Annotated in this window: 53 protein-coding genes (2 of these 53 cut by a window edge); 32 read left to right on the top strand and 21 right to left on the bottom strand. The window is 69.7% G+C overall.

Features of this window, described 5'->3' with window-relative positions:
- The 3 genes from ABJF88_06495 to ABJF88_06485 all read right to left on the bottom strand — a co-directional run.
- Positions 1–994, bottom strand: partial view of a serine/threonine-protein kinase gene (locus ABJF88_06495; protein MEP0546562.1) — the 5' end (the start) only. The gene continues 1631 nt to the left of window position 1, outside the view; the window shows 994 of its 2625 coding nt (coding positions 1–994); it begins with the start codon at positions 992–994; its stop codon lies off the left edge, out of view.
- An 8-nt stretch (positions 995–1002) separates the two neighbouring features.
- A complete protein-coding gene (locus tag ABJF88_06490) occupies positions 1003–1578 on the bottom strand; it encodes an ECF-type sigma factor (GenBank protein ID MEP0546561.1) in 576 nt (191 codons plus the stop codon).
- Between the two features lie 94 nt (positions 1579–1672).
- Positions 1673–2890: a M20 family metallopeptidase gene (locus tag ABJF88_06485; protein MEP0546560.1), complete on the bottom strand. Its 1218-nt coding sequence runs from the start codon at positions 2888–2890 to the stop codon at positions 1673–1675.
- A 133-nt stretch (positions 2891–3023) separates the two neighbouring features.
- On the opposite strand from ABJF88_06485, the gene ABJF88_06480 reads away from it, so the two are divergent.
- The 8 genes from ABJF88_06480 to ABJF88_06445 all read left to right on the top strand — a co-directional run bounded on the left by ABJF88_06480 (position 3024) and on the right by ABJF88_06445 (position 15496).
- A complete protein-coding gene (locus ABJF88_06480) occupies positions 3024–5237 on the top strand; it encodes a penicillin acylase family protein (protein MEP0546559.1) in 2214 nt (737 codons plus the stop codon).
- 246 nt (positions 5238–5483) lie between these two features.
- Positions 5484–7400, top strand: coding sequence for a cation:proton antiporter (locus ABJF88_06475; GenBank protein ID MEP0546558.1), 1917 nt, complete (start codon positions 5484–5486; stop codon positions 7398–7400).
- A gap of 387 nt (positions 7401–7787) precedes the next feature.
- Complete coding sequence (locus tag ABJF88_06470) at positions 7788–10067, top strand: cation:proton antiporter (protein MEP0546557.1); 2280 nt, start codon at positions 7788–7790, stop codon at positions 10065–10067.
- Positions 10068–10100: 33 nt separating this feature from the next.
- Positions 10101–11474 (top strand): Na+/H+ antiporter NhaA, encoded by a 1374-nt coding sequence (nhaA, locus tag ABJF88_06465; protein MEP0546556.1) that lies wholly within the window; start codon positions 10101–10103, stop codon positions 11472–11474.
- Positions 11475–11559: 85 nt separating this feature from the next.
- On the top strand, positions 11560–12306 hold the full coding sequence (locus ABJF88_06460; GenBank protein ID MEP0546555.1) for a carbonic anhydrase family protein: 747 nt from the start codon (positions 11560–11562) through the stop codon (positions 12304–12306).
- A gap of 8 nt (positions 12307–12314) precedes the next feature.
- Positions 12315–12683: a DUF2294 domain-containing protein gene (locus tag ABJF88_06455; protein ID MEP0546554.1), complete on the top strand. Its 369-nt coding sequence runs from the start codon at positions 12315–12317 to the stop codon at positions 12681–12683.
- 181 nt (positions 12684–12864) lie between these two features.
- On the top strand, positions 12865–13917 hold the full coding sequence (locus ABJF88_06450) for a tellurite resistance TerB family protein (GenBank protein ID MEP0546553.1): 1053 nt from the start codon (positions 12865–12867) through the stop codon (positions 13915–13917).
- A gap of 61 nt (positions 13918–13978) precedes the next feature.
- Positions 13979–15496, top strand: a complete 1518-nt coding sequence (locus ABJF88_06445) for an NADP-dependent isocitrate dehydrogenase (protein ID MEP0546552.1) — start codon at positions 13979–13981, stop codon at positions 15494–15496.
- 106 nt (positions 15497–15602) lie between these two features.
- On the opposite strand, the gene ABJF88_06440 is transcribed toward ABJF88_06445, so the two are convergent.
- The gene (locus ABJF88_06440) at positions 15603–16148 is read right to left on the bottom strand and encodes a hypothetical protein (GenBank protein ID MEP0546551.1); all 546 of its coding nucleotides are present in this window, start codon (positions 16146–16148) and stop codon (positions 15603–15605) included.
- Between the two features lie 114 nt (positions 16149–16262).
- Here ABJF88_06440 and ispG point away from each other — a divergent pair, with 114 nt between their 5' ends.
- Positions 16263–17369, top strand: coding sequence for a flavodoxin-dependent (E)-4-hydroxy-3-methylbut-2-enyl-diphosphate synthase (ispG, locus tag ABJF88_06435; GenBank protein MEP0546550.1), 1107 nt, complete (start codon positions 16263–16265; stop codon positions 17367–17369).
- 233 nt (positions 17370–17602) lie between these two features.
- Complete coding sequence (locus ABJF88_06430) at positions 17603–20746, top strand: amylo-alpha-1,6-glucosidase (GenBank protein ID MEP0546549.1); 3144 nt, start codon at positions 17603–17605, stop codon at positions 20744–20746.
- 42 nt (positions 20747–20788) lie between these two features.
- Here the strand turns inward: ABJF88_06430 and ABJF88_06425 are convergent, their stop codons facing one another.
- Positions 20789–21232 carry a CBS domain-containing protein gene (locus ABJF88_06425; GenBank protein ID MEP0546548.1) on the bottom strand — a complete coding sequence of 148 codons (444 nt, stop codon included), beginning with the start codon at positions 21230–21232 and terminating at the stop codon, positions 20789–20791.
- 202 nt (positions 21233–21434) lie between these two features.
- Here ABJF88_06425 and ABJF88_06420 point away from each other — a divergent pair, with 202 nt between their 5' ends.
- Entirely contained in the window at positions 21435–23789 is a 2355-nt protein-coding gene (locus tag ABJF88_06420) for a UvrD-helicase domain-containing protein (protein MEP0546547.1), read from the top strand.
- 10 nt (positions 23790–23799) lie between these two features.
- Here ABJF88_06420 and moeB read toward each other — a convergent pair whose 3' ends face one another.
- Positions 23800–25029 (bottom strand): molybdopterin-synthase adenylyltransferase MoeB, encoded by a 1230-nt coding sequence (gene moeB, locus ABJF88_06415; GenBank protein MEP0546546.1) that lies wholly within the window; start codon positions 25027–25029, stop codon positions 23800–23802.
- A 260-nt stretch (positions 25030–25289) separates the two neighbouring features.
- On the opposite strand from moeB, the gene ABJF88_06410 reads away from it, so the two are divergent.
- On the top strand, positions 25290–25499 hold the full coding sequence (locus ABJF88_06410; GenBank protein ID MEP0546545.1) for a hypothetical protein: 210 nt from the start codon (positions 25290–25292) through the stop codon (positions 25497–25499).
- Between the two features lie 11 nt (positions 25500–25510).
- Here the strand turns inward: ABJF88_06410 and ABJF88_06405 are convergent, their stop codons facing one another.
- Positions 25511–27007: an SDR family oxidoreductase gene (locus ABJF88_06405; GenBank protein ID MEP0546544.1), complete on the bottom strand. Its 1497-nt coding sequence runs from the start codon at positions 27005–27007 to the stop codon at positions 25511–25513.
- A 165-nt stretch (positions 27008–27172) separates the two neighbouring features.
- Here ABJF88_06405 and ABJF88_06400 point away from each other — a divergent pair, with 165 nt between their 5' ends.
- The 3 genes from ABJF88_06400 (at position 27173) to ABJF88_06390 (ending at position 28966) form a co-directional block, all read left to right on the top strand.
- Complete coding sequence (locus ABJF88_06400; GenBank protein MEP0546543.1) at positions 27173–27388, top strand: hypothetical protein; 216 nt, start codon at positions 27173–27175, stop codon at positions 27386–27388.
- Entirely contained in the window at positions 27381–27740 is a 360-nt protein-coding gene (locus ABJF88_06395; protein ID MEP0546542.1) for a hypothetical protein, read from the top strand. The genes ABJF88_06400 and ABJF88_06395 overlap by 8 nt, the downstream gene beginning before the upstream one ends.
- Positions 27741–27913: 173 nt before the next feature.
- A complete protein-coding gene (locus ABJF88_06390; protein MEP0546541.1) occupies positions 27914–28966 on the top strand; it encodes an extracellular solute-binding protein in 1053 nt (350 codons plus the stop codon).
- Here the strand turns inward: ABJF88_06390 and ABJF88_06385 are convergent.
- Positions 28952–29680 (bottom strand): DUF1223 domain-containing protein, encoded by a 729-nt coding sequence (locus ABJF88_06385; protein MEP0546540.1) that lies wholly within the window; start codon positions 29678–29680, stop codon positions 28952–28954. The genes ABJF88_06390 and ABJF88_06385 overlap by 15 nt on opposite strands.
- On the opposite strand from ABJF88_06385, the gene crcB reads away from it, so the two are divergent.
- A complete protein-coding gene (gene crcB / locus ABJF88_06380) occupies positions 29625–30239 on the top strand; it encodes a fluoride efflux transporter CrcB (protein ID MEP0546539.1) in 615 nt (204 codons plus the stop codon). The two genes, ABJF88_06385 and crcB, sit on opposite strands and share 56 nt — an antisense overlap.
- Before the next feature lie 71 nt (positions 30240–30310).
- Here the strand turns inward: crcB and ABJF88_06375 are convergent, their stop codons facing one another.
- Positions 30311–30586 carry a PLD nuclease N-terminal domain-containing protein gene (locus ABJF88_06375; GenBank protein MEP0546538.1) on the bottom strand — a complete coding sequence of 92 codons (276 nt, stop codon included), beginning with the start codon at positions 30584–30586 and terminating at the stop codon, positions 30311–30313.
- A gap of 26 nt (positions 30587–30612) precedes the next feature.
- Positions 30613–30834, bottom strand: coding sequence for a hypothetical protein (locus ABJF88_06370; GenBank protein MEP0546537.1), 222 nt, complete (start codon positions 30832–30834; stop codon positions 30613–30615).
- Between the two features lie 134 nt (positions 30835–30968).
- Between ABJF88_06370 and dusB the strand changes: the two genes are divergently transcribed.
- The gene (gene dusB, locus ABJF88_06365; GenBank protein ID MEP0546536.1) at positions 30969–32042 is read left to right on the top strand and encodes a tRNA dihydrouridine synthase DusB; all 1074 of its coding nucleotides are present in this window, start codon (positions 30969–30971) and stop codon (positions 32040–32042) included.
- Positions 32043–32124: 82 nt separating this feature from the next.
- Positions 32125–32610: a DUF302 domain-containing protein gene (locus ABJF88_06360; protein MEP0546535.1), complete on the top strand. Its 486-nt coding sequence runs from the start codon at positions 32125–32127 to the stop codon at positions 32608–32610.
- A 3-nt stretch (positions 32611–32613) separates the two neighbouring features.
- On the opposite strand, the gene ABJF88_06355 is transcribed toward ABJF88_06360, so the two are convergent.
- From ABJF88_06355 to ABJF88_06330, 6 genes are all read right to left on the bottom strand, one after another.
- The gene (locus ABJF88_06355; GenBank protein MEP0546534.1) at positions 32614–34020 is read right to left on the bottom strand and encodes a DUF445 family protein; all 1407 of its coding nucleotides are present in this window, start codon (positions 34018–34020) and stop codon (positions 32614–32616) included.
- An 8-nt stretch (positions 34021–34028) separates the two neighbouring features.
- Positions 34029–34598, bottom strand: a complete 570-nt coding sequence (locus tag ABJF88_06350; GenBank protein MEP0546533.1) for an HD domain-containing protein — start codon at positions 34596–34598, stop codon at positions 34029–34031.
- A 64-nt stretch (positions 34599–34662) separates the two neighbouring features.
- Positions 34663–35544, bottom strand: a complete 882-nt coding sequence (locus tag ABJF88_06345) for a haloalkane dehalogenase (GenBank protein ID MEP0546532.1) — start codon at positions 35542–35544, stop codon at positions 34663–34665.
- A 154-nt stretch (positions 35545–35698) separates the two neighbouring features.
- Positions 35699–36652: an MlaD family protein gene (locus ABJF88_06340; protein ID MEP0546531.1), complete on the bottom strand. Its 954-nt coding sequence runs from the start codon at positions 36650–36652 to the stop codon at positions 35699–35701.
- Between the two features lie 96 nt (positions 36653–36748).
- Positions 36749–37486 carry an ABC transporter ATP-binding protein gene (locus ABJF88_06335; GenBank protein ID MEP0546530.1) on the bottom strand — a complete coding sequence of 246 codons (738 nt, stop codon included), beginning with the start codon at positions 37484–37486 and terminating at the stop codon, positions 36749–36751.
- Between the two features lie 71 nt (positions 37487–37557).
- On the bottom strand, positions 37558–38325 hold the full coding sequence (locus ABJF88_06330) for an ABC transporter permease (protein MEP0546529.1): 768 nt from the start codon (positions 38323–38325) through the stop codon (positions 37558–37560).
- 142 nt (positions 38326–38467) lie between these two features.
- Between ABJF88_06330 and radA the strand changes: the two genes are divergently transcribed.
- The 8 genes from radA to ABJF88_06290 all read left to right on the top strand — a co-directional run bounded on the left by radA (position 38468) and on the right by ABJF88_06290 (position 46608).
- Positions 38468–39844 carry a DNA repair protein RadA gene (gene radA, locus ABJF88_06325; GenBank protein ID MEP0546528.1) on the top strand — a complete coding sequence of 459 codons (1377 nt, stop codon included), beginning with the start codon at positions 38468–38470 and terminating at the stop codon, positions 39842–39844.
- 588 nt (positions 39845–40432) lie between these two features.
- Positions 40433–41017, top strand: a complete 585-nt coding sequence (locus tag ABJF88_06320) for a sigma-70 family RNA polymerase sigma factor (GenBank protein MEP0546527.1) — start codon at positions 40433–40435, stop codon at positions 41015–41017.
- Between the two features lie 60 nt (positions 41018–41077).
- On the top strand, positions 41078–42169 hold the full coding sequence (locus ABJF88_06315; GenBank protein ID MEP0546526.1) for a hypothetical protein: 1092 nt from the start codon (positions 41078–41080) through the stop codon (positions 42167–42169).
- 26 nt (positions 42170–42195) lie between these two features.
- The gene (locus ABJF88_06310) at positions 42196–42885 is read left to right on the top strand and encodes a hypothetical protein (GenBank protein ID MEP0546525.1); all 690 of its coding nucleotides are present in this window, start codon (positions 42196–42198) and stop codon (positions 42883–42885) included.
- A gap of 86 nt (positions 42886–42971) precedes the next feature.
- On the top strand, positions 42972–43760 hold the full coding sequence (locus ABJF88_06305) for a hypothetical protein (GenBank protein ID MEP0546524.1): 789 nt from the start codon (positions 42972–42974) through the stop codon (positions 43758–43760).
- A 403-nt stretch (positions 43761–44163) separates the two neighbouring features.
- Positions 44164–45336 (top strand): N-acetylmuramoyl-L-alanine amidase, encoded by a 1173-nt coding sequence (locus tag ABJF88_06300; protein ID MEP0546523.1) that lies wholly within the window; start codon positions 44164–44166, stop codon positions 45334–45336.
- Positions 45337–45405: 69 nt separating this feature from the next.
- Complete coding sequence (locus tag ABJF88_06295; protein MEP0546522.1) at positions 45406–45942, top strand: adenine phosphoribosyltransferase; 537 nt, start codon at positions 45406–45408, stop codon at positions 45940–45942.
- Between the two features lie 102 nt (positions 45943–46044).
- Positions 46045–46608, top strand: a complete 564-nt coding sequence (locus tag ABJF88_06290; GenBank protein ID MEP0546521.1) for a hypothetical protein — start codon at positions 46045–46047, stop codon at positions 46606–46608.
- A 16-nt stretch (positions 46609–46624) separates the two neighbouring features.
- Here the strand turns inward: ABJF88_06290 and ABJF88_06285 are convergent, their stop codons facing one another.
- Positions 46625–47020: a RidA family protein gene (locus ABJF88_06285; protein ID MEP0546520.1), complete on the bottom strand. Its 396-nt coding sequence runs from the start codon at positions 47018–47020 to the stop codon at positions 46625–46627.
- A 205-nt stretch (positions 47021–47225) separates the two neighbouring features.
- Between ABJF88_06285 and mnmA the strand changes: the two genes are divergently transcribed.
- The 6 genes from mnmA to ABJF88_06255 all read left to right on the top strand — a co-directional run bounded on the left by mnmA (position 47226) and on the right by ABJF88_06255 (position 51476).
- Complete coding sequence (gene mnmA, locus ABJF88_06280; GenBank protein MEP0546519.1) at positions 47226–48356, top strand: tRNA 2-thiouridine(34) synthase MnmA; 1131 nt, start codon at positions 47226–47228, stop codon at positions 48354–48356.
- A 40-nt stretch (positions 48357–48396) separates the two neighbouring features.
- The gene (locus tag ABJF88_06275; GenBank protein ID MEP0546518.1) at positions 48397–48699 is read left to right on the top strand and encodes a hypothetical protein; all 303 of its coding nucleotides are present in this window, start codon (positions 48397–48399) and stop codon (positions 48697–48699) included.
- Complete coding sequence (locus tag ABJF88_06270; GenBank protein MEP0546517.1) at positions 48699–48875, top strand: zinc ribbon domain-containing protein; 177 nt, start codon at positions 48699–48701, stop codon at positions 48873–48875. Before ABJF88_06275 ends, ABJF88_06270 begins: the two co-directional genes overlap by 1 nt.
- Before the next feature lie 64 nt (positions 48876–48939).
- A complete protein-coding gene (locus ABJF88_06265) occupies positions 48940–49605 on the top strand; it encodes a Clp protease N-terminal domain-containing protein (GenBank protein ID MEP0546516.1) in 666 nt (221 codons plus the stop codon).
- Positions 49599–50030 carry a hypothetical protein gene (locus tag ABJF88_06260; protein MEP0546515.1) on the top strand — a complete coding sequence of 144 codons (432 nt, stop codon included), beginning with the start codon at positions 49599–49601 and terminating at the stop codon, positions 50028–50030. Before ABJF88_06265 ends, ABJF88_06260 begins: the two co-directional genes overlap by 7 nt.
- A gap of 183 nt (positions 50031–50213) precedes the next feature.
- The gene (locus ABJF88_06255) at positions 50214–51476 is read left to right on the top strand and encodes a vanadium-dependent haloperoxidase (GenBank protein ID MEP0546514.1); all 1263 of its coding nucleotides are present in this window, start codon (positions 50214–50216) and stop codon (positions 51474–51476) included.
- Between the two features lie 79 nt (positions 51477–51555).
- On the opposite strand, the gene cls is transcribed toward ABJF88_06255, so the two are convergent.
- From cls to ABJF88_06235, 4 genes are all read right to left on the bottom strand, one after another.
- Positions 51556–53007 carry a cardiolipin synthase gene (gene cls / locus ABJF88_06250; GenBank protein ID MEP0546513.1) on the bottom strand — a complete coding sequence of 484 codons (1452 nt, stop codon included), beginning with the start codon at positions 53005–53007 and terminating at the stop codon, positions 51556–51558.
- 66 nt (positions 53008–53073) lie between these two features.
- Complete coding sequence (gene zapE / locus ABJF88_06245; protein ID MEP0546512.1) at positions 53074–54093, bottom strand: AFG1/ZapE family ATPase; 1020 nt, start codon at positions 54091–54093, stop codon at positions 53074–53076.
- Positions 54090–55103, bottom strand: a complete 1014-nt coding sequence (locus tag ABJF88_06240) for an EamA family transporter (GenBank protein ID MEP0546511.1) — start codon at positions 55101–55103, stop codon at positions 54090–54092. The genes zapE and ABJF88_06240 overlap by 4 nt, the downstream gene beginning before the upstream one ends.
- A 97-nt stretch (positions 55104–55200) precedes the next feature.
- A protein-coding gene (locus ABJF88_06235) for a PIG-L family deacetylase (protein MEP0546510.1) crosses the window boundary here: on the bottom strand, positions 55201–56809 show its 3' portion. 686 nt of this gene lie beyond the right edge of the window; 1609 of the gene's 2295 nt are visible here — the last part of the coding sequence; its start codon lies off the right edge, out of view; it ends in the stop codon at positions 55201–55203.

The raw sequence follows: 56809 nt of genomic DNA, 5'->3' as shown, positions 1-56809 counted from the left end.
CGCCCCGCAGGCGGGCGGCGGGCTCGGCGCGCCCGGCGTAGGCCGCGTCGCGGATCGTCGCCGAGGGCTTCGTCGGGAGCGTGAGGCAGACGGCCCGCTCGATCTCGCTCGCCGACCGCCCGGTGAGGTCGTAGGGGCGCTGGCCCGCGAGCAACTCGTAGAGGACGACGCCGAGCGCGTAGACGTCGGTCGCCGTGGTGACGGGCTCGCCGCGGACCTGCTCGGGCGCGGCGTAGGCCGGCGTCAGGAACGCACCGACCGTCCGGGTTCGCTCGTCCGCGTCGTCGGCCTCGACCAGCCGGGCGATGCCGAAGTCGAGCAGCTTCACCTCGCCGTCGGCCGTGACGAGGATGTTCGACGGCTTGAGGTCGCGGTGGACGACGAGGTTGCGGTGGGCGTAGGCCACGGCATCGCATACGTCGAGGAAGAGCGCGATCCGCTCGTCCACGCTCGGCTGCCGGCGCTCGACGTAGGCCGTGAGCTCCTCGCCGTCGACGAGTTCGAGCACGAGGAAGGGGAGGCCGTCGTCGGTCATGCCGCCGTCGTAGAGCCGGGCGATGTGCGGGTGCTCGAGCCGGGCGAGGATCTGGCGCTCGCCGCGGAGCCGTCGCCCGAGCGCCTGCGCGTCGGCCCCGGGCCGCAGCAGCTTCACGGCGACGGCGCGTTCGTAGAGCCCGTCGTCGCGGACGGCGCGGTAGACGGCGCCCATCCCGCCCACGCCGAGCCGCGCCTCCAGCCGCCACGGGCCGACGGTGCGGCCGAGCATCGGGTCCGGCCGCTCGCCATCGGGCAGGAGCCCGGCGTCGTGGAGGTCGTTGTCGAGGAGACCGGGCTCGGTGTGGGCGGCGAGGAGCGAGTCCACCTCGGCCCGGAGTTCGTCGCTGTCGCAGGCCTCGTCGAGCCAGGCGGCGCGCTCCGCAGGCGGGACGTCGAGCGCGTCGAGGAAGAGTTCCTGCGCGCGGCGGTAGCGGTCGATGTCGTCTTGCGTAGGCATAGGCTCCGTCAGCCGGCCGCGCCAATCTCGCGGTGGAGCCACGCCCGCGCCGCCGTCCACGCCCGCTTGACGGTGGCGGGTGAGACGTCGAGGACCTCGGCCGTCTCCGGCACCGTCAGCCCGGCGAAGTAGCGGAGCTCGACGACCTCGCCCTGCCGGGGGTCGAGCGCGGCGAGGCGGTCGAGCGCCATGTCGAGCGCGAGCACGTCGTCGGCGCGGGCGTCGATGGAGAGGCCGAGGGCGGGGACGTTCGTGAGCGAGCGGGCCGGGCCGCCGCCGCGTTTCTGGGCGTGCTGGGCGCGGGCGTAGTCCACGATCACCTGCCGCATGGCCTGCGCAGCGACGCGGAAGAAGTGGGCGCGGTCGTTCCAGCCGCCGTCGGCGCGGGCGAGCTTCTCGTAGGCCTCGTGGACGAGGGCCGTGGTGCTGAGCGTCTCGGCCGCGCCGCGCCGGCCGCGCTCGCGGTGGGCGAGGGCATGGAGCTCGTCGTAGAGGATCGGGAGGAGGCGGTCGAGCGCGGCGGGGTCGCCGGCGCGGGCCTCGGCGAGGATCCGGGTGACGTCGGGCCGGGAGGCGGAGGGCATAGCCACGGTGGGTCGGAGGAAGGAGACCCGATGATAGGGCGTATCCCTTGGCGGATCAACGCGGGAGCAGGCGCATTCGGCGTGGGTCTCTCGCTCAGTCGGTCGCTTCGGTGCCGCGCCGCCACGCGAGGTAGGCCATGAACCCCGGCCCGACGCGCAACGCCTCTTCGTCGATCGTGAAGCGCGGGGTGTGGAGCCCGTGCGTGATCCCCTCGGCCTCGTTCCCCACGCCGAGGACGTAGAACGCGCCCGGCATCCGCTGCGTGTAGAACGCGAAGTCCTCCGACGCGAACCACCGCGGGAGGTCGACCACACGCTCGGCGCCGACGTAGTCCACGGCCGCCGCACGCACGGCCGCCGCGAGGTCGGGGTCGTTCGTGAGCGCGGGGTAGCCGACGGCGATCTCGACCTCGCACGTCGCGCCGAACGCGGCGGCGGTCCCTTCGGCGACGCGGCGGATGAGGTCGTGCGCCTTCGAGCGCCAGCCCTCGTCCATCGCGCGGAACGTGCCCTCGATGCGGACGACTTCGGGGATCACGTTCGTCGCGCCGTCGGCCGTGATCTTGCCGAACGAGAGCACGCTCGGCACGTCGGGCGGGGAGTTGCGGCTGATGACGCTCTGGAGCGCGGTGAGGATGTGGGCCTGCACGAGCACGGCGTCGGCGCGGAGGGCGTGGGGCGCGGCGGCATGGCCGCCCTCGCCGCGAATCGTAAGGTAGACCTCGTCGGCGCTCGCCATGAAATCGCCGCTGCGGATGCCGATCGTGCCGGCGGGCAGGCTCGGGAAGACGTGCTGCCCGACGATCTCCGTCGGGGCCGGCGCTCCGGCTTCGGGCACGTCGGCGTCGAGCGCGCCGGCTTCGATCATTACGGACGCGCCGCCGGGGATTTTCTCCTCCGAAGGCTGAAAGAGGAGGCGGACGCTCCCGCTCAGCTCGTCGCGGATCGCGTGGAGGATCCGCGCCGTGCCGAGGAGCGAGGCCGTGTGCGCGTCGTGCCCACAGGCGTGCATTTTGCCGTCGTGCTCCGAGGCGAAGTCGAAGTCGTTTTGCTCCTGAATGGGGAGGGCGTCCATGTCCGCGCGAAGCGCGAGCGTGGGTCCGGGCTTCGCGCCGTGGATCGTCGCGACGACGCCGGTCTTCGCCACGCCCGTCTGCACGGCCACGCCGTCGAGCCCACCGAGCGTCTCGGCGACGAGCGCGGCGGTCTCGTGCTCTTCGAAGGCGAGTTCGGGACGGCGGTGGAGCGCCCGGCGCGTGGCGACGATGTCGTCGAAGAGGTCGGCGTTGAGGGAGCGGATGCGGTCTTTCATCGGCGCGGGCAGGGAAGGGCGGAGGCCGCAAGCTACACCGATCCGAGCGGCGGCGGGGGAGGACCTGGAACCGCTTTCGGCCATGTTAAGTTACGGTTAACGCCGTTCCTCCTCTTCCACTTTCCCCATCCCCATGCCCAACCGCTACGTCCGATTCCTCGCCGTCCTGCTGATAGGATGCGCCCCGCTCGTCACCGCGCAGGCCCAGGCCGCGCAGGACCTCACCCTCGAAGCCCCCGACGGCACGACGGTCACGATCGACCGTGACGACTTCGGCGTGCCGCACATCACCGCCGAGACCGAGGCCGCCGTGTTCTTCGGGCAGGGCTTCGCCGTAGCGCAGGACCGGCTTTTCCAGATGGAGACGTTCTGGCGCTCCTCGACGGGTCGGCTCTCCGAACTGATCGGCGCGGCGGGTGTCGGCGCGGACCAGCAGGCGCGGACACTGTTTTACACGCCTGCCGAGCGCCAGACGCAGTTCGAGGCGCTCCCCGACCGGATCCAGACGATGATGCTCGGTTTCCGCGACGGCGTCAACGCATACATCGACTCGACGGTCGCCAATCCGGACGTCTACCTGCCCGTCGAGTACACGCAGTTCCCGCTCTCGGCGCTCGGCGCTGAGCCGTGGGACACCGATAAGCTGGTGGCGGTGACGCAGTTCTTCATCCGTCGGTTCGGCGAAGCGGGCGGCGCAGAATTGGACCGCCTCGCCGAACTCGAAGCCAACGGCCAGGCGTGGTTCGATGAGAACCGCCCGATCAACGACCCGACGGCGCCTACGACGATCCCTGCTGGCACAGCGGCGCTGCCCGCCCCGGCGACGGTGACGTACCGCGGGCCGTCCGTCGACCCGGCGCTCCACGAGGCCGTCGCGGCGCGGCGCGAAGCGGTGGAGCGGCTCTACGATGAGATCGGCGTGCCGCGCAAGTTCGGGTCGTACGCGGCGCTCATCGGCGGGAGCCAGTCGGTGTCCGGCGACGTGATGCTGCTCGGGGCGCCGCAGATGGGTGTGCCGAGCGTGACGGGGCCGGGGGCGACGGGCCGGGCCGTGACGTGGGAGTCCGAACTCCTCGTCGGCTCGGTGGACGATCCCGAGTTGCACGTGGCGGGGATGACGGTGCCGGGTATTCCGGGCATCATCATCGGTCGCACCGCGGACCGTGCGTGGACCCTCACGAGCGGCGTATCGGACAACGTCGACACGTTCGTCGAGACGACCGAGGACAACACGCTCTCTCGCTATCTGTACGACGGATCGTTCGTGGACTACGACGTCATCACGGAGACGATCAACGTCCTCGGCGGTGCGCCGATCGAGTTCACGCACCACCGCTCCGTTCACGGGCCGGTCTACGCGACGGACCTCGACAACCAGCAGGCTTTCACGTGGCAGTACACGTTCTGGAGCCGTGAACTCGACATGGCGACGGCGTTCTACGACATCTGGAAAGCGGAGAGCGTGGGCGAGGCCGAGGCGGCACTCGAGATTGTCCCGGTCTCGTTCAATTTCTTCCATGCCGACAAGGACCAGAACATCAACTTCTGGCACGTCGGCCGCTATCCCGATCGTCCGGATGGGGCCGACCCGCGCCTCCCGCTCCTCGGCGACGGCTCGCAGGAGTGGGATGGGATCCTCGACTTCGGGAGCCTCCCGCAGGATGCCAACCCGGCGCAGGGCTACTACGTCAACTGGAATAACAAGCCCGCCGTCTGGTGGGATCACGGCGACATCATGCCGTGGGCGCCCGCCGGCGGCCGGAGCTACGACGGCGTGCTCGACATTGAGGAGTTTGTGACGCAGGAAGTGCCGCTCGCCTTCGATGAGATGAAGGGGATCCACGCGGTGATCGACGCGCGGGAGTACCCGGGCACGTACCAGCAGCTCCTGCAGTTCGCGGAGAATGGGAGCCGCGCGGAGAACATGGTCCCGCCCGGACAGAGCGCCTTCTTCAACTCGGTCGGCCAACCGAGCCCGCACATCGCCGACCAGTGGCCGCTCTACCAGACGTACGAGATGAAGCCCTTTCTCTTTCTCGGGGCAAACCCGGTGGCGAACGAGACGGGCGCCACACCGGGCGAGACGCCGTCGCTCGGCGTGCTCTACCCGAACCCGCTCACGGCCGACGGGCTCACCGTGCGCTTCGAGATGCCCGAGAGCGGCACCGCACGCATTGAGGTGATCGACGTGCTCGGGCGGACTGTGGCCGTGCTGGCGGACGGGCCGCAGGCGGCGGGCTCCCAGTCGGCGGCGTTCGATGCGTCGGGCCTCCCGAGCGGCGTCTACTTCGTCCGCCTCACCGCCGACGGCACGACGCAGGCGCGGAAGCTGACCGTCGTGCGCTGACCGAGAGCGCCCTGAAATGCACGACGCGCCCCCGGCTACTCCGTGAGCCGGGGGCGCGTCGCGTTGTGGGACCCCCCGCTCCGTGAAGCATGAGCGAGCTTGCGAGCGAATGCAAGCGTGGCGGCGGGGGCCGGCGTTTGAGAAATCCGCTTCATACGGCGCTGGAACGGGCGGCTAGGCACTCGCCGCTCGCGGTCCGGCGTCTATCTTTGGCCCCGCCCGTCCCCTCTCCCGATCCGGCACCGCATGCAGACGCTCGAATACACGATCGCCTTCGCGGTCATCTGCCTCGCCTCGGCCCTCATCGGGCAGGGGTTCAAGTGGCTGCGGCTCCCGACGATCACGGGCTACCTCTTCGCGGGCGCGCTCGTGGGGACGTTCGGGCTGGACTTCCTGCCGTCGAGCGCGGCGGAGTCGCTCCGATTCGTGGACGAGATCGCGCTCGCGGTCATCGCGTTCGTGGCGGGCAGCGAGCTCTACCTCAAAGAGCTGCGGCAGCGGCTCCGGCCCATCCTCTTCAGCGCGGGCGGCATCCTCGCGGTGACGTTCGTACTCGTCGCCGTCGCGGTCTACCTCCTCACGGCGCTGCTCCCGTTCACGGCCGACTGGGCGCCGGCGGCGCGGCTCGCCACGGCGCTCCTCGGCGCGGCCGTCCTCCTCGCCCTCTCGCCGCCCTCAACGATCGCCGTCATCAAGGAGGTCCGCGCGCGGGGGGCGTTCACGCGGACGGCCCTCGGCGTGACCGTGCTGATGGATGTGGTCATCATCGTGCTCTTCGCCGTGGCGACGTCGCTGGCGGGCGCGCTCCTCACGGGCGAGCCGCTCAGCCCGGCGTTCGCCGCGCTCCTCGTGCTGGATCTGGGGCTCGCGGTCGGGCTCGGCTGGGTCGTGGGGCAGCTCCTCAAGGCCGTGCTCGGGAAGCGGTGGCCGGCCCTCGTCAAGACGGCGCTCGTGCTCGGGATCGGGTACGGGATCTATGCGCTCGCGGGCTGGGTGAAGACGGAGAGCACGGCGCGGCTCGGGTTCGAGATCTACATCGAGCCGCTCCTCATCGCGATGATCGGCGGCTTCCTCGTCACCAACTTCTCGCGCTTCCGCGACGAGTTCGACCGGATCCTCCACGACGTCGGGCCGGTCGTCTACGTCGCGTTCTTCACGATTACCGGGCTCGCGCTCAAGCTCGACCTGCTGTGGGCGACGCTGCCGATCGCGGCCGTGCTCTTCGGCGTGCGGATGCTCGGGATCGGGGTCGGCGCGGCGGCGGGGGCGGCGCTCGCGGGCGAGCCCTCCGTCGTGCGGCGATTCGGGTGGATGGCGTACATCACGCAGGCGGGCATCGCGCTCGGGCTCGCGCGCGAGGTGGCCGTGCAGTTCCCCGAGCTCGGCAACGCCTTCGCCACGCTCATCATCTCCGTCGTCGTGCTCAACGAGGTGTTCGGGCCGATCTTCCTGAAGTCCGTGCTCAAGCGCGTCGGCGAGACGCACCTGCCCGGCGGCATGCCCGGCGACGAGGCGCGCGGCGTGCTCATCCTCGGCGTGGAGGGGCAGTCCGTCGCGCTCGCGCGCTCGCTCGGCCGGCAGGGCTGGAACGTGATCATGGCCGACCCCGACGCCGAGCACGTCCGGCGCCTCGCGGCCGAGGACGTCGACGAGCGCCACATCCCAGCCGTGGACGAGGCCGTGCTCGAAGACCTCATCACCGAGGAGACCGCCGCCGTCGTGACGCTGCTGCCGGACGACGGGGCGAACCTCCGCGCGCTCCGCTTCGCGTACGAGCGGCGCGGGATCGAGCGGCTGATCGTCCGCCCCGCCGGCCGCCGCCACGAGCGCGCCTTCGAGGAGCTCGGCGCCTTCGTCGTCGATCCGGCGTCGGCGATGGTGACGCTGCTGGAGCAGGCCGTCCGCGCGCCGCAGTCGGCCGCGCTCTTGCTGCGCCGCGCGCCGGGCCGCCTCGTCGTGCAGTTCCGCGTCTCGAACGCCGACCTCGACGGCGTGCCGCTGCGCGACCTCCGCCTCCCGCTCGACGTGCTGTTCCTCGAAGTCAGCCGGAACGGGAGCGCCGTCGTGCCGAGCGGGCACACCGTGCTCCACCTCGGCGACGAGGTCACGCTCGTCGCGACGCCGGACTCCCTCGGCGAAGTCCGGCTGCGGCTCGCGGGGTAAAGCCGGAGCGGCCCGGGTGGAGGCTGTGAAATCGGCTTCACATAACCTTCGCGCTGCAACCGGGCGCGGGCGGGGGGCGTGCACGAGCCATCACCCACCCCGCATCGGGGTTCTCCCTATGACCGTGCACTGCTACATCCCGCTCCCTCCGACGCTGCGCCCCGTGTGCGGGCGCATGGCGTGGCTCGCGATGCGTTGCACGCCGTTGGAACACGCTACGCTGTCTGCGTAGCCGCTAGCTTCCTAGCTCGGCCTCCTCGCCGTACATGGACGAGGACGCCCTCTCGCCGCTGAGGTGCGGCGAGGCTCCCTGCCCCGACGTTTGGGCGGGCTACGCGTCGGTCGGAGGTCCCCGGCCGGATTTACCCCTCCCACTCACCGCGTACCATGGAACTCAGCCTGCTGAACCTCCTCGCCGTCCTCGTCGTCGCCTGGCTCGCCGGCCTCATCGCCAGCCGGCTCGGCTACCCCGCCGTGCTCGGGGAGCTGCTCGCCGGTATCGCCCTCGGGCCGCCCCTCCTCGGGCTGCTGCAGGGGGGCGAGGCGCTCGCGGTGATCGCGGAGGTGGGCATCTTGCTGATGATGCTCTACATCGGGATGGAGATCGACCCGGGCGAGCTGGGACGGGCGTCGAAAGGGGGGATTCTGGCGGCGGTCGGCGGGTTCATCACGCCGTTCGTGCTGTGCTACCTCCTCGTCGTCGCCCTCGGCTTCCCACCGATCGCGGGCGTGTTCGTCGGGCTCGCGGCGGGCGTGACGAGCCTCGCCACGAAGTCGCGCATCCTCGTCGATTTGCACTTGCTCGACACGCGGATCGCACACGTGATGATGGCGGGCGCGCTCGTCGCCGACACCGTCTCGCTCGTGCTCTTCGCCGTCGTGCTCGGCGTGGCGGAGAGCGGGACGTTCGAGGTGGAGCGGCTGGCGACCGTGCTCGTCGGGGCCGTGGGCTACTTCGCGCTCGCCGTGCTCGTCGGGCTCAAAGTGCTGCCCACGCTCGGGCGCTGGCTGGAGCGCGTGCCGAGCCGGACGGCGAAGTTCACCGCCATCCTCCTCGTGATGCTGGCCTACGCCGAGGGCGCGCACCTCGCCGGGATGCACGGCATCCTCGGGGCGTTCCTCGCCGGGCTCTTCCTGCGAGAGAGCGTGCTCGGCCGCTCGCTATCCCAAGAGATCATGCACGTCGTCCGCGACGTGTCGATCGGCTTCCTCGCGCCCGTCTTTTTCGTGACGGCCGGGTTCGCCGTCTCGCTCGACATCTTCCGGACGGACCTCGTCCTCCTGCTCGGGCTTGTCGGGCTCGCGTCCGTTGGGAAAGTCGTCGGGACCGCGCTGTTTTATCTGCCGACGGGCCACGGCTGGCGTGAGGGGACGACGATCGGGCTCGGGATGAACGGGCGCGGCGCGGTCGAGATCATCGTCGCACAGATCGCGCTCTCGATGGGGCTCATCTCGCAGGACATCTTCTCCGTCCTCGTCTTCATGGCGATCGCGACGACGGCGCTCGTGCCCGTGACGCTGAAGTGGGGCGTGGCGTGGCTGCGCGGGCGCGGCGAGCTCGAGCGCTCGCGCGAGGAGCGGAGCGGGACCGTCATCGTCGGCGGCGGGCCGACGGCGCGGCTGCTGGCCCGCGTCCTCGGCGAGCACGGCGCCGACGTGCGGATCGTGGACAGCAGCGCGGCCCACGTCGCCGCCGCCGAGCGCGAGGGGCTCCGCGCGATCCGCGGCAGCGCCCTCGACGAGCGCGTGCTGAGCCAGGCCGAGGCCGCCCACGCCGGCGCCCTCGTCGCCCTCACGCGGAACCCCGAGGTCGACGTCCTCGCGGCCCGCCTCGCCCGCGAGACGTTCGCCGTGCCGGACATCTACGTCCTCGACCGGAACGAGGCGCGGACGCCGCACGACGAGCTCGCCGCCCACCTCGGCGCGCAGACCCTCTTCGGCGGGCCGACACGGATCGATGCGTGGGACCTCCGCATCGCCGGGGGCGAGACGGCCGTGGAGCCGCACGCCGTCGAAGAAGCGACGACGCTGGCCGCGCTCGCCACCGCACAGGGGAAAGACTGGCTCCCGCTCGTCGTTGTCCGCGGCGGCGTGGCCGCGCCCGCCCACAGCGGCGGCGCGCTCCGCCCCGGCGACGCCGTCTACGTCCTCCGCCACCACGCCGAGCCGCTCGACGATTTCCACCGTCTCATCGCCGAGGCGCCGGTGCTCGACCTCGACGGCCCGCTCTCGATCGCCGACTTCGCGAAGGTCGTGTCTGGCGAGCTAGCACCAGCCGTCGGGACCAAGCCGGAGCGGCTGATGGAGCGGCTCATCAGCCGGGAGACGACGAACAGCACGGTCATCCTGCCGGGCCTCGCGATCCCGCACGTCCGCATGAGCGGGCGCGGGACCTTCGTCCTCGCCGTCGTCCGCTGCCGCGAGGGCATCCTCTTCCCGAACCACGAGGAGCCGGTCCGTGCGGCGTTCGTGATCGTCGCCGCGCCGGACGCCCGCTCGCGCCACCTCCGCACGCTCTCGGCGATCGCCCAGGTCGTGCAGTCCGGCGACTTCGAGCGGCGCTGGCTCGCCGCCTCCGACGCGGCCGCGCTGCGCCGGCTCGTCCTCGACGCCCCACGCCGCCGCCTGCTCGACGCGCCGCCCGACCTCGCTCCGAGCCGCAACTAACGTCCCTTCCTCCCGACGCTCTCCTGTATCGATATGGCTACTCCATTGTCCCCTAAGTCCTCCCACCCGATCATCGGGCCGCTGCAGGCGTTCTTCCGCGCCGAGGCCGCCGGCGGCATCCTGCTGTTGGTCTGCGCCGTCGTCGCCTTCGCGTGGGCCAACAGCCCGTTCGCCGCGTCGTACTTCGACGTGTGGCAGACGACCGTGACGGTCGGCGCGGGCTCGTTCGTGATCTCGAAAGCGCTGCTGCTGTGGATCAACGACGGGCTCATGGCGATTTTCTTCCTGCTCGTCGGGCTGGAGATCAAGCGCGAAGTGCTCGGCGGCGAGCTGTCGAACCCGAAGAGCGCCGCGCTCGCCGTGGCCGCCGCGTTCGGCGGGATGGCCGTGCCCGCGCTCGCCTACGTCCTGCTCAACGCGGGTGGCGTCGGCATCAGCGGCTGGGGGATTCCGATGGCGACGGACATCGCGTTCGCGCTCGGCGTGCTCGCGCTCCTCGGCCCCCGCGTCCCGCTCGCGCTCAAGGTGTTCCTCACCGCGCTCGCGATCGTCGACGATCTCGGCGCCGTGCTCGTCATCGCGCTCTTTTACACGGCCGAGGTGTCGACCGTCGCGCTGATGTGGGCGGGCGGCTTCCTCGCCGCGCTCGTCGTGCTCAACCGGCTCGGCGTGATGAAGACGGCGGTGTACATGATCCTCGGGCTCGGGCTGTGGCTGGCGTTCCTGAAGTCGGGCGTCCACGCGACCGTCGCCGGCGTGCTCCTCGCCCTCACGATCCCCGTCCACCGGCGGCTCGACGCGCCGGACTTCCTCGACCGCGCGCGGGAGTACCTCCGCTCGTTCGCCGAGGACGTGCAGCCGGGCGAGGCCGAGCCGACGCTCCAGCAGCAGAACGCGATCTTCGCGCTCGAGAACGCCTGCGAGGCGGCGGAGACGCCGCTCGCGCGGCTGGAGCACGGCCTCCACAAGCCCGTCGCCTTCTTCATCATCCCGATTTTCGCGCTCGCGAACGCTGGCGTCGCCGTCACGGGCGGGTTCGCCGAGCTCTTCGCGAGCCCGGTGACGCTCGGCATCGTGCTCGGCCTCGTCGTCGGCAAGCCGATCGGGATCACGCTCTGCGCGTGGATCGCCGTCAAGAGCGGCCTCGCGACGCTCCCGGCGGGCGCGACGTGGCGGCAGGTCGTCGGCATCAGCGCGCTCTGCGGCATCGGCTTCACGATGTCGATTTTCATCGCGACGCTAGCCTTCCCCGGCCAGGCGGCGCTGCTCGACAGCGCCAAGCTCGGCATCCTCGTAGGCTCGCTCATCTCCGGCCTTATCGGCTGGGTGCTCCTCGTGCGGTCCGCCCCGCCGACCGCGACCGCGGCGGCGCCCGGCCGACGGCTCGAGGCGGAGCCGGCCGCTTGATCTCCCACAAACCGGCCGCCCGCCGACTCGGGCGGGCACGGCCGGCGTTCTCTACACCCTTCACAACCCAACACCCTTTACCCTCATGCGAACCACTTTCTCTTTTTCTGCCCTCGCCCTCGCGGTCCTCTTCCTCGCCGCGCCCGCCTCGGCGCAGGAGCGCGACCTCACCGCTCCGCTGACGGCGGAGACGCAGGCGGCGCTCACGCCGATGGAAGTGCTCCAGCTCCTCAAAGACGGCAACCAGCGGTTCCTCGCCGGTGAGTCGGTCGAGCGTGATTTCCTCGCCCAGGTCCGCCAGACGGCCGGCGGGCAGTATCCGATGGCCTCTATCCTCGGCTGCATCGACAGCCGCGTCCCCCACGAGATCATCTTCGACAAGGGCGTCGGCGACATCTTCTCGGCGCGCGTGGCCGGCAACTTCGTCAACACCGACATCCTCGGCTCGCTCGAGTTCGCGACGGCCGCGGCCGGCTCGAAGGTGATCGTGGTCCTCGGCCACACCGAGTGCGGTGCCGTGAAAGGCGCGTGCGACCACGTCGAGCTCGGCAACCTCACGAGCACGCTCGCCAACATCGCTCCGGCCGTCTACGCCGTGCGCGACGACGTGGCCGGGCCGTACACGTCGAGCAACCCCACGTTCGTGCAGGCCGTCGCGCACGAGAACGTGGAGATGACCGTCCGCAACATGGTCGAGCGGAGCCCGGTGATGTACGGGCTCGTCGAGGAAGGCAAGCTCATCGTCGTCGGCGCCATGCATGACGTGGCGACGGGCGAGGTCATGTTCTTCGAGGACTCGATGATCACGGCCGAGACGATCAACGCGGACTGACCCGGACCATGCCAGCACCGAAGACGAAAGGGCAGGTCGAGGCGGCCGTCACGGCGGCGCTCACGCAGTTCGAGCGGGACTTCCTGGGGCGCGGGCCTCGGGAAGCCCGCACCTTCGTCGTGCAGGACCTCGTCCTCGTGCGGATGAAGGGGATTCTGAGCACGGCCGAGCAGCAGCTCAGCCTCGAACCCGGCGGCGTCGAGCTCATCAAGCAGGTGCGCTCGCGCCTGATCGAGGGCTCCGACGCCGCGCTCGCCCGCCTCGTCGAGGCCGAAGTCGGCGTGCCCGTCGTCTCGATGCACACCGACATCAGCACGCGGACGGGCGAGCGCGTTTTCGTCTTCGGGCTGGAACAGCCGCTATTCGACGAGGTATAGCCCCCCGCTCGGAGTAGGGAAGCGCCTCAGGCGGGTCCGATCTCCGAGCACGACATCGTACACGGCACACCCGCAGCGCGCACGGTCAGAGACCGGACGCGGTGACCGTAGGCCGACATCCGACGCCCCGGCGTCGCGTGTCGGCCTTTTTTGTTTTCTCCACCCCTAACGAACCGCACCCATGACGACGAACGAACGCGACGCCGTCGCCACCCTCTGCCTGATGGCCGCCTTCGCCGACGGCCGCAACGACGAGCGCGAGCGCACGCGGCTCCGCGACGTGTTCGCCAGCCTCGACGCCGGGTTCTCCCCCGCGCGCACCGAGCGCGTCCTGCTCGGCCACGCGAGCCTCGACGACGAGGCCGCCCGGCTCACGACGCCGGCCGTGCGCGCGCTGGCCTACGAAATGGCCGTCGGGATCTGTGACGCGGACGGCCGTGCGGACGCCGCCGAGCAAGCGTTCCTCGACCGCCTCCGCCACGCGCTCGGGCTCGACCCCGAAACCGCCTCCGAGATCGACGCCGTGGGCGACGCCCTCGCGCTGCCGCCGGCCGACGCCGACGCCCACACGGCGAGGACCGGGTCGGCCGTCCCGACGGGAACGCTCGCCACCGGCGACGGTGCGGCAAGCGGTGTGCTCGTCCTCGCTGCCCCGGAGGAGGTGATCCCCGCGGCACACGACGCCGACGCGGCGCTCGACGGGATGATCCTCCGCTACGCCGTCCTCAACGGCGGGCTGGAACTCCTGCCGCAGAAGATCGCCACCCTCGCCGTCATCCCGATGCAGACGAAGATGGTGTACCGCGTCGGGCTCCACTACGGGCACCAACTCGATCAGGGCCACGCCAAGGAACTGCTCGCGACGGTGGGGCTCGGCCTGACCTCGCAGGTGGCCGAGACCTACGCGCGGGGCCTCTTCGGGGGGCTCGCGCAGGCCACGCTCGGGAAGGCGATGGGCGGCAAGAAGAAGGGGAAGAAAGGCAAGAAGGCGAAGACCGTCGCCGCCGCTGCTACGGGCTCCGCCTTCACCTTCGCGGCCACCTACGCGCTCGGCCACGCCGCGAAGGCCTACTACGGCGGCGGCCGTCGGCTCAGCACCGATGCCCTCCGGGGCCTCTTCGAGCGACACGCCGAGCAGGGCCGCAGCCTCTACCAGACGCACCGGCCCGCCGTGGAAGAGCGCGCCCGCACGACGGACCTGCGCGCGCTCATGGCCGAGCTCCGCCCGGTCTGACCCGCCGCGCGCTCCCCACGCCCGCGTCCTCATTCCTCCCCGAACCCAACCTCCCGATCCCATGACCAATCTCACGAACGGCCACGCCGCCGACGCCGACACGCTCACCCCGACGGCCGCAGAGCCTCAGACCGACATCCCCCAGCCTATCCCGATTGCCGTCGCGCACGGCGACGGCATCGGCCCGGAGATCATGGAGGCCACGCTCCGCATCCTCGACGCGGCCGGCGCGCCGCTCCGCTACGACGTGATCGACATCGGCGAGGGCGTCTACCGGCAGGGCCACACGTCCGGCATCGCGCCCGAGGCGTGGGACGTGCTCCGCCGCCACCGCGTCTTCCTCAAAGCGCCAATCACGACGCCGCAGGGCGGCGGCTACAAGAGCCTCAACGTGACGCTGCGCAAGGCGCTCGGGATGTACGCGAACGTCCGCCCGTGCAAGAGCTACAGCCCGTTCGTCGCGGCGGCGCAGCCGCGGATGGACCTCGTCATCATCCGCGAGAACGAGGAGGACACCTACGCCGGCATCGAGCACCGGCAGACGACGGAGGTCACGCAGACGCTCAAGCTCATCACGCGGCCTGGCTCCGAAGCCATCGTCCGCTACGCCTTCGAGTATGCCCGCGCCCACGGCCGCCGCCGCGTGACGTGCATGACGAAGGACAACATCATGAAGCTCACCGACGGCCTCTTCCACCGCGTCTTCGACGAGATCGCCGCCGAGTATGGGGAGATCGAGGCCGAGCACCGCATCATCGACATCGGCGCGGCGCTCGTGGCGGCGCGCTCCGAGACGCTCGACGTCATCGTCGCGCCGAACCTCTACGGCGACATCCTCTCCGACATCGCGGCCGAGGCGTCGGGCTCCGTCGGGCTCGCCGGCTCGGCGAACGTCGGGAGCGACTTCGCGATGTTCGAGGCCATCCACGGCTCGGCCCCGGACATCGCTGGGCGCGGCGTGGCGAACCCGTCGGGGCTGCTGCGCGGCGCGGCGATGATGCTCGTCCACCTCGGCCTCCCGCGCATCGCCGAGACCATCAAGAACGCATGGCTCGCCACGCTCGAAGCGGGCCTCCACACGCCAGATATCTACCGCCCGCACCTCAGCCACCGGCAACTCTCGACCGAGCACTTCACCGATGCCGTGATCGAGCGGCTCGGCGAGAAGCCCCGCCACCTCGAGCCCGTGCACTACCACGGCACCGGCATCCACGTCGAGGTCACGCCGTCGAAGCATCAGGCGAAGACGCTCGTCGGCGTCGACGTCTTCCTCGACTGGGACGAGGCCGGGCGCGCGCCCGACGTCCTCGGCACGCGGCTGAAGGAGCACGGCGGCAACGGGCTCGCCCTCAAGCTCATCACGAACCGCGGCGTGAAGGTCTACCCCGACGGCCTCCCCGAGACGTTCTGGACCGACCACTGGCGCTGCCGCTTCACCGCGCCCGACGGCACCGTCCGCCCCGAGCAGGTCGTCGACCTCCAGCGGCGGCTCGTGAAGGCGGGGTTCGACGTGATCAAGACGGAGAACCTCTACGCCTTCGACGGCACGCCCGGCTTCTCCCTCGCGCAGGGGGAGTAGGGTAGCGCGGCCCGGCGTTTCCGACAGTGCGGGCCGTGCAGGCGGGCGGGACGGGGTGGGAGCCGTCTCGCCCGCTCTCGTTTCGCGCGGCCGGCCGGCGCTTCGGTCAGGGCCGCTCGACCCGGCACTCGCGGACGGAGACGATCCGGTTGCCGACTAGGATCGCTGCGAGGGCACCGACGGCGCCGACTCCGTAGATGAGCGCATAGCCTCCTACCGGAGACGCTTCCCCCGCTCGATTTCTCGACGCTGCAATGCTCGCGCCTCCCCACATCCCGAGGGATCCGCCAATTGCGGCTGGCAGCGTGGTGCTGGGGAACGCCCAGCGCCGCTGCACCCTGCGGATCTTCGCGATGTGGTCGCGGGGGACGACCCGCTCCGCGAAGCCGCCCGAATAGTCGGACCAGAGGGCGAGGGAATCGGACCACGGGGAGAGGGAGTCCGGGCGCACCGTGGCGATCTCCGACACCCGCAGGCGCTCGCCGTTCGTGAGCGTCACCGTCGTAATCCCTCTGCACCCGTGGTAGCCGCAGTCCGGCGGCACTTCGCGCACGCACTCCATCGGGTCCGGCGTGGCGATGAGCCGCGCGTGCGTGCAGCCCGTGGCGAGGACGGCGAGGGAAAGCAGGAGGGCGCTCACGGCGAAACGCATCGGAACCTCGGGGAGGACAGGCATGGAGGACTTGCCGAATATTAACTTCTCCCGCTGAACTCCCGTCCGCCCTGTCGGTATTACGGCCGACCCGCTCACTCCCCACCGCCTGTTATGGAACGCCCCAGCGCCGTCGCGCGCCCCCGCCGCATCTCCCGCGCCGTCCACGTCGGCCCCGTCCAGGTCGGTGGCGGCGCGCCGATCTCGGTCCAGTCGATGACGACCGGCAAGACGCACGACGTCGAGAAGTGCGTCGCCGAGATCACGCGGCTTGCCGAAGCCGGGGCCGACATCGTTCGCGTCGCCGTGCCGCGGCCCGAGGACGCCGACGCGCTTGCCGAGGTCGTCGCCGGGAGCCCGGTGCCGGTCGTGGCCGACATCCACTTCAACTACCAGTACGCGCTCCAGGCCGTCGAGGCGGGCGTGGCGAAGGTGCGGCTCAATCCGGGCAACATCGGGAAGCCGGAGTGGGAGCGCGAGGTGCTGCTCGCGGCAAAGGAGAAGGGGATCCCGATCCGCATCGGCGTCAACTCCGGGTCGCTCGAAAAGGACATCCTCGACAAGTACGGCTACCCGCAGCCCGAGGCCCTCTTCGAGAGCGCGATGCGGCACGTCGAGATCTGCGAGAAGAACGGGTTCGAGGACCTCATCATCTCGGTGAAGCACTCCGACGTGTTCTTCATGATCCAGTCGTACCGCCTCCTCGCCGAGCGGACCGACTACCCGCTCCACCTCGGCGTGACCGAGAGCGGCTCGCTCCAGACCGGCACCATCAAGTCGTCGATCGGCATCGGCACGCTCCTCGCCGACGGCATCGGCGACACGATCCGCGTCTCGCTCGCCGCCGACTCGATCCACGAGGTCGAGGTCGGCCACCAGATCCTGAAGTCGCTCCGGCTCGGGCGGCCCGGCGTCAACATCATCGCGTGCCCGACGTGCGGCCGGCTCACGGGCGACCTGTTCTCGGTCGTGAACGAGGTCGAGGCGGCGGTGAAGGCGGCGAAGTTCGACAAGGACCTCAACGTGGCGCTGATGGGCTGCGCGGTCAACGGGCCGGGCGAGGCCGCCGGGGCCGACCTCGGCGTGTCGCTCGGGCGCGGCCGGGCGCACCTCTTCAAGCGCGGCGAGATCGTGCGGACGGTGCCCGAAGGCGAGATCGTCGAGGCCGTGTTGGAGGCGATCGCGACGTGGGATGAGGAGACGGAGGCCGTGGAGGGATGACGCCGCGCTTCGTTCCCTCTGTCCTGTTTCGTGAGAGGCCGTTTGAAGTCATCCCCCTAGACAGGGGGAGGGGGTAGATCGAAGGTGGCATCAGCCCTCATTCGACCACCCCTGTCCCCTACGGGACACGTCCCTCCTGACCAGGAGGGGGACTCTATCTCAGCAGGCGTCTCACGGCTCCCAAGTCCGTTATCTATTTTATCCTTCGCTCCTCCGCCTCTCTCCGCCGTCCTGTGATCGCTTCCCGCTCTGCCGTTGCCGCTGTCCTCCTCGGGCTCGTCGCGTTCCTGTCCGTCGGGTGCGGCGACGACGCCGAGGTCCCCTCGGAGATCGCGGAGGGCGAGCCCGCCGTGCTCGCCCGCCTCGCCGTCGCCGCCGACTCCAGCGCCGACCGCTCGTTCTTCTTCACCGACAAGGCGGGGGCGTACTACTACGACGCGCTCTCGGGCGAGCAGACCGACCCCGCGATGGGCTTCATCGCCGGCGGCTTCCGGCTCGTGGACGGCTGGCGCTGGTGGCTCGATGCGGACTCCGTGGGCGTCGGCCCGAGCGAGATCACGGGCGGCGTCGTCCGCCCCGACTACGCCGCGCGGACGTACGTGCAGGCCGACTCGGCGGGTTTCTTCGAGACGCTCCTCCGCCGCATCCAGGGCGACGACCTCGCTACGCTCACTGAGACGATCACGCTCGCCGACGGCGCGCTCCTCGTCGAAGTCGCGGACAGTGTGGGGACGGTCGAACTGACGCCGACGTTCAGCGACCGCCGCGCCGCTTCCGACTACACCGTGCAGGCGCAGGGCGACGTGCTCCTCGTCGCGCGGGCGAACTACACCGAGCCGCGTGCCGACAGCCGCCGCCCGGTGTGGCTGGCCGTCGCCAGTACGGACGGGACCGCCGCCACGACGGCGGCGCAGCTAGAGGACGGACTCGGCGTGCGGGAGCGCGGGCTCGGGCTGGGCCTCGTCCGCTTCGCCACGCCCGGCGCCGTCGCCTTCGCCTCGGGCAACACGCCGGAGGCCGCCGCCGCCGCCGCGCAGCAGGCGCTCGGCCGCCGCGCATCGCTCCTCACGCAGCGCCAGCAGCGGCTCGCGAGTGTGCTCGACGGCAGCACGATCCGCACCGAGGACGAGGCGTTCAACCGCGCCTTCGACTGGGCGCGGCTCTCGCTCGAAGCCCTCGTCGAAGAGGACTCGACGGGGTTCACGCTCGTCTCCGGCATCCCCGGCACCGACCTCGCGCGCGGGCGCAGCACGCTCACGGCGTTCGAGGGCGCGTTCCTCGCCACGGGCGATTGGGAGCGGGCTCGTCAGCTCCTCACGCGCTTCGGCCGCTCGCAGCGCCGCGACCGCCGCATCGACCTCTTCGGCCGCATCCCCAACGAGTTCGTCGACGGCCGGCCCGTTTACACGACCGTCGACGCGACGCCGGTGTGGGTCGCCGCCGTCGGCGACTACCTCCGCGCGACGGGTGACCGCGGGATCATCACCGACAACGGGGCCGAGTTCTGGACGCGGACGGTCTACGCCGTGCGCGGGCTCGACGACATCCGCACGCCCGACGGCTTCCTCCGCAACGCGGCGGGCCAGACGTGGGTGCAGCCCTACGACGGGCGCGGCCGGGTGCCGCGCGTGAACCGCGCCGCCGAGGTGCAGGGGCGTTACTACCGCGCGTTCCGCGCGATGCAGCCCGTCGCCCGCGTGATGGGCCAGATCAGCGGGCGCCCCACCTCGGCCGCCGCATACGGCGACAGCGCCCGCGTGCTCCAGCAGCGGTTCGAGCGCGCGTTCGTCCGCGAGGACCGGATCGCCGACGTGCTCCGGCCCAACGATCAGCCGGACCCGCGGATGCGCCCGAGCGCCCTCTTCGCCCTCCGCGACTTCGACCTCGACGCGGATACCGAGCGCCGCATCCTCCAGCGCACGGCCGGCACGCTCGCCTATCCCTACGGCGTCTCGACGCTGCCGCAGACGGATTCGCTGTTCTATCCCTACCTCAACGCGCCCGACTTCTACGAGCCTGGCGCCGCGCGCTACGACGGAACGATCTGGACATGGCTCAGCGGCCCCCTCGTCTCGCTCCTCGTCGAAGAGGGCGCGGGCGCGCAGGCGTACGAGCAGACCGAGGCGCTGCAGCGTTATATCCTCGACCGCGGCGTGGTCGGGGCGGTGGCGGAGAACGTGGACGCGCACCCGCCCCAGCCGGGCGACGACGATGACGTGGCGGCCGAGTCCGCGCTCGGCGGCTCGCCGGTGCAGCCGTGGACGCTCGCCGAGTTCGTGCGGAACGCGTATCAGGACTACGCCGGCATTCGCTACAGTGGTGGCAATACGGTCGTGCTCGAACCTCACCTCCCCGAGGCGTGGGGCACGACGGAGGCGCGGTTCCGCCTCGGCGGCGGCTCCGTCGTCGCGCGCATCGCGCAGAGCGCGAGCGAACTGACGGTCGGGCTCAAGCCGTCGGGCCGGCTCCCGCGCGGGGCGACGGTTCGCGTCCGCGCCTTCGGCCAGGTCAAAGTCGTCCCCGTCGCCGAGGCGCGGGGTGACACGCTCGTCGTCCCGCTCGACTCGGTCTCGGTGACGATCTCGGCCGACGGCGTCACGCTCGACGGCGAGACCGTCGCGGCCGACAGCAGCTACGCCGTCGCCGACGCGGCGGCGTGGGACGGCTTCGCGTGGGCGACCCCCGAGATCCCCGACGAGTACCCCGTGATGCGGGAGGTCAAGCGCGCCCGCTCGCTCGACGCGCCGCAGATCAGCCGCACGAACCCCCTCGCGATTCCGACCCTCTCCCGCACCGACCCCGACGGCGACGACTGGGGCACGACGGCGACGTACACCTACCCCGGCCTCTTCCCCGACGGCGTCCTCGACATCAGCTACGTCGAGATCAGCGAGGACGACTCCACGACCTACTTCCGCGTCGAACTCGCGAACGTCGTGAGCGAGAGCGAGCTCGGCTACCAGCCCGCCCTCCTCGCCCTCGCCTTCGATACGGAGGAAGACGGGAAGGTCGATGCGGGGCGGGGTTCGAGCTACACGTTCCGCAAGGCCGGCGGCTTCGAGTACATCGTCTTCGTCGGCAACGGATTGCGGATCGAGGATGCGCAGGGCCGCGTGCTCGGCGAGTTCGAGGGCGTGGGCGACGCGCTGTTCTCCGTCGAGGACTCGGCTGTGACGTTCTCGCTCCCGAAGTTCGTGCTGCCGGATCTGGCGCGCGGGACGAACGTCACCGTGTTCACGGGCGCGCGCGCCGAGGGCAGCGGGGTCGGGGAGTTCCGCGAGGTCCGCGAGCGCGGCGACTCGAACATCGGCGGTGGCAAGATCAACCCCGGCGACCCGAACGTGTACGACGTGCTCAACGCCCGCGTCGAGCGGTAGGGGGTTGATGAATCAACCCCCTACTACCGTCCCGCCCGACGCTCAGCCGGGGTAGCCGCCGGTGATGAAGCTCTCGAGGTCGCGGACGTGGTCCTCCGTCGTCTCCAGCATCACCTTCACGCAGTCGCCCATCGAGATGAGCCCGGCGAGCTGGCCGTCTCGGAGGACGGGGAGGTGGCGGCACTTCTTCTCGCTCATCATCGCCATGCACTCGTCCACGGTGTGGTCCGGCATGGCGCAGACGACGTCGGCCGTCATCACCTCCTCGACACGCGTCGTCTTCGAGGTCCGGCCCTGGAGGACGATCCGGCGGAGGTAGTCGCGCTCGGTGAAGATGCCGAGCAGCTCGCCGCCCTGCGTCACGCAGATCGCGCCGACGTTGTGCTCGACCATCCGTGTGATGGTATCGAAGACGGTGACTTTGGGGTCGGTCGTGATGACCCAGTCGCCTTTTCGGGTGAGGATGCTGGAGACAAGGGCAGACATGGCGTCCTCTCGGTGGGTGCAGAAGGAAGGGTAGGCACAACATAAACAAACAGAGCGTGCGACCAAACAGGCGCGGCGGTTGTTGAGGGCGGGGGAAATCGGGGCCGCGCCTTGCCCGTCGCTGTGTCCGCCGCTATCATCGGTGAGCGTCCTGTCAACCCGTAGCGGCGCGACCTGTCGCGTCTCTACGCCATCGCCAATTATGCGCACCTACAAGCTCTTCGACGCCCCGCCCGACGCCACTGCTACGCCGCCGTCGCCCGAGACGGACGCCGCCGCGATCCTCGACGGGCTGAACCCGGTCCAGCGCGAGGCCGCCTCCACGACCGAGGGGCCAGTGATGATCGTCGCCGGGCCGGGCTCGGGCAAGACGCGGACGCTGACGCACCGGATCGCGTACCTCCTCGCGGCGAAGCGGGCGTGGCCGAGCCAGATCCTCGCGCTCACGTTCACCAACAAGGCCGCGCGCGAGATGCGCGACCGCGTGCTCCGGCTCGTCGGGGAGGAGGGGGCGAAGGGGATCTGGATGGGGACGTTCCACTCCGTCTTCGCCCGCATCCTCCGCCGCGAGGCCGACAAGCTCGGCTACACGCGCGACTTCTCGATCTACGACCCGACGGACTCCGAGAACATCATCAAGGCCCAGATGCTCCGTTACGGCATCGACGCGAAGCGCTACACGCCGCGCTCCGTCCGCCACCGAATCAGCGGGGCGAAGAACCAGCTCGTCAGCCCCGAGGAGTACCAGCGCCTCGCCGCCGACCCGTTCGAGGAGGCCGCCGCGAAGGTCTACGGCCCGTACAACGACGCCCTCCGCCGCGCGAACGCGCTCGACTTCGACGACCTCCTCATCAAGCCCATTGAGCTGTTCCAGCGCCACCCCGACGTGCTCGCCGAGTACCAGAAGCGCTGGAAGTACCTCCACATCGACGAGTACCAGGACACGAACCACGCGCAGTACAGCCTCGCGAAGATGCTCGCCGCGGCGCACAAAAACCTCTGCGTCGTCGGCGACGATGCGCAGAGCATCTACGCCTTCCGCGGGGCCGACATCCAGAACATCCTCTCGTTCCAGAAGGACTACCCCGGCGCGACGACGATCCGGCTGGAGCAGAACTACCGCTCCACCGCGAAAATCCTGCGCCTCGCCGACTCCATCATCAAGCGGAACGCGGACCAGCTCGACAAGAACCTGTGGACCGAGAACGCCGAGGGCGAGCACGTCGTCTTGATGGAGGCGCTCTCGGAGAAGGATGAAGCGCAGAAGGTCGAGCGCCGCATCCGCGACCTCCACGTCCGCCACGGCGTACCGTACCGGCAGGTGGCGATCCTCTACCGGACGAACGCGCAGAGCCGCTCGATCGAGGACTCGCTGCGGCGCGGTGGGATTCCGTACCGCATCGTCGGTGGGCTCTCGTTCTACGCCCGGAAGGAGATCAAAGACGCGATTGCGTACCTCCGCCTCGTCGTCAACCCGAACGATCAGGCGTCGGTCCGCCGCGTCATCAACTACCCGACGCGCGGGATCGGCGCGAAGACGATGGAGCGCGTCGAGGAATTCGCCCGCGAGGAAGGGCTCACACTCTGGCAGGCGCTCGAGCGGGCCGAGGACGCGGGCGTCGGCGGCCGGGCGGCGAACGCGATCCAGGGCTTCACCTTCCTCGTCGGTCGCTACGCCGCGAAGGCGAACACGGGTGCCGCCGACGAGATCGCGCGCGAGTTGCTGGCCGAGAGCGGCCTCCTCGCGAACCTCCGCGAGGAGAACACGATCGAGGCGCTCGCGCGGTGGGAGAACGTGCAGGAGCTGATCTCCGCCGTCGCCGAGTTCACCGGCGCCCACGGCAGCGCCGAGCACACGCCGACGCTCTCCGAGTTCCTCCAGCAAGTCTCGCTCGTCACCGACGCCGACGCCGACGAGGGGGACCCCAACCGCGTGACGCTGATGACGCTCCACGGCTCGAAGGGGCTGGAGTTCAAGGTCGTCTTCGTGACGGGGATGGAGGAGGGGCTCTTCCCGCTCGCCGTCGCGGCGCAGGACCCGAAGGAACTGGAGGAGGAGCGGCGGTTGTTCTACGTCGGCGTCACGCGGGCCGAGGAGTTGCTCTTCCTCTCGCACGCGCGCAGCCGCTACCGCTTCGGCGAGCAGCAGTCGAACATCCGCAGCCGCTTCCTCGACGAGGTCGATGCCGAGGATGTCATTCGCACCGAGACGGGCCGGGCGTTCACAGGCAAAAAGGACCGGTTCTCCGTCGGGCGCGGCGGCACGGGCTCGTTCGAGGACATGGACCCGCACTACTACCGGCAGAACCTCCGCGACGCCCCTCAGAAGCAGCGCCCGCGCCCCGCGCCGGAGCCCACCGAGGGCCGGCGGATCGTCTACGACGAGGGCGAGGCCGAAATCGTCCCCGGCGTCCGCGTCTTCCACCAGACCTTCGGCGAGGGCAAAGTGCTCGCCGTCGAAGGCCGCGGCGACCGCGCGGCGGCGACGGTGTTTTTCAAAGCCGTCGGGCAGAAAAAACTCAAGCTGAAGTTCGCTCGGCTGCAGGTCGTGGGGTGAGCCCGCTCGGCTAGTACTTCGGCATCGAAGGATCGATCTCGTCGCTCCAGGCGAGGACGCCGCCTTTGAGGTTGACGGGGCCGGTGAACCCGTGCGCTCGGAGGATCAGCACCGCCTTCGCCGAGCGCGCGCCCGAGCGGCAGTGGACGACGAAGTCCTCATCGCGGTGCGCTTCGAGTTCGCCGATCCGGTCCTCCAACTCGTCGACGGGGATGAGCGTGCCTCCGAGGTTCGCGATCTCGTACTCGTTCGGCTTGCGGACGTCGAGGAGGAAGGGGCGCTCGCCGCGGTCGAGCTGCGCTTTGAGTTCTCTGACGGTGATCTCGGGGACGGCGGGCGGGTTCGCAGAGGCGCTGCCGTTGGAGGTGAGGGAGGGGAGGCCGCAGAAGGCCTCGTAGTCCACCAGCTCCGTGACGGTCGGGTGCGGGGCACCGACGGGCCAGTCCGGGTTGCGGCGGACGCGGAGCGTGCGGAAGTCCATCGCGAGCGTGTCGATGAGGAGGAGCCGTCCGATGAGCGGCTCGCCGATGCCGAGGAGGAGCTTGATCGTCTCCGTCGCCTGGATCGTCCCGACGAGGCCGGGGAGCACGCCGAGCACGCCGCCCTCGGCGCACGACGGCACGAGGCCCGGCGGCGGCGGCTCCTCGTAGAGGCAGCGGTAGCTCGGCCCCGCGTCGGTGCAGAACACGGAGACCTGCCCCTCGAACCGGAAGATCGAGCCGTACACGTTCGGCGTGCCCGTGAGGATGCAGGCGTCGTTGACGAGGTAGCGCGTCGGGAAGTTGTCGGTCCCGTCGGCGACGACGTCGTATTGCTCGACGACGCCGAGGGCGTTCTCGCTCGTGAGCCGGACGGGGTGGAGGTCGACCTGGACGTGGGGGTTCACGTCGTGGATGCGGTCGCGCGCGGACTCCAGCTTGGGCCGCCCGATGTCCTTCGTCCCGTGGAGGACTTGCCGCTGGAGGTTCGACGCGTCGACCACGTCGAAGTCGACGAGCCCGATGCGGCCGACGCCGGCGGCGGCAAGGTAGAGAGCGAGCGGCGACCCGAGCCCGCCGGCTCCGACGAGGAGCACGGACGCGGCTTTCAGCTTGCGCTGCCCCTCCGGTCCCACTTCCGGCAGGATGAGGTGGCGCGCGTACCGGCCCCGCTCCGCCGCCGAGAGGTCCGGCAGCGGGGCCTCCGCCACGGCCCCGTCGGTCCCGCCGGCGATCGAAGGGACGGTAGAGAGTTGCGACATGAGGCGAGAGCGTGGCTAGACGATGACCGGGCTATGCCAGGCCGTACGGCACGAGTGCACAGCCCCTCCCGAGGAACGGCGACAGCAACGAGGCGGGCAGGAGCAGTGCACCGGCTCAGAAAGGAGTGGCAGGCGCGAAAACGCGAGGTGGAATACCGGGTTCCTCCACCTACGGCGTGGGGTACCGAGGACTGCGCTGTTTCTCTGCCCGGCATTCCGTAGCTTCCGGTCCTGCTTGCCCCCCACGAATCCCCGGTCCGATGGATCAGCCCGCTACCAAGAACGAGATGCTCAAGAAGGTCCTGAAGGAGGCGATCGCCGAGACGCTGCACGAGCAGCGCGAGTGGCTGAAGGAGGTCGTCGCCGAGGTGCTGGAGGAGATGGCGCTCGACGAGGCGCTCCGCGAGGTGGAGGCCATCGAGCGGCTGAAGCCGCCGCGGGCGTTCGGCGCGGTCGAAGGCGAGGCGTAGCGTCCGGGTCGCTACGAGGCAGCCACGTCGAGCGAGGCCTGCCGGGTTTCGGCCTCGCGCTTTTCCGCGCGGCGGCCCAATTCCGTGATCATCCCCTTGAAGATGGAGGGGTGGAAGGGGACGAGGGAGTACCAATACACAACGCCCCACAGCCCCTTCGGCTCGTAGAACGCCGTCTGCGTGATGCGTGAGCGCGGGGCGGCGCTCCCCTCCTCGGGCTCGACTTCGAACTGGAGCCACGCCCGGCCCGGCACCTTCATCTCGGCCCTCAGCCGGAGCAGCCGGTTCTCCTCCAGTTCCTCCACGCGCCAGAAGTCGATCGCCTCGCCGACGCGGACCGTAGACTGGTTCCGCCGCCCGCGCCGGAGGCCGGGGCCCCCGACGAACTGATCGAGCACGCCGCGGATGTGCCAGAGCGGATTCGCGTAGAGCCAGCCGCTCGCCCCGCCGATCGCTTTGATGACGGAGAACACCGACTCGGGCGAGGCGTCGACGACGAGGCGGCGGCGGTCGGAGATCATCCCCTCCTCGCTCGTCATCTCCGACGCCACCTTGTCGCCCTGGCTCGACGAGAGCGCGCTCGACCACGACGTCTCGACCTCGTCCCGGCGGAACCGTTCGAGGGCGAGGCGGACGGCGGCTTCGTACGTGATCGGATCGACGTCGAAGAGGGCCATCCCGCTGGGGTCGGTCACGAGGACTTCGCTCCCGAGGCCTTTGATGAGCGGGCGCGCGAGCGACGGCGAGATCGGTGTGACGAGGCCGGCCCACAGCGAGGACAGGTTCGGCGTCAGGAAGGGCACGTCGACGACCCAGCGCTTCAGCCCGCGCACGTCGGCGTAGGTCCGAAACATGTCTTCGTAGGTCAGGATTTCGGGCCCGCCGATCTCGATGACGCGGCCCTCGGTCTCGGGAATTTTGAGGCCGTCCATGAGGTAGCAGAGCACGTCGCGGATGGCGATGGGCTGCGAGCGCGTGCGGACCCACTTCGGCGTGATCATCACCGGCAGCCGCTCGGTGAGGTGGCGGATCAGTTCGAACGACGCGCTGCCCGAGCCGACGATCACGGCCGCGCGGAACTCCGTCAGCGGAGGCCCGGTCTCGCGCAGGATCTCGCCCGTCTCGATCCGGCTCTGGAGGTGGTCGGACGTCTCATCGACGCCGGGGTCGATGCCGCCGAGGTAGATCACGCGGCGGACGCCGGCCTCGCGCGCAGCGCGCCCGAAGTTCGCCGCCGCTCGGCGGTCGCGCTCGGCGAAGCCCGGCCCCGCCGCCATCGAGTGGATGAGGTAGTACGCCGTGTCGACGCCCTCCATCGCGGGCGGGAGGGTGTCCGGTTGCAGCACGTTGCCCTGCACGATGTCGACGCGGTCTTCCCAGTCGTAGCCGTGGAGCCGGTCGGGGTCGCGGACGAGGCAGCGTACGCGGTAGCCGCGGTCGAGCAGGCGAGGCGCGAGGCGGCCGCCGAGGTAGCCGGTGGCGCCGGTGAGGAGGATGCGCTGGGACATGGCGGGCGGTGTTGGAGGGCGGGGAGGATGCCACGGATTAGCGAGCATGGGGTTCTGTCACTTTCAGTAAATATTGGAACTTGTGAGGAGCGGGCTCGATTCATACCCCTCGCTCGCCGCGCGGCGAACCCCTCTCTCTACTCTTCCCATCATACGAGACCGCTCATGGAAACCAACGCGCAATCCACCAAAGCGACGCAGACGTGGCCCGACCTCGCCATCGGCCTCTACGACAAGCTGACCGGCCGGGGCGCCGAGATCACGTACGAGTTCGACAACTTCGACCTGTACGTCCCGAGCGGGACCCGGAGTGACGAGCACGCGCACTGGAAGATGAACGGGACGATCCGCGTCCGGACGCGCGACACCGCTAATGGATAGCCCCGCGTCCCGACTCGACATCGACGCCGACCTCTCGCTGTCGGTCGATGGCGAGCCCATCTCCGTCCACTCGGAAGGGGACGAACTCGTCGCCACGTTTCGAAGCGTGCGGAAGGCGATCTCCGTGTTGAGGACGCTGCCATTCCCCACAGGTCCAGGCCGTCGCGCGACGATCCGCACCGCAAGCGGCGTCATCGCGGTCACCGGACTCGACGTGCTTGTCCGCGTCGGCCGCCGGACGGTAGCGCGAGCGGGGCCGGCGGCTCGGCCCGGCGTGCTGTCGCGGCTGCTGCGCCTCGGGAATGTGCAGGTGTTCGCCCGCGAGGTCGTGCTGGCCTCGGTCGGTCGCTGAACGCTGAGGGCAGCAGCATCCTTTCCTCCGCCCGAGTGCGCCCGTCGCGCTCGGGCGGCCGTGCTGTGGGGAACGGCGGGGGGCGGCGCTTCGTGCTAGACCGCTCGCGCGCGGCCGGGCACCACGAATCAGGGTCGGCCGCCTATCTTGCGCCCTCACCCACTGCCCCGCCGATGGCCCGTCCGCTCGTTCTGCTCGCCCTGCTGCTCTCTCTCGCCGGCTGCGGCGACGACCGGGAGACCCTCGTCATCTATTCGCCGCACGGCAAAGAACTCCTCGGAGCGTACGAGGACGCGTTCGAGCGCGAGCATCCCGAGGTGGACGTGCAGTGGCTCGACATGGGCAGCCAGGAGGCCTACGACCGGGTGCGGACGGAGGTGACGAATCCGCAGGCTAGCCTCTGGTGGGGCGCGCCGCAGACGATGTTCGCGAAGGCAGCGAAGCAGGGCCTGCTCGAACCTTACATGCCTACGTGGGCCGACGCCGTGCCCGCCGAGGCGAGGGACTCGCAGCACCGGTGGTACGGCACGTACCGCACGCCCGAGGTGATCATGTACAACCACGACGCCGTGGACTCGACGGATGTGCCGCAGCGGTGGGACGATCTCCTCGACCCGCGATTCGCCGACCGCGTGCTCGTGCGCTCCCCGCTCGGCTCGGGGACGATGCGGACCATCTTCGGTGCGATGATCCAGCGGCAGTCGAGCGTGGAGGAGGGGTTCCGCTGGCTCGCCCGGCTCGACGAGAACACGAAGACGTACGCCGCCAACCCGACGCAGCTCTACCTCTCGCTCGCGCGCGGTGAGGGCGACATCACCCTCTGGAACCTCCCCGACGCCTACCTCCAGAGCCACGACCTCGGCTATCCGTTCTCGTGGGTCATCCCCGCCGAGGGCACGCCCGTGCTCGTCGATGCGATTGCACTCGTCAAGGGAGCGCCGAATCCGGAGCGGGCGAAGCAGTTCTACGAGTTCGTCACCTCGCGCGAGGCGCTCGTCGAGCAGGCCGAGCAGTTCCACCGGATCCCCGTCCGCACGGACATCGCCCCGGACGCGCTGCCCGAGTGGATGCGTGTCGACATCCGCCCGCTCGGGGTAGACTGGGACCTCCTCGCCGATGAGGGCGCGGACTGGATGCAACGGTGGGACGAGAACGTAAAAGGCCGGGGGAGCGAGTACCTCCAGGCGCACCCCGCCGAAGCCTCCGCAGAATCAGTCGCCGACTAGCTGCACGCGGGCGGCGCCGACGATCTCCATCGTCGCCGGGAGTTGGGCGTAGCCGATGACGGCGGCGTCCTCGGCCCGCAGCCCGCGCGGTAGTGCGAGTCGCTGCACGCCCGCTCCGTCGGATACCGTTTCGAAGGCTCGGACCACGTTCGCATGGTAGAGCGTGCGGCCCGCGTTCTCTCCGCGTGGCACGTCTTGCTCGGCCCGCTGTTGCACGAGGGCGAGGTTCAGCACCGTTCCCTCCGGCGCGCCCTTGACTGCATAGGCGATCTCGACTGTTCGGCCTTCCAGTGAGCCGGTCAGGTCAATAGTGGTGCGGGCCGGGCGCTCTAGCGCGCGTTGGAGCGCCTGCTCCGCCTGTGCTCGGCGCGACCCCACGAACTCGGTGCGCCCGTTGACGATCATTTGCGGCGTGTACACACGGCCGGACCCGATGACCCGAGCGTACGCCCGCTGACGTTGCGAGTACGCCTCGTCGCTGAACGGGTCAGTCCACCCGAGCCGGTTCCAGTAGTCCACGTGGAAGGCGAGCGGGTAGAGGCGGTCGTCCGAGCGCTCGGCGAAGTCGAGCAGCAGGCGGTCCGCCGGCGGGCAGGAGGAACAGCCCTCCGAGGTGAACAGCTCTACGACGGCGACGGGTGCGGCAGCTGGGAGTGCGATGGACGCGGCCGGTGCGATCGCCGCTAAGGGAGTCTCAATCGTAGGGGTAGGCAAAGCGAGACGGACGCTCAGTAATCCGACGAGCAGAGCGAATAGAGCCAGGCCGAGTGGGGCGACAACTTTCATAGATCGTGTGCAATGGAGATCGGGTATCTCGGTTCGGCGTCGGCTCTGTATAATAGGCGCGCCGCCGTGTGCGCGGCATTACATCTCTGTAACTCACGTAACCCCCGTGCTCTCTCACCTGTTTCTCGTTGCGGTAGGGGGCGCGCTCGGCGCGACAGCTCGGTATGGCGTCGGTCTTGCTGCCGTACGGTTCTGGGGGGGCGGGTTGCCCGTCGGGACGTGGGTGGTGAATCTGCTGGGGTCGTTCCTGATCGGGTTCGTCGTTCCACTCGTGATAACGAGAACGGGGGGGATGGAGGGCCTCCGGGTCGCGCTCGTCATCGGCTTCCTCGGCTCGTTCACCACGTTCTCCACGTTCAGCCTCGACACGCTCGCCCTGTGGGAGAGCGGCCGGCCGGGGTGGGCGCTCGTGAACGTGGGGCTCAGCGTCGTGGCGGGCCTCGTCTTCGCGGGGCTCGGGCTGTGGGTCGGGCGGCAGTGGGTGTGAACGGTGACGGTCCCATAAAAAAAGCCGGCCGACGATAACGTCAGCCGGCCGGGAGCCTCGCGGCATCGGGCTCAGGCGAAGAGGTAGTAGAGGATCAGCCCGCCGACGGGGAAGAAGACGATCAGCAGCGTCCACAGCACTTTGTCGCCCGTGCTCCGCCCGCTCTGCCACAGCCCGACGAGCGCGACGATGTCGAGGATGACGATGATGAGGGTACACGGTCCCCACGCCCACGGTCGCCCGATCAGCTCAATGAGGTTGCCTCCGGCGCAGCCGGCGAGCAGGAGCGCGAGGAGGCTGAGCACAGCGAGAGGAGCGGCCGTCTGGAAGCGTCGGATCAGGGGCATGGCGAGGGGAGGTCTGTGGGTGAGGGTCAGTGGGCTTCGCGCACCTTGCGCTGGCCCCAGAACAGGTAGATCAGGATCCCGACGACGGGGATGCAAATGAGCACCGTCAGCAGCACCTTCGTCCCGAGCACGAGGTACGCCTTCCACACGGAGATCGTGGCGAGCAGGGCGAGGATGCCGTTGAGCACGGCGAGAGCCGTGAGCAGCACAGTCGTGACGAGCGAGACGAGGGCGAGAGCGGTGATCATTGGGCGGCGCGGAGGGTGAAAAGTCGCTCTGTCGTACGATGCGCCCTCCGTGAGGTTACAACGGAGGCGGAACAGGAGGGCGGGATAACCGTGATCCGTTCGGTACAGCCCGCTTCCGCCCGCCGCGCCTCTCGATGAACATCGGCCCCATCCAGCTTCCCGACCGTCCGCTCCTCCTCGCCCCGATGGAGGACGTGAGCGACCCGCCGTTCCGCATCCTCTGCAAGCGGTACGGCGCGGACCTCCTCTACACCGAGTTCATCTCGTCCGGCGGCCTGACCTATGGCGCCGAGGGCAGCGTCCGCAAGCTCGATTTCTACGAGCAGGAGCGCCCGCTCGGCATCCAGATCTTCGGCGGCGAGATCGACCAGGTCCGCGAGGCGACGCGCATTGTCGATGCGGCCGGGCCGGACATTATTGACATCAACTTCGGGTGCCCGGTCAAGAAGGTCGTCTGTAAGGACGGCGGCGCGGGCATCCTGCGCAATCTGCCGAAGATGCAGGCCATCACCGCCGCCGTGATCGAAGAGGCCACGCGGCCGGTCACCGTCAAAACCCGGCTGGGCTGGGACGACCACTCGATCCAGATCCTCGACGTGGCGCGGATGCTCGAAGAGACGGGCGTCGCCGCGCTCGCCGTCCACGCCCGCACGCGCTCGCAGATGTACAAGGGCGAGGCGCGCTGGGAGTGGCTCCGCCGGATCAAAGAAGAGGGCGTCCGCGACATCCCGTTCTTCGGCAACGGCGACGCCTACGACCCGCACCGCATCAAGGCGATGTTCGACGAGACCGGCGTGGACGGCGTGATGATCGGGCGCGGCGCCATCGGCAACCCGTGGGTCTTCCGCGACGCCCGTGCCTTCCTCGACACCGGCGAGGTGCCCGACCCGCCGAGTTGGGACGAGCGTGTCGGGGTCGTCGCCGAGCACCTGCAGCTTAAGTGCGAGTGGCTGGAGGAGCGGAAGGGCGTACTGGAGATGCGGCGGATGTACGGCGGCTACTTCAAGGGCCTCCGCAACGCGAGCAAGCTGCGGATGCTGCTGATGGAGCAGAGCGAGCTGGACGGCGTGCTCGAGGTGCTGCTCAACTTCCGCGAGGACGAGCCCGAGGTGCAGGTGGCCGTCGCGCGGGCGGTGAAGCCGGCGCGGCTGCCGAAGAAGGTCGCCGCGAACCTGCCGCGCCCGAGCCGCGAAGCGGCTGAGGTGTAGCGGAGCCAAGCTAGGTGCAGGCAGATCCTCCGGTTCGGTCGAGCGTATGGGAGCCGTTCCCTTCTCCCATCTTCCTGCTGCTATGAACCGCCTCACGCCCCTCGCGCTCGCCCTCTTCATCGTCACGCTCGTCGGCTGCGCCGGCACCCAGCCCGTCGAGGTGGACTTCCTCACGATGAGCCTCATCACGGTCGAGAGCGACGCGGACGTGGAGACGACGTTCGCCCGGCTCCGGCAAGCCGTCGGCTCGAACCCCGACCTCACGCTCTTCGCCGAGTTCGACCATGCGGCGAACGCCGAGCGTGCGGGGCTGAGCCTCCGCCCGACGCGCGTGCTCGTCTTCGGCAACCCGAACGCCGGCACGCCGCTGATGCAGGCCGCGCCCACGCTCGCCATCGACCTCCCGCAGAAGATGCTGGTCTACGAAGGGGCGGACGGCCGCGCCGTCGTCGCGTACAACAGCCCGCACTACCTTGCCCAGCGCCACGGGCTCGACGGGCAGCGTGACCGGCTCGACGCGATCAACGGCTTGCTCTCCACGCTCGCGCGCACGGCGGCCGGGCGGTAGCGATCAGGCCGGCGCGTCGGAGCGCCGGAGGCGGTAGAGCGCTTCGTCTAGCCCCCACAGGCCGAGGGTGAACGCGGTGAGGACGACGAGGGCGAGGACGGGCTCCCAGATCACGAAGCCGCCGATGACGCCGAGGATGCCCCCGAGGTACTTGATGTAGTTGAGCTGCTCGTTCGATGTCTTCTTGAGGAGATTCTCGAGCTGCGCCTCGTCGAAGCCGCGCGCGTTCTCGACGATCATGCTGTACACGTCGAGTCGTTCGACGAAGCCGAGGACGGTTTTGGTGGCGAACGTCTCGATCTGCTCGCTCCGCGCCTCCACCTTCTCCGGCACCAGGTCGAGCATCACGTCGAGCCGGTCGAGGACGGGGTCGAGCGCGCCGGGGATCTCGCGGACGGCGCGGGCGATGCTGCGCTGGAAGGCGTCCTCGTTGACGGCGCGGTAGGCCTTGAGCGCGAAGCCGCCGAGCCCCTGCCCGGCGTACGACTCGATCTTCTCCATGGCGAGCTTCGTCAGCTTGTCGCGCATCTCCTCCGAGCCCAGCACGCTCTCGACGTAGACCGTCGTGAGCGCCTTCAACTCGCCCCGAAACTCCGGGTCTTCGACGACCGACTTCAGCACGCCGACGGCCTGCTCGCGGTACTTCCGGATCGCCCCGCTCTCCTCGATTTTCTGCTTGATGATCTCCTCGTTGATCAACTCCTGCGAGATCGCCTGCGCGAGCCGGAAGATGACGCGCTCGCGCTGCGCCGGGATCAGCCCCTGCGGCACGATGGGCCGCTTCTCACGCGGCTGGAACAGCATCGTGATCGCCAGCCAGTTCGTCGCGAACCCGATGAGCCCGCTGACGGAGAGGATGCGGAGCAAGCCCTCGATGGGGAGCGCGCGGCCAAAGAGGTCGACGCTCGCGCCGGGGAAGTCCCACACGAACGACACGGCGAAGACGACCCCGAGCAGCCACGGGATCGTCTGCATGATCGGCAGGATCTGCGCGAGTCGCCCTTTCAGTTTCGGAGGCTCGGGGACGACGTGCGGGGCGGCCGGCGCGCGCACCGGGAGGTGGCGGCGGACGTAGCGCGCGAGGAGGAGCCCGAGGTCGTGCGCGCGCCGTTTCGTGACGGCTTTTGCCTCGGGAATCGTGTGGGCGCGGCCGTCGCCCGGCGTGTCGGCGGAGACTGTGTCGGTGCCGGAGGCCGCATCGTCAGGTGTCGCGTCGTCGGGGGCTACGCCTTCGCTCGCCGAGGCGCTCGCACTCTCCGGCTTCGTAACGGTGGGGGGCGATGCGGCAGCGGGCTTCTCGGCCTCGCCCGGCGCGTCGACTTCGTCGAAATCGAGGTCAGCGGGGTCGATCACGCCGGGGACGGGCGTGAGGCGGCGCTGCTTCTTGGGTACGTCGTCGGGAGGAGGCATGGGGGCTCTTACGCGAACCCGAGCCGTTTGGCTTCCCGCTGCATCCCAGAAATCACCGTCGCGATGTGCTCGTCGAGGCCAACGCCTAGTTCCTCCACACCTTGTGCGATGTCGTCGCGGCTGACGGCGGCGGCGAAGCCTTTGTCCTTCAGCTTCTTCTTCACCGACTTCGGCGTCAGCCCGTCGAGCCCCGTCGGGCGGACGTAGCCGACGGCGGTGATGAACCCGGCGAGCTCGTCGACGGCGAAGAGCGTCTTCGCCATCGGGCTCTCGCGCGGTACGCCGGAGTATTGCGCGTGGCCGAGGATCGCCGTGCGGATCTCGTCGTCATAGCCCCGCGCTTCCAGTTCTTTTACGCCGACGAACGGATGCTCCTCCGGCGAGGGGTGCTTCTCATAGTCCATGTCGTGCAGCAGCCCCGCGATCCGCCACCGCTCGACGTCTGCCCCGAAGCGCTCGGCGTATTCGGCCATCGCGGCCTCGACGGCGTAGGCGTGGCGGCGGAGGCTGTCGGTCTCCGTCCACGTGTGGAAAAGGGCGAGGGCGTCGTCGTAAGTCGGTTGGGGGTTCGAGGCCATGGGTTTGGGGTAAGCGCGGTGCGAAGGAAAGGGAACACAAAACCCACAACCTATAACCTCCAACTCACGACCGGACGAAGTCCGCGACGACGCGGGCGAGTTCGGGGCCTTTGTCCTCTTGAACGAAGTGGCCGGCGCCGTGGATGTGCGTGTGCGGCTGTCCGGCGGCACCGGGGATGCGGCGTTGGAGGATGCGGTCGGTGCCGCGGAAGATCGGGTCGCCCGTCGCGAAGGCGGTGAGGAACGGCTTGTCGAACCGCTCCAGCGCCTCCCACGCGCGGAGGTTGTCGGCCGTGGCGGGGTCATCGGGCGCGGTGGGGACGAGGCGGGGGAGGGTGCGGGCGCCGGCCTCGTACGAGCGGTCGGGGAACGGCGCGTCGTAGGCGGCGCGGACGGCGGGGTCGAGCCAGCGGCGGCAGCCGGCCTGCACGATCCATCCCGTCGGGAACCACGGGCTGTAGATGGCGAACGCCTGCCACAGCTTGAACACCGGCGGGATCTGCTCGCCGCCCGTCGGCAAAAACCCGTTCGCGACGACGACGCGGGCGAAGCGGTCCGGGCGCTCGGCGACGAGGCGGAGCCCGATGAGCGAGCCCCAGTCCTGGCAGACGAGCGTCACGGGCGGCAGGTCGACGGCGTCCATCCACTCCGCCATCCACCCGACGAGCCGGGCGTACGAATAGTCCTCAATGCGCGCTGGCTTGTCTGACTTCCCAAAGCCGGGCAGGTCCGGCGCGACGGCGCGGAGCCCGGCGTCCGTCAGCACCGGGATCATCGTGCGGTAGAGGTAGGACCACGTCGGCTCGCCGTGGAGGAGCAGCACGGGCTTGCCCTCGCCCTCGTCCACGTAGTGCACCCGCATCCCATCCACTTCGGCCCAGTGCGGAGCGAAGGGATAATCCGGCAGGTCGTCGAAGCGTGCGGCGGGCGTGCGGAGGAGGTCCATGAGTGTGCGAGTTGTCGCTGCGGAGGGTGCCTAATCCAAAGCAACTTGTTATTGCGAGCGCAGCGAAGCAATCTCCTTCGGCCTGCTTCTGCGGGGAGATTGCCACGTCGCTGCGCTCCTCGCAATGACAGTGTGGAGGTGGGCTTGTGACGAGCTAAAACACGTCGACCAGCTTCAGGTCTTTGAGGTAGCGTTTCGGGTCGGCCTGGAAATCGAGGACGAGCTGGTTCAGGTTCGTCACCGCGGCATCGAGGTTGTAATAGAGCGCCGGGTCGTTCAGCATCAGCCCGAGCGTGCCCTGGCCGCTGTTGAGCTTGGCGAGGACGAGGTCGAGCTCGGCACTCGTCGAGGCGAAGTCTTCGAGGCTCTCGTCCACATTCGCGAGCACGCGGTTGAGCCGGGAGATCGTGACGGCGAGCGAGTCCGTGTTCTCCTCGGCGAACGTGCTCACGCCAGCCGTCAGCGCGCCGACGCTCTCCGAGGTCTGCCGAAGGCTGGCGACCGTCGCCGCGAGCTGCGTCCGTTGCGAGGCGAGGAGCTGGTTCGCCGCCGTCGCCGCGCCGCGGAGTTCGGCGAGGGTCGCGCGGAGGTCACTGTCCGGGTTCGCGAGGAGGTCATCGACGGTCGAGAATGTCCCCGCCGCGCCCGTGACAAGCGTGTCGACGCTGCCGAAGAGCCGCTCGGCATTGTTCTGCACGAGGCCGATGAGGTCCGACGACGCCTTGACGAGGAGCGTGTCGCCGTCGGTGAGCGGGGGCGCGCCGAGGGGGCCGGGGTCGAGCGTCACGCCGACGTTCCCGAGGGCGGAGATCCCGCCGACGCGGGCGACGGTGCCGCGCGGGAGGCCCGTATCGCTCGTGATCGAGAGGACGACTTCGGCCTCGCGAGCGCCCGGCAGCAGCGCCACCGACTTCACCGTCCCGATCTGCACGCCGCTGACATCGACGGGGTTGCCCGACGTCAGCCCGTCCGTGTTGTCGAAGACGGCGACGAGCTCGTAGCCCGAGCCGAAGACGGAGAGTCCGGCGAGGTAGCGGATGCCGAAGAACATGACGAGGGCCGTCAGCACGATCGCCACGCCGACTTTGAGTTCATTTCCGAATCGCATAGGACTGTTGGCTTGTGGCTGTCGGCTTTTGGCTGGTGGTGGTTGTGGGGCTTCGGCTGCCGGCGAAAGGGCCAAGAGCCAGCAGCTAACGGCCCGTTAGCCGATGGTGTATTCGCTCGCTCGCACGAAGGCGAGCGTGGCCTCGTCGGCGCAGCAGTGCAGGTCTTCCATCGTCCCGACCCAGTGCATCCGGCCCTCGTAGAGGTAGCCGGCGCGGTCGGCGATGGCGAGGACGGAGTGCATGTCGTGCGTGATGACGATGCTCGTCGCGCCGAGCGTCTCGGCGAGGTGCGTGATGAGGCGGTTGATGGTCTCCGACGTCTCGGGGTCGAGCCCGCTCGTGGGCTCGTCGTAGAGGATGTACTTCGGTTCGAGCGCGATCGCGCGGGCGAGGGCAACGCGCTTCTGCATCCCGCCCGAGAGCTCGTTCGGCTTCTTCGGCCCCACGTCCGGCAGCCCGACGACGTCGAGGCACCACCGCGCCCGCTCGACGTTCTCCGCCTTCGACTGCCGGGCGAACGTCTTGAGCGGGAAGATGACGTTCTCGAGCGCCGTCATCGAGTCGAAGAGGGCGCCGCCCTGGAAGAGCACGCCGAACTTCCGGCGGAGCCGGCGCAGCTCGTTGTACGAGAGCGCGTTGGGGTCCACGCCGTCGACGACGACGCGCCCGGCGTCGGGCTTGAGCAGGCCGATGAGGTGCTTGAGGAGGACGCTCTTGCCCGAACCGCTCCGCCCGATCACGGCGAAGGTCTCGCCCTCGCGGATTTCCAGCGACACGTCGCGCAGCACGGGCACCGCGCCGAAGCTCTTGGACAGATTCTCGATCTGGATCACATCGGTTGGGGGTTAGGGGTCATGGATTCGGGGCCAGGAGGAGAGAACCCCAAACCCACAACCTCAAACTTCTAAAGCATCAGGACAGCGAGGACGTAGTCGGCGAGGAGGACGAACACGCACGACATCACCGTGGCGCGCGTCGTGCTGCGGCCGACGCCCTCGGCACCGCCGCTCGTGAAGTAGCCGTAGAAGCACGACACGCTCGTGATCGCGAACCCGAAGGCGAGCGACTTCACGACGCCGAAGAACACGTCGTACGGCCGGAACAGCAAGCGTGCGCCGTCCATGAACGTCTGCACCGGGATCGCCCCGTTGATCTCGCCCACGGCCATCCCCGTCAGGATGCTCACGGTGCACGCCACGACGTAGATCACCGGAAACATCAGCACGCCCGCCACCACGCGCGGGAGGACGAGGTAGCTCGCCGAGTTCAGCCCCATCGCCTCGAGCGCGTCGATCTGCTCCGTCACCCGCATCGTCCCCAGCTCCGCCGCGATCCGCGCGCCGACGCGCCCCGCGAGGATGAACGCCGCGATGAGCGCACCGAGTTCGAGGATCACGCTCGTCGTGACGAACGAGCCGACGGCCGTCTTCGGGAGGTAGAACGAGCCTTCGAGTTGGTAGATCGACTGCACCGCCGTCACCGCCCCCGTGAACGCCGACGCGAGCGCGACGATCGGGAGCGAGTCGATCCCGACGCGGACGAACTGCTCCATGAGGTTCCGGTAGTAGAGCCGGACATCGCGGACCTGCCCGAACGCGCTGCCCAGCAGCAGTCCGAACCGGCCGATGCCGACGAAGAGGTCTTCCGTCCGGGTCCTGAGGAACGCGACCATGGGGTGTCACAGGGGCGAGTGTATACTGAGCGCTGCGCTGCGCGGTACGCCGCAGCGCGTCGCGTCGTTGCGTGAAGATACTCGTTACCACGAACACCCTGTAGCCGGCAACCGTCGAGGGGCCGCAGCTCAACCGATTGGGATGGCTAAACCTAAGACCATATTCACCTGCCAGGGCTGCGGCCACACCGCGCACCGCTGGATGGGCAAGTGCCCCGAGTGCGAGGCGTGGAACTCGTTCGTCGAGGAGACGGAGCGCTCGGCGGTGAAGGCCCCCGTGATGCAGATCGTCCCGACCTTTGGCCGTGCTTCGACCGGCGGCAAGGCGCAGCGGCTCACCGATGTCGAAGTCGCCGAACAGCCTCGGCTCGTGACCGGGCTCCAGGAGTTTGACCGCGTGATGGGCGGCGGCATCATGATGGGCTCGCTCACGCTCATCGCCGGCGACCCCGGCATCGGGAAGTCGACGCTGATGACGGAGCTCGGGCGCTTCCTCCCGGCCCACACCGTGCTCTACGTCACGGGGGAGGAGTCGGCGCGGCAGGTGAAGCTCCGCGCGCAGCGGCTCGGCGTGGACACCGGCGAGTTTTACCTCCTCGCCGAGACCAACGTCGAAGAGATCATCGCCGCCGCGCAAGAGATCGGCCCCGACGTGATGGTCATCGACTCGATCCAGACGATCTACCGGCCGGACCTCACGAGCGCGCCGGGCTCCGTCAGCCAGGTCCGCGAGTCCACGGCGGCGCTCCTCACGCTCACGAAGCAGATGGCGACGGCGACGTTCCTCGTCGGCCACGTCACGAAGGCGGGCGCGATTGCCGGGCCGCGCGTCCTCGAGCACATGGTCGACACCGTCGTCTACTTCGAGGGTGACCGGCACCACGCCTACCGCATCCTCCGCACGGTCAAAAACAGGTTCGGCGCGTCGGGCGAGATCGGGCTCTTCGAGATGCGCGAGAACGGGCTGCGCGAGGTCGAGAACCCGAGCGAGATCTTCCTCTCGGAGCGGCAGTTCGGTCAGAGCGGATCGTCCATCGTCTGCGCGATGGAGGGGACGCGGCCGATCCTCGTCGAGATCCAGGCTCTCGTCAGCCCAACCTCGTACGGCACCCCGCAGCGCACGGCGACCGGCTTCGACCCTAAGCGGCTGCAAGTCCTCCTCGCCGTGCTCGAAAAGCGCGAGGGCATGCGGCTCTCGCAGCACGACGTGTTCCTCAACGTCGCCGGCGGCGTCCGGCTCGAAGAGCCCGCCGTGGACCTCGGCGTGGCGCTCGCCGTGGCGTCGTCCTTCCGCGACGTGCCGACGGACTCGGGCACGGTCGTGATCGGCGAGGTCGGGCTCGGCGGCGAGGTGCGCGCCGTGAGCCGGATCGAGGGGCGCGTGGCGGAGGTGAAGAAGCTCGGCTTCGAGCAGGTCCTGATCCCGAAGGCGAACCGGAAGGGGGCGAGCTTCCCGAAAGGGCTAAAGGTCACGCCCGTCGAGCGGCTCGGGCAGGCGCTGGGAGCCGTTCTCGAATAGCGGGAGCCCCTCCGAGCAGAGCGACGAAACACAAAGAAGCCCGGCCGCTGGGGGAGCGGCCGGGCTTCCGTTCTTCAGAGTACGGGCCCAGAAGTGCGGGGCCCTCTTTGACGCCTGAACATCTGGAGATGTGAAGTGCGGTTAGATCGAGTAGGGTCTGCGGGAAGAACCTGGCTCGGGCACTGGGAGACTTCGAGGCGTCTCAGGGAGGTGCGATGTCAAAGAAGTGCAGGTTCTGTGACGGCAAGGGCCCGGGTGTGTTCCGCAGATGTACACATTATCGTTCTGTTGCCAGCGTAATGTGCTGTCCTGACTCGGCGAACGGCCGAAACGAGAGGCACCGCCCACGGGGGCGAATGCTTCGGGTGGATGAGCCGCCGGCAGTACCTTCGGGGCTCGTCGACACTATCCGTGGGCTGGCCCGTTGCTCGGGGGCGCCCTCGGCAGATCATTTTTGATGGGTCGCCCGTAGATAGGGCCGGCGGCTATTTTACCCCTCCCCGCGCGGTGCCGCCGCCGCGCTTCCCTCCGCACAATAACCCCGGCGCGGCTGCCGTTACCCGAGCGTGCGCCGCGCCGCCCAGCAGCATGGAGCACCTGCCAGACGAAGCCCTCGTCGCAGCCTACATCGACCACGGCGATGAGCGGGCCTTCCGCCTCCTCGTCGAACGCCACCAGGACCGGATCTTCGGCTACCTGGTGGGGATGGTGCGCGACCGCGAGGTGGCGAGCGATCTCTTCCAAGAGACCTTCCTCCGCGCGATCGCCGCGATGCAGAAGCGCCGGGGCTCGTACGAGAAGCAGGGCCGATGGCTGGGCTGGGTGATGCGCATCGCCCGCAACGCCGCTCTCGATCACCTCCGCAGCCGCAAGAAGTGGCAGGACGTGGACTCGGGCGACGAAGAGGGCACCTCGTTCTTTGAGCGGCTCCCCGATGACGGGCCCGACGCCACCGTCCTGCTCGACACGGCCGAACGCGTGGAGGAACTCCGCGATGCTATCGAGAAGCTGCCGCCGGAACAGCGCGAGGTCGTCCTGCTCCGCCACGAATCCGAACTCACGTTCCGCGAGATCGCCGAGATCACGGACGTCTCCATCAACACCGCCCTCGGGCGGATGCGCTACGCGCTGATCAACCTCCGCAAGACCCTCATCCCGAACGCCGCCAAGTAACCCGGCACTCCTGCCACCCCGGCCGCACCACACCGCTCAGCCTTTGATCCCACCGATACTATGCACGACGAGTTGAACGCCATCCGCCGCCTCTACGGCGTGCCTGGCACGGAGGGGGATTCCCCCGACGCTCCGACCGAATCGGAGATCGAACTGGAGGCCCTCGCCTCTACGAAGGCGGCGTTGGATCGCCTTCCACCGCAGCGTCCCGATGCGTCGGTGATCGACGCCGTCGTCGCGGCGGCGGGGGAAGCGGCGCGAGCGGCCGCCCTCGGTCCGATTCGCGCGGCCTACGACGAAAAGCCTGAGCCACTCGTTTCGGAAGGCGCCGAGGCGGAAGCCGCCGCGCTCGCCTCTGTGAAAGCGGCCCTCGACGCCCTCCCGCGCCAGCGGCCCGATGCCTCCGTGATCGACGCTGTCGTCGCAGCCGCAGCAGCGCCAGCCGGACCCGCACCCGTCGTCGCCACTACGGGACGCGCCGCCGACCGACTGGCGGAACGGCCGACGCGCCGCCGGGTCGTCGCGGCGCTGAGTGCGGTGTTCGCCGTCGTGCTCGTCTTCGGCGGTGGGCTCTGGCTGAATCAGGACGCCGCCACCCCGCAAGAGATCGTCGCCGACCGGTTCGAAGCGGAGCAGCAGGTCGCAGCCGAAGAGCCAACCGCAGCCGAAGAGCCAACCGCAGACGACGTGTCGGCCGCCGATGAGGCACCGCTCGTGGCCGAGGCACCCGCCGGTGCATCGACCGAGGCGCTGTCGGGATCTGCCGCCGCTGACGTGGCGAGGGAGCGCGTGGCCTCGGCTGCCCCGCCGCCGTCGGCCGTGAACCGGAGCGTGGAGAGCGACGACGTGCAGGTCGCGTCTGCCCGCCGCGCTGCACCCGCCACCGCGCCCCCCGCGAGCGCGCCATCTGCCGTTCCCTCATTCTCGTTCGCAGATGCGGCGGCGGACGCCGACGGGCTCGTGCTCGCGAGTGAGGAAACGCTCCCACTCACCGATGGTGACGAGGAATTGCAGTTGCTCTACCTCCGCGTCCGCGAGATGCAGGCTGCGCAGGCCGGGCTCGGGTGGGACACGCCGCCCGTCTCGCTCGGCGCTGCACCCGACTCCACCCCCGCCGCGACCGGCTGGATGCAGGTGCGCGTCCAGCGCTGATCCCTCCCCCACGTTTCCGACCGACCATGACACGTTTCGTCCTCTTCACCGGGCTCGCGCTCCTCGCCGGCACCGTGCAAGCGCAGGTCCCGGCCGGTTTCGCCGTCGGCCGCGCCGCCGAGGCGCAGGTCCACCGGCTAGAGATCCACAACGGCGCTGTCTACCACGACGGCGAGGCGCTCCCCGCAGGTGCGCTCCCGCAGGGGCTCGACATCGACGGCATGAGCATGTCGTTCGAGTACAGCGGGCCGGTCGCGCCTGCGATCGGGCTCAACGGCCGGCTCTACGCCCTCGACGGCGACCGCCTCGTGGAGCTCAAGGAGGAGGACATGGACCGGCAGGCGTTCGCCCTCGCCCGGCCCGAGCCGGTGAACGAAGCGGCCGCCAAGCAGGCCGAGCAGGCCTACATGCAGGGGCTCTCCGAGCGGGACCGCGCGCTCTACGAGCGCCTCATTCGGGAGCGAGAGATGGAAGCCGAAGCGCTCCGTCTCGCCCGCACACTCCGCCAGAACCCGAACGTCCCGAATCAGGCAACGCTCCGCTCGCAACTCCGCGAGAAGCTCGAAGCGATGTTCGAGCTGAAGCAGGAGAACCGCCGGGAGGAAGCGCAGCAGGTGGAGGAGGTGCTGCAGGCGCTGCGCCAGCGGCTGCAGGAGCGCGAGGCGATGCGGGACGAGATCATCCAGCACCGCATGCGCGAACTGACGGGGCAGTAAGGCTTTCTCGCCGGGCAGGGCCTACGGAGGGTGCAGCGGGGCACACGCCCCGTCCGACCGTATCCCTCACCAAACCCTCTTCTGTCATGCGTATTTCTACCCTGTTGCTCGTGGGCGTCGTCATGCTCGGCGCCCCGGTCGCTACGGCTCAAGACCTCACCGTCGAGCGCGACGGCACTGAGGTCACCATCACCCGGCCCGACGGGACCGTCGAGCGGTTCACCGTAGCCGAAGACGCCCCGCTCCGTGTCCGCGTTAAGGATGGCCCGCTCCTCGTCGAACGTGAGGGCGAGGCTGGCCCGCACCGCCGTTTCGAGATGCAGCACGACGACGACGGCCCGAACGTCTGGTTCGAGCGCGACGGTGAGGGGCCGCGCGCCTTCGCCTTCCGCACGAAGCCCGACGGCGCGATGGTCGAGTTCGACGACTTCGATTTCGAGGCAGACGTGGATTCGGCCCTACACCGGATGCTGCGTTTCCGTGGCGTGCCCGGCGACGTGGGGATGGCCTTCGGCGAGGAGGGCCTGATGCCGTGGCCCGGATTCGGCGGTCGGGGCATCGAGCCCGAAACGCGCCGCGGCATCGCTGACGGAGAGCGCGAGAGCCGCGACCTCGCGCGTCAGCTCCGCCGTGCCGAAGGGGCCGAGCGCGAGCGCCTCACGCGCGAGCTGCGCGCCACCCTGGAGCAGACATTCGATCTCAAGCAGCAGGCCCGCCGCGAGCAGATCGAGCATCTTCAGCAGAGCGAAGAACGCCTTCAGAGTGACCTCGCCGAGCGCAACGAAGCGCTCGCCGAGCGCGAGCGGGCTCGCCGCGAGATCATCGAGCGTCGCGAGCGCGACCTCCTCGGCGAAGGCGACGAGCTAGACTGGTAAACGCCCTCCTCGGCCCCGGCTCCACCGGAGGGGCGGCGTTCGCGCTGCCCCTCTGCATTTCTCTGGACGGGGAGGCTTGGAACTCGCCCCACTTAACGTTATACTTTAAGTGTGTGGTGGCGCTGTCCCCCGAATCAGGAGCGCGCCCCGCATAGCGAAATCGCTCGGCCCCGTACCATTCTACCCGCGCGTCAGGAGAGGGTCGCGCACCGGTAGCCGGTCGGGGCGTCGTGCGCTTTCGGATATAATCCGCCCCCGTTCTGGAAACGGGCCGTTCCCACCCCGTGCGGCAACGCCACGGCGCCGAGCCGCTGCCGATACTGCCCCGTTCGGCACGGGATTCGACGGGGAGGACACGCCGCGGCGTGCGGCGCCCCGCCACTTTTTAACGACAGCCTCCGCCATGCAGCGGTCTCTCCCTCTCCTCGCCCGCACCCTCGGGCGCACGCTCCTCCTCCTCTTGTTCGTGCTGCCGCTCGATGCGCACGCAGGCTCCGACGTCGCGCGCATTTCGTTCACGGAACGCTCGGACAACAAAGGCTACGTCGTCCGCATCCACACCACCGGCAAGATCGGCGCGTACAGCGAGCCCGAGCGGGTGAGCCCGACCGAGGTGCGACTCGTGCTCTACCACACTGGACTCGCGACGACGGTGCGAAGGGACGACGCGCGCGGTCCGGTCCGGCGCTACACCATCCGTCCCACCGACGACCGCATCATTATCACGTTCGAGATCGATCCGAACACGCCCGTCGAGGCGAAGGCCTACCCCGACCGCGACTCCGATGACGTCCTCCTCGGGCTGACGTACACGCGGCCCCCGGCCGGTCCCGTCGCCGCCGGGCAGGCCGACGCCGCGAGCAACGAGCACTGGGCTCTCGACTGCATCGTGCTCGACGCCGGGCACGGCGGGCACGACGGCGGCGCGGCCTCGAACGGCGTCCGTGAGAAAGACATCACGCTTGCCGTGACGAAGAAGGTCGGGCAGTACGTGGAGGACCGCCTCGGCATCCGTGTCGTCTACACCCGTAACGACGACCGCTTCATCGAGCTCCACGAGCGCGGGCGGATCGCGAATGAGTCGTGCGGCAAGCTCTTCGTGTCGATCCACGCGAACGCCGCCGGCAGCAGCTCGGCGAAGGGGTCGGAGACGTACTTCCTCGGCCTCCACCGGAGCGACAGCGCGCACGACGTGATGGAGCGCGAGAACGGCGTCGTCGCCCTCGAGAGCGACCCCGACCTCTACGCCGGGTTCGACGACGCGGCGATGATCGTGCAGACGCTCGCCACGACGGCGTACCAGCGTGAGAGCGAGCGGCTCGCCTCGCTGATCGAGGGCCAGTTCGCCGACCGGGCCGACCGGCCGTCGCGCGGCGTCAAGCAGGCCGGCTTCCTCGTGCTGTGGCGCGCCTCGATGCCCGCCGTCCTCATCGAGCTCGGCTTCGTGACGAACCCGGGCGAGGCCCGCTTCCTCCGCAGCGCAGAGGGGCAGGACCTGCTCGCGAGCGCCATCTTCCGCTCGATCCGCGACTACAAAGAGCAGTACGAGCGCGGCTTCCGTTTCGCCTCGAATTGACGAAGCGGCCGGTGTAGCTTAGGGGGCCGGCGCCCGCGCCCGCCCTCCTCCCGTCTGCCTGCCGAACGCATGTCCACCGACCCCATCGCCGCGCTCTACGGCGCCCTCCGCACCGTCCCGGACTTCCCCGAGCCCGGCGTCCAATTCAAAGACATCTCCCCGATCCTCGCCGACCCCGCGCTCCTGCGCTCGGCCGTCCGTGCCCTCGCCGCGCCCTACGCCGACATGGGGATCACGAAAGTCGTCGGCGTCGAGTCGCGGGGGTTCCTCTTCGGGACGCCAATGGCGGACTGGCTCGGAGCGGGGTTCGTGCTCGCCCGCAAGCCCGGCAAGCTCCCGGCGGCGACGCTCCGCGAGGACTACGCGCTCGAGTACGGCACCGACGCCGTCGAAATCCACGCCGACGCCCTCGGCCCCGACGACCGCGTGCTGATCCACGACGACGTGATCGCCACGGGCGGGACGGCCTCGGCCGCAGCCCGGCTCGTCGAGCGCGTCGGCGCGGAAGTCATCGGGTTCGCGTTCCTCATCGAACTCGCGTTTCTGAACGGCCGCGAGCAACTGCCGGACGGGCTGCCCGTCCACGTCGTGCTCGACGTGAAGTGATGCACCGCTCCTCTACCTCCCCGTTGTGTTACCCGTAGTCCGCTCGGCACGGCTTGCTGCGTGCCCCTCCGCTTTCCACTCAAATCGACCACCGCCATGACCATGCTCCGCCGTTTGCTCCCCCTCGCCCTCTTCATCCCGCTCGTGCTCTCCGGGTGTGATACCGCCGATGACACGGGGGACACGTTCCCGCTCCCGACCCCGCCGAACCACCGCGCGAGCTTCGTCTACACGGCCGGGACGCTCGAAGACGGCGAGGTCTACAGCGAGGGGAAGGTGCAGTCCTCGCAGAACATCATCAACGACATGCGCTTCACGCCAGCCGACGTGGCCTCGGCGACGATCCGCTCCGGCACCGTCGAACTCAACATGGACTTCCCCGGTGGCGAGGAGAACGCCATCATGATCGAAGAGGCCACGCTGACGCTCTCGGCTCCCGGCGTCTCGGAGCAGGTCGTCGCCCGCGCCTCGGACGTGTCGCTCTCGATCCTCACGACGAACGCGCAGCTCCGCCGCGCCACGCTCGACCTCTCGGACGCCGACATCACCGAGTTCGTGCAGCAGCCGAGCTTCACCGGCACCCTCACGCTCCGCGTCGCCGACGCCGGCCCAGGCAACTACCAGTTCACCGTCACCTTCGACGTGAACGTGGAGGTCAACGTCTAGCGCGGTTTGCGCGGACCTACCGCACCGCGATGCAGGAAATCTCGACGCGCGCGCCGCGCGGGAGCGCCGACACCTCGATGGCCTCCCGCGCCGGCGGCGACTCGTTGAAGTACCGCGCGTAGACCTCGTTCACCTGCCCGTAGTCGTTCATGTCGGTGAGGAAGACGGTGCACGTCACCACGTTGCGGAAAGTCATCCCGGCGGCGTGGAGGACGGCGCCGAGGTTCTCCAGGGTCTGCGCCGTCTCCTCTTCGATGTCGCCCCGCAGCACCTCGCCCGTCTCGGGGATGAATGCGATCTGGCCCGAGCAGTAGAGCGTGTTGCCCGCGAGGATGGCTTGGCTATACGGGCCAATCGCGGCGGGAGCGTTCGGGGAGTTGACGATCTCTCGCCGGGTAGGAGCAGGAGGCATGGGGAGCGGGTCGATGGTGGGAGCCCCCGAGGTTCGCACCATTGCTAGTCCGTCCACAAGCGAACTTTCCGGCAAAAGGCGGCGCGTGCTCCAAGAAGGCGCCTAGCTTGAGGGCGCGTGCTTCAAGAATCAGCAGAGAGGGAACGCGGCAGGCCGTGGCCGGTGATGGCCTTTTTTGCCTCGCGGTGCACGAACTACTATCCCTATGAGCAAGCACGGACGCGTACTGGTAGCGATGAGCGGCGGCGTCGACTCGTCGGTGACGGCGGCCCTGCTGCGCGACGAGGGCTACGACGTCGTCGGGATCACGATGAAGACGTGGGACTACGCGACGAGCGGCCCGCGCAAGCCCGGCCAGAAAGAGGTCGGCTGCTGCACCCTCGAGTCGATGAACGACGCGCGCGGCGTGGCGATGAAGATGGATTTCCCCCACTTCATCGTCGACATCCGCGAGGAGTTCGGGGACTGGGTCGTCGAGCGCTTCACGAGCGAGTACCTCGCCGGGCGCACGCCGAACCCGTGCGTGCTCTGCAACACCCACATCAAGTGGGCCGCCCTCCTCCGCCGCGCCGACGACCTCGGCTGCGCGTTCATCGCGACGGGCCACTACGCCCGCGTCCGCCACGACGACGGCCCCGGAGGGACGGGCCGCCACGTCGTCTCGCGCGGGCTCGACACGAACAAAGACCAGAGCTACGCGCTGTGGGGCTTGCCGCAGGACCACCTCGCCCGCAGCATCTTCCCCCTCGGCGAACTCACGAAGCCGCGCATCCGCGAGATGGCGACAGAGTATGGGCTGAGCCGCGTCGCCGACAAGCCCGACTCGTACGAGATCTGCTTCATCCCCGACAACGACTACCGCGGCTTCCTCCGCCGCCGCACGCCCGGCCTCGAAGCCGAGGTGGCGGGCGGCGATTTCGTCCTCTCCGACGGCTCGGTCGTCGGGCAGCACGAGGGCTATCCGTTCTACACGATCGGGCAGCGGCGCGGCCTCGGCCTCGCGCTCGGCTTTCCCACCTACGTCACGCGGATCGACGCTGAGACGAACACGGTGACGGTCGGCGAGCGCGACGACCTCCTCGGGCAGACGCTGACCGCGCGGCAGCTCAACTTCGTGAAGTACGCCGACCTCATGGACGAGCGGCCCGTGACGGGGCAGATCCGCTACAAGGACGCCGGCGCGCCCGCCCTCGCATGGCAGACCGGCGACGACGAGCTCCGCGTCGCCTTCGCCGAGCCGCGCGCGGCGATTACGCCCGGCCAGTCCGTCGTACTCTACGAAGACGACGATCTCGTGGCCGGTGGCTGGATCCACGCCGTCGACAGTGCGGAGTGAGGCAGGTATATTCCCCACCCCGTCCCCCTTCCGAGCTTCGATGCGCCTCCTCGCCCTGCCGCTCCTCCTCACCCCGCTCCTCTTCGCCGCCGGCTGCGACCTCGGCGAGATCGAGCACGTGGGCACGGTCACGCGCGTGGAGCAGGACGGCGGGTTCTGGGGGATCGTGACCGAGGCCGGCGACCGCTTCCGCCCGACGAATCTCCCCGTCGAGTTCGAGCGCGAGGGGATGGAGGTCGAGTTCGAAGGCTACGTCCTCGACGACGAGCGGGCCGACGACGAGTGGGGCATCCCCGTCCGGCTGACCGAGGTCGAAGTCCAACTCGCCGCGCGGGACGACTGATGGCCGAGCTCCGCGAGTGCCCGTCATGCGCGATGGAGGTGGACGCCGAGGCCACCGAGTGCCCGGTGTGCGGCTACGAGTATCCGGTCCCTAAGCGCACCTTCGGCCCGGCCGCGTGGCTGTTCGTCGCGCTGATGCTGCTGCCCGTGCTGTGGGTGCTGTACCGGCTGCTGTAGCGCGCGTCTGACAGCCTGTTGGCGCAGGCGTCGGGTAGGCTTCCTCTAAACCGGGAGCCTGTCTATGGACGAACGTTTCTCTGCCCGCGCCCGCGCCGTGCTGCTCCACAGCCGCGAGGAAGCCGCCCGCCTCGGCCACGACGCCATCGGGGCCGAACACCTCGTGCTCGGCGTGCTCCGCGAAGGCGGGCCGCCCGTGCGCATCCTCCGCGCCCTCGGCGTCAACACGCAGCAGCTTCGACACGCCGTGGAAAAGGCGGCTCCGCCCGCCATCGACGAGCCGAGCGAGTTGCTCCACAGCGAGTTCGGGCTGACGGCCGAGGCCGAAGACGCGCTCAAGCTGACGCGCCGCGAAGCGGAAGCGGCTCCGGCCATCGAGGCCGAGCACGTACTGCTGGGGTTGCTCGGCAGCGCGAACGTCGTCGCCGACCTGCTCCGCGACGAGTTCGGCGTCGCCGTCGAGGCCGTGCGGAGCGAGGTAGCGCGGCTGCACGGCACAGAAGCGGAGCCCGAGCCGGAGTCGCCGCAAGCTGCGGAGGCCGTGCGCGCTCGCGCCGCCGCGGCCGCCCGTCGGCTCTCGATCGTCTTCGACGAGGACACGAGCACAGAGGAGGTGGCCGACCTGCTCCTCGCGCTCTCGGCGCTCTACCGCGCGCTCGGCGGCGACGGGCTCGTGATCCTCGACAGCGGTGTCCCGGCGTGGGACCCGGAGGGCGAGGAGCCATGCTAGCACCGGACCGCCGCGAGCCCCTCCAGATCGACCTCGCGGGCCGGAACCCTGCGCTTTTCGACGCGCTCTTCGCGCGGCTGGAGCAGACACTCGTGGACGTCGTCGAACGGCTGGCGCATGCGCAGATCGACCCGTCGTCGCGCGAGGTGATGGGGGAGTTGCTGGGCGCGGCGCAGTCCTTCGTGGAGGCCAAGCTGAAAGCGCCGTCGATTGAGAACCAGCAGAAGCTCGCCGACATCACGCGGCTCTACGCCGAGGCCGAGGAGCGGCTGGCGCACGCCCGCGAGCACCGAGCGGCGGCCGAGAAGCTAGAGCTGGAGAACCTCGAGAAGAAGCTGGAGCTGGCCCTCACCGTGATGCAGAAGCTCCGCACCGTGAAACTCCGCCAGGGACCCGACGGCACGACGCTCGACTTCACCGAGTAGCGGCTATCGGAGCGGCACCGGCTACCACCACGCCGACTCGACGCCGAGCAGGTCGTAGAGCCGCTGGTTCTACCGCACCCCGTCGTGCCAGGCCGAGCACGCCCAGGGCGATGCCGACTTGACCATATCTATGTAAATATTTACCATTCAAACGGATGTGAACCCATTTCGAGGAGGTAAGCTATGCAAGCCAGCCCCATGATGCTCTTCGGTGTCGCGCTCCTCGTCTCGCTCTCGAACGATCCCAGCGCACGCGCGAACGCGGCCCCGGTGGACGAGGAAAGCGTCGTCGCAGCGTGGAACGAGGTGGCTTACGAGATCGCCTACGCCGAGGACTCGTTCTTCACCTTTAAGGGGCACCGCGCGTTCTCGATGATGCACCTCGCCATGCACGACGCGCTCAATTCCATCGAGCCACGGTACACGCGCTACGCCTGCACCGCCGCGCAGACCGACGCTGATCCGACCGCGGCCGTGACTCAGGCCGCCTACGAGGTGCTCGTCACGCAGTACCCCGACCGGAGGTCGAGCCTGGACAGTGCGCTGACCCGTTGGTTGGCTCCTATTCCAGCCGGAGTCAGGAAGGCGCGGGCGGGAACGTTGGGTCGCGCATGCGCCTCGGCCATCTTGGCTCTCCGAGAAGGCGACGGTTGGGATTTCGCGGGTGAATACGCCTTCGGCGATGCACCGGGCCGGTACCAGACGACGGGGACGTGGGACAGCTTCATGCTCCAACCCGGCTTTCGCTATGCCCGGCCCTTCGCGCTGACATCGCCAGACCAGTTCCGTCCGCCTCCCCCGCCCGAGGTGAAGAGCGCCGCCTATGCGGAGGCGTACGCCGAGGCGAAGGCGCAGGGGGGCGTGACCAGCACCGTGCGCACGGACGAACAGACCGGCTATGCCGTGTGGTGGATGGAGTTTGCCGAGGGCTCTGTCAACCGGCTCGCGCGCGAACTCGTCGCCGAGCAGGGCATCGACGTCTGGGACGCCGCTCGCCTCTTCGCAACGCTCAACGTGGCGCTCTACGACGGCTACATCGCCGTGTGGGACTCAAAGTACGAGTACGACCACTGGCGTCCCGTGACCGCGATCCATGCGGCGGAGGCTGACGGGAATCCCGCCACCACGCCGGCCGCCGACTGGGAGCCGCTCCGCCCCACGCCGCCTTTCCAGGACTATGCGTCGGCGCACGCGACGGCCTGTGCGGCCTCGCTCGGCGTACTCGGACACGAGTTCGGCGATGAGTTTTCCTTCTCGATGAGTCCCACCACTGCTCCCGAAGGAATGCCGACGCGGGCGTTCATGAGCTTCAGCGCTGCTGCCGAGGAGTGCGCCGACTCGCGCATCCAACTCGGATGGCATTTCCGCTATGCGGCCGACGAAGGCCTCGCCCTCGGTCGGCGAATCATGAGTCATATCACGAGCAACTACCTGCTGCCTGAATGAGTCTCTGATGTCACCGCGCGGTAAACCGCCGCTGCCGCAGGCCGACGGCACGACGCTCGACTTCACCGAGTAGCGACGCTCAGAGGACGGGCGCGAAGAGCCGCGTCACCTGTGTCGCGACCTGGAAGGCGTAGGACTTGTCCTCCATGTCGGCGCGCGTGATCTGCGTCGAGCGGGCGAAGTCGTCTTCGAGCATCGCGGCCACGTCGCGCGCGAAGCCGGCGTCGGCGAAGAGGACGGTGATCTCGAAGTTGAGCCGGAACGAGCGGTTGTCGAAGTTCGCCGTCGAGACGGCGGCGTAGTCCTCGTCCACGAGGAGCACCTTCTGGTGCATGAAGCCGGGCTCGTGGAGGTACACCTTCACCCCGGCGCGCTCGACGTCGGGGAGGTACGCGTAGGGGACGTACTTGAAGAACACGCTGTCCGACTGCCGCGGCATGAGGATGCGGACGTCGACGCCGCGCAGCGCCGCGAGTTGGAGCGCGCCGAGCACGCGCCCGTCCGGCACGAAGTACGGCGTGGCGATCCACACCCGCTCCTCGGCCGATTCGATGGCGTGGGTGAAGAGGAGGCCGCACGTCTCGAGGTCGTCGGCGGGGCCCGAGGCGAGGACGAGCGCTTCGCGGTCGGCGTCGGCGCGCGTCGGCTGCCACCTCACCTCGGGGATCTCCTCGCAGCCGTAGTACCAGTCGCGCACGAACGAGAGCTGCACGCCCTGCACCACCGGCCCTTCGATCGCGACGTGGGTGTCGCGCCACGGGCTCAGCTTCTCGTCGCGGCCGAGGTACTCGTCGCCCACGTTGAGCCCGCCCATCGCCGCCCACGTCCCGTCGACGACGACGATCTTGCGGTGGTTGCGGAAGTTGAGCCGGAACCGCTTGAACCGGCTCCGGTGCCCGCTGAAGCTCGACACCTCGACGCCGGCCGCTTCGAGCTCGCGCTTGTACGCCTTCGGCAGCTTGTGCGAGCCGACTTCGTCGTAGATCAGATAGACGCGGACGCCGCGCCGCGCCGCTGCGATCAGCTTCTCCTTGAACCGCCCGCCGATCTCGTCGTCGTGGATGATGTAGAACTGCGCGAGGATGTAGTGCTCGGCGCGGTCGAAGGCGGCGAAGATCGCGTCGAACGTCGCGTGCCCGTCCACGAGGAGCCGGCCGTCGTTGCCGCACGTGAGCGGGAGCGTGGCGAGCTCGTCGAAGGCGTGGAGCTCGCCGCGCTCCTCCTCCGGATCGCCGTCGGGGTCGACGAGGAACTCGGCGAGGGGGCCGGAGCGGACGGCCTTCAGCCGCTCGCTCACGACGGTGTTGAAGCCGCGCAGTGCCTCGACGTAATCCTCGAAGCGGGCGCGGCCGAAGATCCAGTACGCCGGGAGCGCGAGGAGCGGCATCGCGATGAGCGCGACGGCCCACGCCGTGGAGCCCTGCGGTGTCCGCGCCCGCATCACGGCGTCGAGCGCGCTCAGCACGCCGAGGACTTGGAGGGCAGGCACGCCGAAGGTGACGAGCCACGGCGGGAGGTCGAAGAAGGGCATCGGCGACGGAATGGGAGAGGGGACAAGCTACGCCGTGGCTCGCTACCACGAAGTGGCCGCTCGCCCCTACGGCTCGCGGTGGACGGCGGCGCCGACGCGCTGCACGGCGCAGAGCGCGTGGAGCCGCGACACCGTCCGCTCGAACTTCTCCGCCACGGCCGCCTCGACCCCGGCGCCGGCTCGGTCCTTTGGAAACCACCGCTCCGGCGGCGCCTCGGCCGTGAAGTAGAGCACGGGCGGCGCGGGGTGCGTGTAGAGGTCGTCGATCACGCGGAGGAGGCGGAGCGCGTCGTCGGTGGAGTCCACGCGGAGGCCAGCGAGAAAGAGGCGGTCGGGCGCGGTGAGCTCGGCGGCGAGCGCCTGCCGCTCGGTCTCGGCGGTGCGGAGGAGGAGGGCGTCGCGGCCGAGCCAGAGCGCCTCGCCGTCGGCCCGCTCGTAGGCGTGGCGCATCGCCGCGTCCGCCGCGTCGAGCGGGCCGACCCACGCGCGGCCGGGCTTGGCGAGGCCGCGCCGGAAGTCCTCGCCGGGGACGAACACGACGTGGTACGTCCGCCGGAACTCCTCGGAGATGAACCGCTCCAGCCGGTCGCGCCCGAACTGCGCCGAGACGAACTTCTCCGGCTCGGCGTTGCTCGTCGCCGCCACCGTCACGCCGAGCTTTTGGAGCGCCTTGAGCACGTTGATGAGGCGGACCTCGTTCGCCGGGTCGTCGAGCTCGACCTCGTCGATGAGGAGGACGCGGTAGCGTTCGGCGAGGCGCTCGGCGTAGGCCTCGGGGTGCTCCGTCGCGCGGAAGAGGGCCGACGAGTGGAGGAACGCACACGGCACGCCCGGCGAGAGCGCGCGGTAGATCGATACGAGGAGGTGCGTCTTCCCCGTGCCGACGGGCCCGACGAGGTAGAGCCCGCTGCGGAGCCCCGCGTCGGACTTCAGCCAGCGGCGGAGTGCGGAGCCGGTGTAGCGCTCGCGGACGCGCTCGGCGAACTGCTCGGCGTCGGCGAGTGCCACGGCCTGCGCGTCGTTCTGCGGGCGGTACGTGTCGAACGTGGCGCCGTCGAAGCGGGGGGGCGGGACGAACTCGCTCACGGGGCCGCCTCCGCCGGGGCGATCGCTCGCGGATGTACGGGCCGCGTCACGAGTACGGCCGCGACGAGGAGGAGCACGCCGCCGACGAGTGAGTACGGCCCGAGGACCTCGCCCAGAAACGCGACCCCGAGGAGCGAGCCGATGAGCGGTTCGAGGTTCCCCACCACGCCGCCGCGCGCGGCCTCGACGTGCAGCATGCCCCAGTTCCACAGCCCGAACGTGACGGCCGTGCACGCGACGCCGAGCGCGAGCACCGACGCCCACGTTCCGCCCGTGAGCGCGAGCGGCGGCGGCCCCTCCAGCACCCACGCGACCGGCACGAGGATGACGGCGCCGAGGGCGAACTGCAGCGCCGTCGCCGCGAGCGCGCCGATCCGCCGCGACAGCCGCCGCGCGAGCAGCGTCCACGCGACCGCCGCGACCATCGAGGTGAGGACGAGCCCGTCGCCGAGGAGCGTCCGCCCGGGCCCCGGCCGCCCGACGAGCAGGACGGCGCCGACCGTCGCGAGGCCGATCGCGAACCACGCCAGCCGGGTCGGCCGCTCGCCGTCGAAGACCGCCGCCGCGAGCGCGAGCATCGGCGGGGCCGCCGCGACGAGGAGCGCCGCGCTCGACGCCGTCGTCCGCGCCAGCCCCTCGAACTGCACGAGGAACATCAGCGGCCCGGCGACGAGCGCGCAGGCGAGGACCAGCCACGCGGTCGGGCGCGACCACGCGAGCCGGGACCAGCGCACGAACGGCAGCATCACGGCGGAGGCGAGCACGAAGCGGTAGAGGATGAGGTAGCTCGGCGGGACCTCGGCGAGGGCGAGCTTGCCCAGGAGGAACGACGCGCCCCACAGCACGGCCGCCGTCGCGAGGGCCGCGTACGCCAGCCGCCGCGTGCGGATATCCGCGGGCTCAGTACCACGCGCTACGAATTCGCCGCCCTCGGAGGGGGGCGGCGAGGCCCGCTTGCGGGACGAGCGGGGGGTCCGCCACGTTCGAGGTGCGGGGCGTCGGTCTTTCAAGCGCAGCGGACCCCCACCTGTCCTCCCCCTCCGAGGGGGAGGAACGCAGCCTTCAGGCCGCTCGCCAGATTCCACTCACTCGGGTCCATAAGCAATGCTAGCGTTCATCCACGAGGGGGAGGCTGACGAGGTTCGCGAAGAGCCGGTACGCTCCGGGGTTGTAGGCCGCGAGCTGCCGGTACCACCCGAGCGCCGTGTAGACGTACGTCCCCTCGCCCACATCCGCGATGAGCGTCGACGAACGGAGCGGGGCCTCGCCAGGGTCGTGCATCGCGAAGAGTTCGGTGTAGCGGTCGTCGTACTCGGCGGGAAAGTAGAGCCCGCGCTCCTGCACCCAGTCAGCCCAATCGGCGTTGGTGATGGCGTTCGGCGCGCGGAAGAGGGCGTGCTCGGGGTCGAGGAGCGTGACGGGCGCGTCCTCGTACGTCACGCGGTCGCGCCCGAGGAGCAGCGGGTAGGGCGCGAAGCCCGCCGGGTTCTTCCGCTCTGCGTCGAAGGGGTCGTCGTACTGCGGGTTCCACTCGAACGTCTTCTGGTACGTCACGACGAGATGCCCGCCGCCGCGCACCCAGTCGAGCAGCCGCTCGTTGTACTGCCGCAGATCGTTCCGCACGAGGTACGCCCGGATGTCCACGACGACCGTGTGCAGGCCGTCGAAGTCTCCTGCCGCCAGCGTCGTCGAGTCGAGCGGGACGACGGTCGCCCCCATCTCGCGGAGCGCATTCGCCGTCGCGTCGTCGTAGCTCTCGACGATGCCGACCGTCAGCGACCCGGGGAGGAGGATGGGCGGGAGAGCGCGGGCGGGCTGCGTCGTGTAGACGGGCGTGCCGCGCCGCGCGCCGCGCGCCGCGCCGTAGAGCGGGACCGCGCTGAGGTAGAGCGTGTGCGGCCCGACCTCGAACTCCGCCTGGTCCAGCGTGAGCGCGACGCTGTCGACGACGGAGCCGGTGCCCGAGACGGCGAACGTCCGGCTCTGGAGCGTGTAGATCGGCTCCAACGGGTCGAACTCCCGCATGCTCACGCCGAGCGTGACGGAGTCCGCGGCGGCGTCGAAGACGTGCACGCGGACGGGGATCGCGTTGCGGCCGGGCCGGAGCCGGAGCACGGCCTCGGCGGGCTCGATCGCGAGCGGCGGGGCGATCTCGAGGGGGAGGTGCGCGGCGGTGTACCACGCGTCGGCATCGCCGGGCACGCGGACGGTGTACTGGATCGGCGGGCCGCTGAGGAAGCGGTCGTACTGCCGCGCGTCCTTCGGGAGCGTCGGCGTCGCGTCGGCGGGGATGCGGAGCACGCCTACGGGGCCGCCCGGCGACGCGTCCGCCGGCACCGTAATCACGGTATCGACCGCGCCGCTGAACGTGATCTCGACGGGCGTGGGTTGGCCGTCGTCGTAGAAAGCCATGTCCTGTGGCCAGTGGACCGCTACTTCGTCGCCGGGTAGCGTGGTGTCTGCTTCGGGCACCAAACCGATCGTACGGAGCATCGAATCGATGCGCCCGCTGTCGATGAGGTAGGCGAGGTCCGCGTCGACCGCGTGTTGGTTCGGGACGAGCCCGACGGCGAGGTCGGTCGCGTTCGGCGGGAGGGGCGGGACGCCGGGCGCGGCGCGGAGGAGTTGGAAGTACGTCGTGTCGCGTCGGAAACGCGGGGCGAACTTGTCGAAGCCCTGCGAGCGGTGCTCGGCGGCGGCTTCGACGGCGAGATCC

The sequence above is a fragment of the Rhodothermales bacterium genome (assembly GCA_039944855.1).
Lineage (GTDB): Bacteria > Bacteroidota > Rhodothermia > Rhodothermales > JANQRZ01 > JBBSMX01.
The sequence above is the reverse complement of the archived record's forward strand: the minus strand, read 5'-3'. Positions and strand labels throughout refer to the sequence as shown.

Coding starts and splice junctions, on each gene's coding strand:
- ABJF88_06490 (MEP0546561.1), bottom strand. CDS start 1,578: ATGCCCTCCGCCTCCCGGCCCGACGTCACCCGGATCCTCGCCGAGGCC.
- ABJF88_06485 (MEP0546560.1), bottom strand. CDS start 2,890: ATGAAAGACCGCATCCGCTCCCTCAACGCCGACCTCTTCGACGACATC.
- ABJF88_06480 (MEP0546559.1), top strand. CDS start 3,024: ATGCCCAACCGCTACGTCCGATTCCTCGCCGTCCTGCTGATAGGATGC.
- ABJF88_06475 (MEP0546558.1), top strand. CDS start 5,484: ATGCAGACGCTCGAATACACGATCGCCTTCGCGGTCATCTGCCTCGCC.
- ABJF88_06470 (MEP0546557.1), top strand. CDS start 7,788: ATGGAACTCAGCCTGCTGAACCTCCTCGCCGTCCTCGTCGTCGCCTGG.
- nhaA (MEP0546556.1), top strand. CDS start 10,101: ATGGCTACTCCATTGTCCCCTAAGTCCTCCCACCCGATCATCGGGCCG.
- ABJF88_06460 (MEP0546555.1), top strand. CDS start 11,560: ATGCGAACCACTTTCTCTTTTTCTGCCCTCGCCCTCGCGGTCCTCTTC.
- ABJF88_06455 (MEP0546554.1), top strand. CDS start 12,315: ATGCCAGCACCGAAGACGAAAGGGCAGGTCGAGGCGGCCGTCACGGCG.
- ABJF88_06450 (MEP0546553.1), top strand. CDS start 12,865: ATGACGACGAACGAACGCGACGCCGTCGCCACCCTCTGCCTGATGGCC.
- ABJF88_06445 (MEP0546552.1), top strand. CDS start 13,979: ATGACCAATCTCACGAACGGCCACGCCGCCGACGCCGACACGCTCACC.
- ABJF88_06440 (MEP0546551.1), bottom strand. CDS start 16,148: ATGCGTTTCGCCGTGAGCGCCCTCCTGCTTTCCCTCGCCGTCCTCGCC.
- ispG (MEP0546550.1), top strand. CDS start 16,263: ATGGAACGCCCCAGCGCCGTCGCGCGCCCCCGCCGCATCTCCCGCGCC.
- ABJF88_06425 (MEP0546548.1), bottom strand. CDS start 21,232: ATGTCTGCCCTTGTCTCCAGCATCCTCACCCGAAAAGGCGACTGGGTC.
- ABJF88_06420 (MEP0546547.1), top strand. CDS start 21,435: ATGCGCACCTACAAGCTCTTCGACGCCCCGCCCGACGCCACTGCTACG.
- moeB (MEP0546546.1), bottom strand. CDS start 25,029: ATGTCGCAACTCTCTACCGTCCCTTCGATCGCCGGCGGGACCGACGGG.
- ABJF88_06410 (MEP0546545.1), top strand. CDS start 25,290: ATGGATCAGCCCGCTACCAAGAACGAGATGCTCAAGAAGGTCCTGAAG.
- ABJF88_06405 (MEP0546544.1), bottom strand. CDS start 27,007: ATGTCCCAGCGCATCCTCCTCACCGGCGCCACCGGCTACCTCGGCGGC.
- ABJF88_06400 (MEP0546543.1), top strand. CDS start 27,173: ATGGAAACCAACGCGCAATCCACCAAAGCGACGCAGACGTGGCCCGAC.
- ABJF88_06395 (MEP0546542.1), top strand. CDS start 27,381: ATGGATAGCCCCGCGTCCCGACTCGACATCGACGCCGACCTCTCGCTG.
- ABJF88_06390 (MEP0546541.1), top strand. CDS start 27,914: ATGGCCCGTCCGCTCGTTCTGCTCGCCCTGCTGCTCTCTCTCGCCGGC.
- crcB (MEP0546539.1), top strand. CDS start 29,625: ATGGACGCGGCCGGTGCGATCGCCGCTAAGGGAGTCTCAATCGTAGGG.
- ABJF88_06375 (MEP0546538.1), bottom strand. CDS start 30,586: ATGCCCCTGATCCGACGCTTCCAGACGGCCGCTCCTCTCGCTGTGCTC.
- ABJF88_06370 (MEP0546537.1), bottom strand. CDS start 30,834: ATGATCACCGCTCTCGCCCTCGTCTCGCTCGTCACGACTGTGCTGCTC.
- dusB (MEP0546536.1), top strand. CDS start 30,969: ATGAACATCGGCCCCATCCAGCTTCCCGACCGTCCGCTCCTCCTCGCC.
- ABJF88_06360 (MEP0546535.1), top strand. CDS start 32,125: ATGAACCGCCTCACGCCCCTCGCGCTCGCCCTCTTCATCGTCACGCTC.
- ABJF88_06355 (MEP0546534.1), bottom strand. CDS start 34,020: ATGCCTCCTCCCGACGACGTACCCAAGAAGCAGCGCCGCCTCACGCCC.
- ABJF88_06350 (MEP0546533.1), bottom strand. CDS start 34,598: ATGGCCTCGAACCCCCAACCGACTTACGACGACGCCCTCGCCCTTTTC.
- ABJF88_06345 (MEP0546532.1), bottom strand. CDS start 35,544: ATGGACCTCCTCCGCACGCCCGCCGCACGCTTCGACGACCTGCCGGAT.
- ABJF88_06340 (MEP0546531.1), bottom strand. CDS start 36,652: ATGCGATTCGGAAATGAACTCAAAGTCGGCGTGGCGATCGTGCTGACG.
- ABJF88_06330 (MEP0546529.1), bottom strand. CDS start 38,325: ATGGTCGCGTTCCTCAGGACCCGGACGGAAGACCTCTTCGTCGGCATC.
- radA (MEP0546528.1), top strand. CDS start 38,468: ATGGCTAAACCTAAGACCATATTCACCTGCCAGGGCTGCGGCCACACC.
- ABJF88_06320 (MEP0546527.1), top strand. CDS start 40,433: ATGGAGCACCTGCCAGACGAAGCCCTCGTCGCAGCCTACATCGACCAC.
- ABJF88_06315 (MEP0546526.1), top strand. CDS start 41,078: ATGCACGACGAGTTGAACGCCATCCGCCGCCTCTACGGCGTGCCTGGC.
- ABJF88_06310 (MEP0546525.1), top strand. CDS start 42,196: ATGACACGTTTCGTCCTCTTCACCGGGCTCGCGCTCCTCGCCGGCACC.
- ABJF88_06305 (MEP0546524.1), top strand. CDS start 42,972: ATGCGTATTTCTACCCTGTTGCTCGTGGGCGTCGTCATGCTCGGCGCC.
- ABJF88_06300 (MEP0546523.1), top strand. CDS start 44,164: ATGCAGCGGTCTCTCCCTCTCCTCGCCCGCACCCTCGGGCGCACGCTC.
- ABJF88_06295 (MEP0546522.1), top strand. CDS start 45,406: ATGTCCACCGACCCCATCGCCGCGCTCTACGGCGCCCTCCGCACCGTC.
- ABJF88_06290 (MEP0546521.1), top strand. CDS start 46,045: ATGCTCCGCCGTTTGCTCCCCCTCGCCCTCTTCATCCCGCTCGTGCTC.
- ABJF88_06285 (MEP0546520.1), bottom strand. CDS start 47,020: ATGCCTCCTGCTCCTACCCGGCGAGAGATCGTCAACTCCCCGAACGCT.
- mnmA (MEP0546519.1), top strand. CDS start 47,226: ATGAGCAAGCACGGACGCGTACTGGTAGCGATGAGCGGCGGCGTCGAC.
- ABJF88_06275 (MEP0546518.1), top strand. CDS start 48,397: ATGCGCCTCCTCGCCCTGCCGCTCCTCCTCACCCCGCTCCTCTTCGCC.
- ABJF88_06270 (MEP0546517.1), top strand. CDS start 48,699: ATGGCCGAGCTCCGCGAGTGCCCGTCATGCGCGATGGAGGTGGACGCC.
- ABJF88_06265 (MEP0546516.1), top strand. CDS start 48,940: ATGGACGAACGTTTCTCTGCCCGCGCCCGCGCCGTGCTGCTCCACAGC.
- ABJF88_06260 (MEP0546515.1), top strand. CDS start 49,599: ATGCTAGCACCGGACCGCCGCGAGCCCCTCCAGATCGACCTCGCGGGC.
- ABJF88_06255 (MEP0546514.1), top strand. CDS start 50,214: ATGCAAGCCAGCCCCATGATGCTCTTCGGTGTCGCGCTCCTCGTCTCG.
- cls (MEP0546513.1), bottom strand. CDS start 53,007: ATGCCCTTCTTCGACCTCCCGCCGTGGCTCGTCACCTTCGGCGTGCCT.